The sequence below is a fragment of the Pseudoalteromonas sp. MMG013 genome (assembly GCF_018100885.1).
Classification (GTDB): domain Bacteria; phylum Pseudomonadota; class Gammaproteobacteria; order Enterobacterales; family Alteromonadaceae; genus Pseudoalteromonas; species Pseudoalteromonas aurantia.
In genome coordinates, this window is the sequence record NZ_JAGJEE010000028.1 from 1 (window position 1) to 57,671 (window position 57,671).

At 41.0% G+C, this 57,671-nt stretch carries 55 protein-coding genes (1 of these 55 running past the window's edge); 39 read left to right on the forward strand and 16 right to left on the reverse strand.

The genetic code is table 11. From position 1 onward, the window contains the following. The first annotated feature begins 565 nt into the window (after positions 1 to 565). From lexA to J8L98_RS19165, 5 genes are all read left to right on the forward strand, one after another. Positions 566 to 1,183 carry a transcriptional repressor LexA gene (gene lexA, locus J8L98_RS19145; protein ID WP_210997760.1) on the forward strand — a complete coding sequence of 206 codons (618 nt, stop codon included), beginning with the start codon at positions 566 to 568 and terminating at the stop codon, positions 1,181 to 1,183. A gap of 292 nt (positions 1,184 to 1,475) precedes the next feature. Beyond that, entirely contained in the window at positions 1,476 to 2,621 is a 1,146-nt protein-coding gene (gene coxB / locus J8L98_RS19150) for a cytochrome c oxidase subunit II (protein ID WP_210997761.1), read from the forward strand. Then, on the forward strand, positions 2,618 to 4,204 hold the full coding sequence (gene ctaD, locus J8L98_RS19155; RefSeq protein WP_192506137.1) for a cytochrome c oxidase subunit I: 1,587 nt from the start codon (positions 2,618 to 2,620) through the stop codon (positions 4,202 to 4,204). The genes coxB and ctaD overlap by 4 nt, the downstream gene beginning before the upstream one ends. Continuing rightward, positions 4,204 to 4,761 (forward strand): cytochrome c oxidase assembly protein, encoded by a 558-nt coding sequence (locus tag J8L98_RS19160; RefSeq protein ID WP_210997762.1) that lies wholly within the window; start codon positions 4,204 to 4,206, stop codon positions 4,759 to 4,761. The genes ctaD and J8L98_RS19160 overlap by 1 nt, the downstream gene beginning before the upstream one ends. A 9-nt stretch (positions 4,762 to 4,770) precedes the next feature. Continuing rightward, entirely contained in the window at positions 4,771 to 5,646 is an 876-nt protein-coding gene (locus J8L98_RS19165) for a cytochrome c oxidase subunit 3 (protein WP_210997763.1), read from the forward strand. Here the strand turns inward: J8L98_RS19165 and J8L98_RS19170 are convergent. After that, the gene (locus tag J8L98_RS19170; RefSeq protein WP_210997764.1) at positions 5,552 to 5,854 is read right to left on the reverse strand and encodes a DUF2909 family protein; all 303 of its coding nucleotides are present in this window, start codon (positions 5,852 to 5,854) and stop codon (positions 5,552 to 5,554) included. The genes J8L98_RS19165 and J8L98_RS19170 overlap by 95 nt on opposite strands. Before the next feature lie 12 nt (positions 5,855 to 5,866). Between J8L98_RS19170 and J8L98_RS19175 the strand changes: the two genes are divergently transcribed. The 13 genes from J8L98_RS19175 to J8L98_RS19235 all read left to right on the forward strand — a co-directional run bounded on the left by J8L98_RS19175 (position 5,867) and on the right by J8L98_RS19235 (position 18,245). Beyond that, positions 5,867 to 6,595: an SURF1 family protein gene (locus tag J8L98_RS19175; RefSeq protein WP_210997765.1), complete on the forward strand. Its 729-nt coding sequence runs from the start codon at positions 5,867 to 5,869 to the stop codon at positions 6,593 to 6,595. Further along, positions 6,592 to 7,083 carry a transmembrane cytochrome oxidase associated protein gene (locus J8L98_RS19180; protein WP_210997766.1) on the forward strand — a complete coding sequence of 164 codons (492 nt, stop codon included), beginning with the start codon at positions 6,592 to 6,594 and terminating at the stop codon, positions 7,081 to 7,083. The genes J8L98_RS19175 and J8L98_RS19180 overlap by 4 nt, the downstream gene beginning before the upstream one ends. Before the next feature lie 8 nt (positions 7,084 to 7,091). After that, on the forward strand, positions 7,092 to 8,090 hold the full coding sequence (locus J8L98_RS19185) for a COX15/CtaA family protein (RefSeq protein WP_210997767.1): 999 nt from the start codon (positions 7,092 to 7,094) through the stop codon (positions 8,088 to 8,090). Next, positions 8,087 to 8,989 (forward strand): heme o synthase, encoded by a 903-nt coding sequence (gene cyoE, locus J8L98_RS19190; RefSeq protein WP_210997768.1) that lies wholly within the window; start codon positions 8,087 to 8,089, stop codon positions 8,987 to 8,989. The genes J8L98_RS19185 and cyoE overlap by 4 nt, the downstream gene beginning before the upstream one ends. Then, positions 8,989 to 9,582, forward strand: a complete 594-nt coding sequence (locus J8L98_RS19195) for an SCO family protein (RefSeq protein ID WP_210997769.1) — start codon at positions 8,989 to 8,991, stop codon at positions 9,580 to 9,582. The genes cyoE and J8L98_RS19195 overlap by 1 nt, the downstream gene beginning before the upstream one ends. A gap of 169 nt (positions 9,583 to 9,751) precedes the next feature. Further along, entirely contained in the window at positions 9,752 to 10,024 is a 273-nt protein-coding gene (locus tag J8L98_RS19200) for an STAS domain-containing protein (protein WP_192506128.1), read from the forward strand. Positions 10,025 to 10,033: 9 nt separating this feature from the next. Then, positions 10,034 to 10,396 carry a response regulator gene (locus J8L98_RS19205; protein ID WP_192506127.1) on the forward strand — a complete coding sequence of 121 codons (363 nt, stop codon included), beginning with the start codon at positions 10,034 to 10,036 and terminating at the stop codon, positions 10,394 to 10,396. 14 nt (positions 10,397 to 10,410) lie between these two features. Continuing rightward, positions 10,411 to 12,504, forward strand: coding sequence for a chemotaxis protein CheA (locus J8L98_RS19210; RefSeq protein ID WP_210997770.1), 2,094 nt, complete (start codon positions 10,411 to 10,413; stop codon positions 12,502 to 12,504). Next, positions 12,501 to 13,010, forward strand: a complete 510-nt coding sequence (locus tag J8L98_RS19215) for a chemotaxis protein CheW (protein ID WP_210997771.1) — start codon at positions 12,501 to 12,503, stop codon at positions 13,008 to 13,010. The genes J8L98_RS19210 and J8L98_RS19215 overlap by 4 nt, the downstream gene beginning before the upstream one ends. Before the next feature lie 12 nt (positions 13,011 to 13,022). Then, positions 13,023 to 15,731, forward strand: a complete 2,709-nt coding sequence (locus J8L98_RS19220; protein WP_210997772.1) for a methyl-accepting chemotaxis protein — start codon at positions 13,023 to 13,025, stop codon at positions 15,729 to 15,731. Positions 15,732 to 15,776: 45 nt separating this feature from the next. Next, positions 15,777 to 16,598: a protein-glutamate O-methyltransferase gene (locus J8L98_RS19225; RefSeq protein WP_210997773.1), complete on the forward strand. Its 822-nt coding sequence runs from the start codon at positions 15,777 to 15,779 to the stop codon at positions 16,596 to 16,598. Continuing rightward, entirely contained in the window at positions 16,591 to 17,208 is a 618-nt protein-coding gene (cheD, locus tag J8L98_RS19230; RefSeq protein ID WP_192506122.1) for a chemoreceptor glutamine deamidase CheD, read from the forward strand. Before J8L98_RS19225 ends, cheD begins: the two co-directional genes overlap by 8 nt. Before the next feature lie 8 nt (positions 17,209 to 17,216). Further along, a complete protein-coding gene (locus J8L98_RS19235) occupies positions 17,217 to 18,245 on the forward strand; it encodes a chemotaxis response regulator protein-glutamate methylesterase (protein WP_192506121.1) in 1,029 nt (342 codons plus the stop codon). 17 nt (positions 18,246 to 18,262) lie between these two features. On the opposite strand, the gene J8L98_RS19240 is transcribed toward J8L98_RS19235, so the two are convergent. Further along, positions 18,263 to 19,309: a polysaccharide deacetylase family protein gene (locus J8L98_RS19240; RefSeq protein WP_210997774.1), complete on the reverse strand. Its 1,047-nt coding sequence runs from the start codon at positions 19,307 to 19,309 to the stop codon at positions 18,263 to 18,265. Here J8L98_RS19240 and dinF point away from each other — a divergent pair. After that, positions 19,286 to 20,617, forward strand: a complete 1,332-nt coding sequence (dinF, locus tag J8L98_RS19245) for an MATE family efflux transporter DinF (RefSeq protein ID WP_210997775.1) — start codon at positions 19,286 to 19,288, stop codon at positions 20,615 to 20,617. The two genes, J8L98_RS19240 and dinF, sit on opposite strands and share 24 nt — an antisense overlap. Here the strand turns inward: dinF and J8L98_RS24935 are convergent. After that, positions 20,562 to 20,837 (reverse strand): hypothetical protein, encoded by a 276-nt coding sequence (locus J8L98_RS24935; protein ID WP_225738258.1) that lies wholly within the window; start codon positions 20,835 to 20,837, stop codon positions 20,562 to 20,564. The genes dinF and J8L98_RS24935 overlap by 56 nt on opposite strands. A 6-nt stretch (positions 20,838 to 20,843) precedes the next feature. Beyond that, positions 20,844 to 21,419, reverse strand: a complete 576-nt coding sequence (gene nfuA, locus J8L98_RS19250; RefSeq protein ID WP_210997776.1) for a Fe-S biogenesis protein NfuA — start codon at positions 21,417 to 21,419, stop codon at positions 20,844 to 20,846. A 146-nt stretch (positions 21,420 to 21,565) separates the two neighbouring features. Between nfuA and J8L98_RS19255 the strand changes: the two genes are divergently transcribed. Further along, positions 21,566 to 24,118 carry a M14 metallopeptidase family protein gene (locus J8L98_RS19255; RefSeq protein ID WP_210997777.1) on the forward strand — a complete coding sequence of 851 codons (2,553 nt, stop codon included), beginning with the start codon at positions 21,566 to 21,568 and terminating at the stop codon, positions 24,116 to 24,118. Here the strand turns inward: J8L98_RS19255 and J8L98_RS19260 are convergent. Next, positions 24,098 to 24,781: a ComF family protein gene (locus J8L98_RS19260; RefSeq protein ID WP_210997778.1), complete on the reverse strand. Its 684-nt coding sequence runs from the start codon at positions 24,779 to 24,781 to the stop codon at positions 24,098 to 24,100. The two genes, J8L98_RS19255 and J8L98_RS19260, sit on opposite strands and share 21 nt — an antisense overlap. Positions 24,782 to 24,841: 60 nt before the next feature. Between J8L98_RS19260 and bioH the strand changes: the two genes are divergently transcribed. The 3 genes from bioH to J8L98_RS19275 all read left to right on the forward strand — a co-directional run bounded on the left by bioH (position 24,842) and on the right by J8L98_RS19275 (position 26,978). Continuing rightward, positions 24,842 to 25,579 (forward strand): pimeloyl-ACP methyl ester esterase BioH, encoded by a 738-nt coding sequence (gene bioH / locus J8L98_RS19265; RefSeq protein ID WP_210997796.1) that lies wholly within the window; start codon positions 24,842 to 24,844, stop codon positions 25,577 to 25,579. Positions 25,580 to 25,680: 101 nt separating this feature from the next. Beyond that, positions 25,681 to 25,989, forward strand: coding sequence for a hypothetical protein (locus J8L98_RS19270; RefSeq protein ID WP_192506115.1), 309 nt, complete (start codon positions 25,681 to 25,683; stop codon positions 25,987 to 25,989). 17 nt (positions 25,990 to 26,006) lie between these two features. Next, a complete protein-coding gene (locus J8L98_RS19275; RefSeq protein WP_210997779.1) occupies positions 26,007 to 26,978 on the forward strand; it encodes a putative metalloprotease CJM1_0395 family protein in 972 nt (323 codons plus the stop codon). Positions 26,979 to 27,081: 103 nt separating this feature from the next. On the opposite strand, the gene J8L98_RS19280 is transcribed toward J8L98_RS19275, so the two are convergent. Continuing rightward, on the reverse strand, positions 27,082 to 29,403 hold the full coding sequence (locus J8L98_RS19280; protein ID WP_210997780.1) for a Tex family protein: 2,322 nt from the start codon (positions 29,401 to 29,403) through the stop codon (positions 27,082 to 27,084). Between the two features lie 90 nt (positions 29,404 to 29,493). Then, the gene (greB, locus tag J8L98_RS19285; protein WP_192506112.1) at positions 29,494 to 29,970 is read right to left on the reverse strand and encodes a transcription elongation factor GreB; all 477 of its coding nucleotides are present in this window, start codon (positions 29,968 to 29,970) and stop codon (positions 29,494 to 29,496) included. Between the two features lie 194 nt (positions 29,971 to 30,164). Between greB and ompR the strand changes: the two genes are divergently transcribed. Genes ompR through J8L98_RS19300 form a run of 3 tightly spaced genes read left to right on the forward strand, consistent with a single transcriptional unit; the run spans position 30,165 to position 32,985 of the window. After that, entirely contained in the window at positions 30,165 to 30,884 is a 720-nt protein-coding gene (ompR, locus tag J8L98_RS19290; protein WP_192506111.1) for a two-component system response regulator OmpR, read from the forward strand. An 8-nt stretch (positions 30,885 to 30,892) separates the two neighbouring features. Further along, entirely contained in the window at positions 30,893 to 32,212 is a 1,320-nt protein-coding gene (gene envZ / locus J8L98_RS19295) for a two-component system sensor histidine kinase EnvZ (RefSeq protein WP_210997781.1), read from the forward strand. A 14-nt stretch (positions 32,213 to 32,226) separates the two neighbouring features. Then, positions 32,227 to 32,985, forward strand: a complete 759-nt coding sequence (locus tag J8L98_RS19300; RefSeq protein ID WP_210997782.1) for an NADP-binding protein — start codon at positions 32,227 to 32,229, stop codon at positions 32,983 to 32,985. A 17-nt stretch (positions 32,986 to 33,002) separates the two neighbouring features. Here J8L98_RS19300 and hutC read toward each other — a convergent pair whose 3' ends face one another. Then, complete coding sequence (gene hutC, locus J8L98_RS19305) at positions 33,003 to 33,722, reverse strand: histidine utilization repressor (protein ID WP_210997783.1); 720 nt, start codon at positions 33,720 to 33,722, stop codon at positions 33,003 to 33,005. Between the two features lie 111 nt (positions 33,723 to 33,833). On the opposite strand from hutC, the gene hutI reads away from it, so the two are divergent. Beyond that, complete coding sequence (hutI, locus tag J8L98_RS19310; protein WP_210997784.1) at positions 33,834 to 35,060, forward strand: imidazolonepropionase; 1,227 nt, start codon at positions 33,834 to 33,836, stop codon at positions 35,058 to 35,060. Positions 35,061 to 35,080: 20 nt separating this feature from the next. Next, entirely contained in the window at positions 35,081 to 36,847 is a 1,767-nt protein-coding gene (locus J8L98_RS19315; RefSeq protein WP_348771918.1) for a GGDEF domain-containing phosphodiesterase, read from the forward strand. A gap of 15 nt (positions 36,848 to 36,862) precedes the next feature. Here the strand turns inward: J8L98_RS19315 and J8L98_RS19320 are convergent, their stop codons facing one another. Continuing rightward, positions 36,863 to 37,921 carry a formimidoylglutamase gene (locus tag J8L98_RS19320; RefSeq protein WP_210997785.1) on the reverse strand — a complete coding sequence of 353 codons (1,059 nt, stop codon included), beginning with the start codon at positions 37,919 to 37,921 and terminating at the stop codon, positions 36,863 to 36,865. A 6-nt stretch (positions 37,922 to 37,927) separates the two neighbouring features. After that, positions 37,928 to 38,431, reverse strand: coding sequence for a ribonuclease E activity regulator RraA (rraA, locus tag J8L98_RS19325; protein ID WP_192506105.1), 504 nt, complete (start codon positions 38,429 to 38,431; stop codon positions 37,928 to 37,930). 167 nt (positions 38,432 to 38,598) lie between these two features. Here rraA and J8L98_RS19330 point away from each other — a divergent pair, with 167 nt between their 5' ends. The 3 genes from J8L98_RS19330 to J8L98_RS19340 all read left to right on the forward strand — a co-directional run bounded on the left by J8L98_RS19330 (position 38,599) and on the right by J8L98_RS19340 (position 42,181). Beyond that, entirely contained in the window at positions 38,599 to 39,120 is a 522-nt protein-coding gene (locus J8L98_RS19330) for a phosphatase PAP2 family protein (protein ID WP_192506104.1), read from the forward strand. After that, entirely contained in the window at positions 39,117 to 40,169 is a 1,053-nt protein-coding gene (locus tag J8L98_RS19335; RefSeq protein ID WP_210997786.1) for an MJ1255/VC2487 family glycosyltransferase, read from the forward strand. Before J8L98_RS19330 ends, J8L98_RS19335 begins: the two co-directional genes overlap by 4 nt. A gap of 131 nt (positions 40,170 to 40,300) precedes the next feature. Beyond that, complete coding sequence (locus tag J8L98_RS19340) at positions 40,301 to 42,181, forward strand: methyl-accepting chemotaxis protein (protein WP_210997787.1); 1,881 nt, start codon at positions 40,301 to 40,303, stop codon at positions 42,179 to 42,181. Between the two features lie 80 nt (positions 42,182 to 42,261). On the opposite strand, the gene J8L98_RS19345 is transcribed toward J8L98_RS19340, so the two are convergent. The 5 genes from J8L98_RS19345 to priA form a co-directional block, all read right to left on the reverse strand. After that, the gene (locus tag J8L98_RS19345) at positions 42,262 to 42,636 is read right to left on the reverse strand and encodes a DUF971 domain-containing protein (protein WP_210997788.1); all 375 of its coding nucleotides are present in this window, start codon (positions 42,634 to 42,636) and stop codon (positions 42,262 to 42,264) included. Positions 42,637 to 42,695: 59 nt separating this feature from the next. Next, positions 42,696 to 44,024, reverse strand: coding sequence for an HslU--HslV peptidase ATPase subunit (gene hslU, locus J8L98_RS19350; protein ID WP_192506100.1), 1,329 nt, complete (start codon positions 44,022 to 44,024; stop codon positions 42,696 to 42,698). Between the two features lie 11 nt (positions 44,025 to 44,035). Beyond that, the gene (gene hslV, locus J8L98_RS19355; RefSeq protein ID WP_119861768.1) at positions 44,036 to 44,554 is read right to left on the reverse strand and encodes an ATP-dependent protease subunit HslV; all 519 of its coding nucleotides are present in this window, start codon (positions 44,552 to 44,554) and stop codon (positions 44,036 to 44,038) included. 78 nt (positions 44,555 to 44,632) lie between these two features. Next, a complete protein-coding gene (locus J8L98_RS19360) occupies positions 44,633 to 45,184 on the reverse strand; it encodes an SPOR domain-containing protein (protein WP_210997789.1) in 552 nt (183 codons plus the stop codon). A 6-nt stretch (positions 45,185 to 45,190) separates the two neighbouring features. Beyond that, the gene (priA, locus tag J8L98_RS19365) at positions 45,191 to 47,362 is read right to left on the reverse strand and encodes a primosomal protein N' (protein WP_210997790.1); all 2,172 of its coding nucleotides are present in this window, start codon (positions 47,360 to 47,362) and stop codon (positions 45,191 to 45,193) included. A gap of 227 nt (positions 47,363 to 47,589) precedes the next feature. On the opposite strand from priA, the gene rpmE reads away from it, so the two are divergent. Further along, positions 47,590 to 47,802, forward strand: a complete 213-nt coding sequence (rpmE, locus tag J8L98_RS19370) for a 50S ribosomal protein L31 (protein ID WP_010366427.1) — start codon at positions 47,590 to 47,592, stop codon at positions 47,800 to 47,802. A 560-nt stretch (positions 47,803 to 48,362) separates the two neighbouring features. Then, the gene (locus J8L98_RS19375) at positions 48,363 to 49,616 is read left to right on the forward strand and encodes a malic enzyme-like NAD(P)-binding protein (RefSeq protein ID WP_192506097.1); all 1,254 of its coding nucleotides are present in this window, start codon (positions 48,363 to 48,365) and stop codon (positions 49,614 to 49,616) included. Positions 49,617 to 49,701: 85 nt separating this feature from the next. Here the strand turns inward: J8L98_RS19375 and J8L98_RS19380 are convergent, their stop codons facing one another. Beyond that, entirely contained in the window at positions 49,702 to 52,152 is a 2,451-nt protein-coding gene (locus J8L98_RS19380) for a PBP1A family penicillin-binding protein (protein WP_210997791.1), read from the reverse strand. Positions 52,153 to 52,285: 133 nt separating this feature from the next. Here J8L98_RS19380 and J8L98_RS19385 point away from each other — a divergent pair, with 133 nt between their 5' ends. From J8L98_RS19385 to aroK, 6 genes are all read left to right on the forward strand, one after another. Continuing rightward, entirely contained in the window at positions 52,286 to 53,365 is a 1,080-nt protein-coding gene (locus tag J8L98_RS19385) for a pilus assembly protein PilM (RefSeq protein WP_210997792.1), read from the forward strand. Further along, entirely contained in the window at positions 53,353 to 53,925 is a 573-nt protein-coding gene (locus tag J8L98_RS19390) for a PilN domain-containing protein (protein ID WP_192506094.1), read from the forward strand. Before J8L98_RS19385 ends, J8L98_RS19390 begins: the two co-directional genes overlap by 13 nt. A gap of 22 nt (positions 53,926 to 53,947) precedes the next feature. Then, positions 53,948 to 54,553, forward strand: coding sequence for a type 4a pilus biogenesis protein PilO (locus tag J8L98_RS19395; protein WP_192506093.1), 606 nt, complete (start codon positions 53,948 to 53,950; stop codon positions 54,551 to 54,553). After that, positions 54,553 to 55,092, forward strand: a complete 540-nt coding sequence (locus tag J8L98_RS19400; RefSeq protein WP_192506092.1) for a pilus assembly protein PilP — start codon at positions 54,553 to 54,555, stop codon at positions 55,090 to 55,092. Before J8L98_RS19395 ends, J8L98_RS19400 begins: the two co-directional genes overlap by 1 nt. Continuing rightward, a complete protein-coding gene (locus tag J8L98_RS19405; RefSeq protein WP_247682624.1) occupies positions 55,061 to 57,157 on the forward strand; it encodes a type IV pilus secretin PilQ family protein in 2,097 nt (698 codons plus the stop codon). The genes J8L98_RS19400 and J8L98_RS19405 overlap by 32 nt, the downstream gene beginning before the upstream one ends. Positions 57,158 to 57,319: 162 nt before the next feature. Next, a protein-coding gene (gene aroK, locus J8L98_RS19410) for a shikimate kinase AroK (protein ID WP_192506091.1) crosses the window boundary here: on the forward strand, positions 57,320 to 57,671 show its 5' portion. Its footprint extends 167 nt past the window's final position; only the first 352 of its 519 coding nucleotides appear in the window; its start codon is at positions 57,320 to 57,322; the stop codon falls past the right edge of the window.

Consider the following 57,671-nt stretch of genomic DNA (forward strand, 5'->3'; position numbering starts at 1 on the left):
CAAATGCTTCTGAAGCAAGCTCACAAAAGGTGAGGTTGTATTGGTTGAGAGAAAAGAAATTGTATTTGTTCAAGCGTGCTGAGTTTACGTTCTTAAAGAGTTGGAGTTTTACTGATACCTTATCACTTGCTACCTAAGCTCTATGGCCCTAAAGATAAAAACTCGACCCCTTACTTTTATAGAGCTAAGATAACAGAAAGGTCTTAAATGTCTCATTAGTTTATCAATTAGCCGCTTCTCACTTTTTCTAATAGAGTACCTATTAATCAGCATATCACTTTCTATTAAATAACGTTCATTTTTTAGTGTTTTGTTTTATAAGTTTTTTATCAATTCTAGATGCGGTTACATTTGAATTTATAGGCTGTAGCTAATGTGTTTAGGAGAGGAGGTTATTAAATTAAGTCGGTGAAATAAACCGCTTTGAGAAAGCCTAAAGATGTTAGGTCATATCGCTATTTGCCTCCCCATTTTGCAGCTTCACCTATTTTTATGACAAATATTTGCGATTTATATCTAACTGTATATACTCACAGTAAATGATACTGTATGGAAAACCAGTTGTATGCGACCTCTGACAAAAAGACAAGAACAAGTATTTGAACTCGTTAAAGTATTTATTAAAGATACAGGAATGCCACCAACACGTGCAGAAATTGCAGATGCATTAGGCTTTAAAAGTGCAAATGCTGCAGAAGAGCACTTGAAAGCACTAGCAAAAAAAGGGGTTATTGAGATGGTCCCTGGAGCAAGTAGAGGAATTCGATTAGCTGTCGAAGATGAAGCTGAGCAATTAGGTCTCCCTTTGATTGGTCGGGTTGCTGCTGGTGAACCCATTTTAGCACAGCAACATATCGAAACGCATTGCCAAGTCGATCCGTCTTTATTTAAGCCTGTGGCCGACTACTTATTGCGGGTTAATGGGATGAGTATGAAAGATATTGGTATTATCGATGGAGATTTACTAGCAGTACATCGTACTCAAGTGGCTGAAAATGGCCAAGTAGTTGTTGCCAGAGTGGATGAAGACGTAACTGTAAAGCGCTTAGAGAAAGCAGGTAAACGTGTTTTATTACACGCAGAAAATGACGACTTTTCAGCGATTGAGGTTGACTTGGAGCATGAGTCTTTTGCAATAGAAGGCTTAGCAGTTGGTGTGATAAGAAATGGTAATTGGATGTAATTACATCCAATAGCATCAACTTCATGAAGTAAAATGGTGAGTTTATCTCTAAATTCACCTGTTTCACTTAGATTTTAATTCTATTGTGCCAAATAAATTCAAACACTTCCCCTCTAGTTGTTTAAAAACACCTTAAAACTTGCAAATTGCTTATTTATTGACTAATTAGTTAATAGTCACGCAGTTTAGCATTCGACGAAAGTCGCAGCTCATGACAGTCATCCGATAATAAAAACACCATGCGCATTTTAGTGAAAAGGTCATTTACTAGCGCAAAATAAAGGGGCGTCACATGAAAGCATGCCATGCGTTTGTAAGCTTATTCGTTTTATTACTCTCGTTTAGTGCGACCAGTAATAGTGCTTACAATATGCGACAAGGAGTGACAGACATAAGTCAAAATGTCTATCAACTCCATATGACTATCTTCCTGATATGTTGTGTTATAGGTGTCATCGTTTTTGCGGTGATGTTTTGGGCACTCATACATCACCGAAAATCTAAAGGCGCTATTGCAGCTCAATTTCACGAAAGTACCAAGGTAGAAATTCTTTGGACTGCGATTCCATTCGTTATATTGGTCGTAATGGCTATACCGGCTACTAAAACGTTGATAGCGATGGAAGATGCTAGTAAAGCAGATTTAACCATTAAAGTGACCGGCTCTCAATGGAAGTGGCATTACGAGTACATGGGCCATGATGTAGATTTTTACTCTGTACTTTCCACACCAAGAGAGCAGATGAATGATAAGGAAGAAAAAGGTGAGCATTATTTGTTGGAAGTGGACAAAGCATTGGTTATACCGACCGGAAAAAAAGTACGATTTCTGATGACCTCTGATGATGTAATTCATTCTTGGTGGGTCCCCGACTTTGCAGTGAAAAAAGATGCAAACCCCGGTTTTATTAATGAAGCTTGGACTAATGTAAATGAGGCAGGAATTTATAGAGGACAATGTGCAGAGCTATGTGGAAAAGATCATGGGTTTATGCCAATCGTCGTTGATGCAAGAGCGCCTGATGAATTTGATCTCTGGTTGGCTCAGGCCAAACAACAAAAATCGATAGAAGCGGCAGCAAGTGCTGCATTACTAGATCAAACGTTAAGCAAAGAAGAATTAATGGCCGTTGGGGAGCAAGTTTACATGGGTTACTGTGCAGCATGCCATCAACCAACAGGAATGGGATTACCAGGTGTGTTTCCTGCCTTAAAGGGGAGCCCTATGGTGACAGGTGATTTGCAACCTCACATTGATATTTTACTTAATGGTAAACCAGGAACAGCCATGCAGGCATTTGGGAAGCAACTGTCTATCAAACAAATTGCTGGTGTTATTACCTATAAGCGTAATAGCTGGGGTAATGATACTGGTGAAGTGGTTCAACCTAGTCAAATACAATTAGAAATAGACGCGACTAAGGAGAAAGAACAATGAGTACATTGGTTGAATCTCAAGAGCAAAACCATGAACACCACCATATGCCGAAAGGATTTAAGCGTTGGCTTTATACAACAAATCATAAAGATATAGGATCTCTGTATTTAATTTTTTCTCTGACTATGTTCATCGTTGGAGGGGCGATGGCAATGGTCATTCGCGCCGAGCTATTTCAGCCTGGACTGCAACTAGTCGATCCGCATTTTTTCAATCAGATGACTACCGTGCATGGTTTAATTATGGTTTTTGGGGCTGTAATGCCAGCGTTTACGGGGTTAGCAAATTGGATGATACCAATGATGATAGGTGCGCCAGATATGGCTTTGCCTAGAATGAATAACTGGAGCTTTTGGATTCTGCCATTCGCGTTTTCAATCCTATTAATGTCGTTGTTTATGGAAGGTGGTGGGCCAGCTTTTGGTTGGACATTCTACGCGCCATTGTCGACGACATATAGCAATGATAACACCGCGCTATTTGTATTTGCGGTTCACATAATGGGGATCAGCTCAATTATGGGGGCAATTAATGTGATTGTAACCATAGTCAATTTGAGAGCACCAGGTATGACTTGGATGAAGTTACCGTTATTTGTATGGACGTGGTTAATCACCGCATTTCTTTTGATAGCGGTTATGCCTGTATTAGCAGGTGCTGTCACTATGGTATTAACTGATAAGTATTTTGGCACCAGTTTTTTTGACGCAGCAGGTGGTGGTGATCCGGTAATGTTCCAACATATATTTTGGTTCTTTGGCCATCCAGAGGTATACATCATGATTTTGCCCGCTTTTGGGATCATCTCTACCATTGTTCCAACCTTCTCACGGAAAAAATTATTTGGATATGCCTCAATGGTGTATGCGACTTCTTCAATTGCACTACTTTCTTTTGTTGTTTGGGCACATCATATGTTTACTACTGGGATGCCACTGGCTGGCGAGCTATTTTTCATGTATGCGACTATGTTGATCTCGGTTCCAACAGGGGTGAAGGTATTCAATTGGGTGGCGACGATGTGGCGAGGGTCAATAACGTTCGAAATCCCAATGCTGTTTTCCATTGCCTTTATTGTGTTATTTACGTTAGGTGGTTTCTCAGGCTTGATGCTAGCAATAACACCTGCTGATTTTCAGTATCATGATACCTATTTTGTCGTTGCGCACTTTCATTATGTATTGGTAACCGGTGCCGTGTTCTCAATTATGGCAGGGGCTTATTATTGGCTACCGAAATGGACGGGCCACATGTATAACATTGCCCTTGCAAAATGGCACTTTTGGTTGTCATTAGTAAGCGTTAATGTCTTATTCTTTCCTATGCATTTTGTCGGTCTTGCTGGTATGCCTCGGCGTATTCCTGACTACGCTCTCCAGTTTGCGGATTTTAACGCCATAATAAGTATTGGCGGCTTTGCTTTTGGGTTATCGCAGTTATTGTTTGTTTTGGTTGTTTATAAATGTGCTCGTGGTGGAGAGTCTGTCCCAAGCAAAGTTTGGGATGGGGCTGAAGGGCTTGAGTGGGAGGTTGCATCCCCCGCACCATATCATACGTTCAGTACTCCGCCAGAGGTTAAATAATGGAACACAGTGTCTTATTAAAGAAATTATTGTTGAGTGCGGTGGCAATGTTTGCTTTTGCTTTTGCATTAGTGCCTCTTTATGACGTGTTTTGTGATGTGACGGGCCTTAATGGCAAGCCGAATATGGAGGTGGCTGCGCAAAGCCAACAAATTATCAACTCAAGAACGGTTGATGTGAGCTTTACGACTCATGCACAACAAAGTGCGCCATTTGCCGTGAAAGCGCAGCAGTATATGGTTCAAGTTAAGCCTGGTGAGATGACAGCAGTGACATTTTCAGCACAAAACTTAAGTAAAAGTGCACGAGTTATGCAAGCCGTTCCTTCAGTTTCTCCAGGAAGAGCTGCAAAGTATCTACATAAAATGGCATGTTTTTGTTTTGATAAGCAGGCGTTTGCTGCAAGTGAGCAACTTGAGTTCAAGCTATTATTTTATGTAGACACAGAGTTACCTGTTGATGTGAAAGAGTTAACGTTGTCATACACCGTATTTGATATTAGTGACTCAGCACAAGCCAATATTCATACTGTGACTGCAAGTGCAGTCGCAAGTTAGGAGAGATTCGTGGAACAAAAATATGAAAACTATTATGTACCAGAGCAAAGTCAGTGGCCAATAATCGGCGCAGTCGCGATGTTTTTAATTGCCATTGGTGCTGGTTTGACTGTCATGCAAGCTAATTCCGAAAACACCAGTGGGAGTTATATTTTATATGCAGGGATTGGTGTTTTGATATACATGTTGTTTGGTTGGTTCAAACATGTAATTGAAGAGTCGCAAAAAGGGTTATATTCGGCGCAAATGGATCGTTCATTTCGTCAGGGTATGAGTTGGTTCATTTTTTCTGAGGTAATGTTTTTCTTAGCATTCTTTGGGGCATTGTTTTATGCCCGGGTGTTATCTGTGCCTTGGTTAGGAGGAGCCAGCAATAATGCGATGACTTACGAGGTGCTTTGGCCGAACTTTGAGGCCGTTTGGCCGCTGTTAACTACGCCAGCTGGTGATACCACAAATGCGATGGGGTGGCAGGGCTTACCGTTAATCAACACAATTATTCTTTTAACTTCTTCTGTCACAATTCATTTTGCACATGTCGCTATAGAGCGTGATGAACGAGCAAAACTGAAAGTATTTTTGAGTTTAACTGTGTTACTTGGCGTGGTGTTCTTAGGGTTGCAAGTCGCAGAGTATATGCATGCCTATAATGATCTGAATTTGACATTACAATCAGGGCTTTATGGCAATACATTTTACTTGCTTACAGGGTTTCATGGTATGCACGTGACACTAGGCACTTTGATGTTAATGGTTGTTTTACTGCGTATATTAAAGGGGCATTTGGACTCTAAACAACACTTTGCTTTTCAAGCGGCTGCTTGGTATTGGCATTTTGTTGATGTTGTCTGGTTGTGTTTGTTTGTATTTGTGTATGTTCTATGAGTAATGGTGTGCTATTAAGCGGAAGAAGTTCAAATAGTGCACTACATAAGATAAGTAAAATCACAAACACAGAGTAAATAACCCGGCGCCCGAGGTAAAAAGACATAGGTTTATTTTCTTGAGTGTTAGAGACCATTAAATAAAGTGCTCTAAATAGGTTGAATAAGATAAATAATAATAAAAATACGATAACAAGTTTAATCAACATTTAGAGGCCTATATGCAAGAAGTGAGTCGTTACAAGCTTAGTTCAATTTTGGCGACATTGGCAGTAATACTTATTGTTACTGTGTGTTTATTGCTCGCGCGATGGCAATGGTTAAGGGGGGAAAATAAAGAATCACTACTCAAGCAGGAGCAGGCACACTTAGCCGCGCCGAGGTCTGATTTAAGGAAGTTTCTGGTCACGTCACCGGATCTGCTTCATAGTGCAAAAATAAAAGTTGTGGGGCATTTTGTACAGGGGAATATCTGGTTTTTAGATAACAAAGTTATTGAAGGTCAAACAGGATATGACGTGGTGACCCTATTTGACGCCAATAACCTTAATGGAATGCTGCTTGTTAATTTAGGGTTTGTGGCAGCACCTGCATCTAGAACATTACCTTTATTGAATTTGCCGGATGAGCAAATAGAGCTTAACTTACAGATTAAGAGCAAGGATATTCAAGGTTTTACGCTAGCATCACAGCCAGCAATGGATATTAATCAGCCTAATTTACTTCAATATATCGATCTATCTTATTTTTTGAATATTACTGGGTTAAGTATATATCCATTTTTGACGTATCAAGTAGGTGCTCAAGCAGTCGTTGGGCAACCGCATTATCAAGCTGTAGTTATGTCTCCTCAAAAGCATCAAGCCTATGCGTTGCAATGGTTGTTAATAGGTATATCCGCTGCTGCAATTGGATATTTTATGTTGAAAAAAAAGGAAGAAACTCAATGAAAAATAAACCAATGTGGTTATTTCTATGTTGCTGTAGTGTGCCATTTTTGCTTGCTTATATTGCAGTGTCTTTTAATTGGTTACCTGACCGTGTAACAAATAATGGAAAGTTCGTTGAGGGTGAGATTTCTATTGCAGGTTGGCAACAAGAGCCTGGCGTACTTTGGACCATCGCTTTAAATGCACCGATTCATTGTACACGAGCATGCACTCATCAGTTAAATGATTTAACTAATACGTATACAGCGTTAGGGAAAAATAAAAAACGGGTCAGTTTGGCTATTTTAGGGAGAGAGACAGGTGATAGTAAGATGCTGACATATCCTAGTTTGACCGAACTGGAGGCTGGTAAGTTGTATTTGATAGACCATCGAGGGCTTGTAGTGTTGGCATATGATCATAGCTTTGATGCTCAAGAAAATCGTATGAATCATAAAGGAATGTTGAAAGATCTGAAGAAGTTGTTGAATTATGCAAGAAGTAGTTAGGGGGGAGTATGCAATATAATTATCGAAAAATAGCACTCTTCGGTTGCTTATTGGCTGCTGTAGTTGTCACGTTAGGTGCATATACGCGTTTAAGTAACTCAGGCCTTGGCTGCCCAGATTGGCCAGGGTGTTATGGCTTTATGTCAGTACCTACATTAGCTGAAGATGTGCTTGTTGCGCAGTCTCAGTTCCCTGAAAGCGAGATTGAACATGAAAAGGCTTGGATTGAAATGATCCATAGATATTTTGCGGCGATTTTAGGGTTACTTGTTCTGTTTTTGTGTGTAATAGCGATTAAGTATAAGCGGGAAAGTCCTTTACCTACAAAGCTTGTTTGTTTATTAACCTTACTCATTTTATTCCAAGGCGCGTTGGGAATGTGGACGGTAACTATGAATTTGCAACCTTTTATAGTGATGGGGCATTTATTAGGGGGCTTTAGTATTTTATCGTTGTTGTCATTACTATACTTTCGCGTTGCAACTAGTTTGAGTCCATTGGCTGACAAGGTATCTCACCGGTTTAAAATGGTACTGTTTGTCTTGGGGATATTGGTTATTCAAATTGCTCTAGGTGGTTGGGTGGCCGCGAATTATGCTGCACCTCATTGTACGGGTCTTCCTGCATGTAACAATATGGAGTTGTTTTCAATTAATAGCTTATTTCATTTACCAATTGGCCAAGAAAATTATGAGTATGGCGTATTACCATTTGAAACGAGGCTGTCTATCCATTTTGTTCATCGATTTTGGGCGCTGGTCACGTCAATTGCGATATTTGTAATGGCTATCAAGCTGTATGCACTCGCAACATCAACAACTTTCAAATATGCCATTCTCTGGGTCGTGGCATTATTGATTATTCAGTTGAGTGTGGGAGCGGCGATTGTATATCTACAATTTCCGCTACTTTTAACCCTCTTTCATAATTTTATGGCAGCTATGTTATTGACTAGCATGGTTAGGTTGTGTTTTTTAATCAAGTACCGATGTGGAGAGGTAGTATGAAAACAGCGGTTATGAATCAAAGTGTGTATGCTTCTTGGTGGCACTCAGTGGGTAACTACATTGCCATTTGTAAAGCGAAAGTAGTGGCCATGTTGGTAATCACTGCTTGGGTTGGTATTGCTTTGGCGCCAGAGATGGATCGCAGTTGGGTATCCCAAATAATGAGTTTATTGGGTATTGGTGCTTTAGCGGCAGCGGCAGCGGCCGTTAACCATGTTGTCGACAGAGAAATAGATCAAAAGATGGCGCGAACGCGACACAGACCTGTCGCGACGGACCGATTAACGGTGCGTGATGCATTGTTATTTTCCTCAGGGTTGACCGTGATAGGAGTTGTTGTTCTTTTACAGTGGAGTAACCTACTGTGTACAGTATTAACGCTGCTAGCTCTTTTAGGTTATGCCGTTGTTTATACCTTATTCTTAAAGCGAGCAACCCCCCAAAATATCGTGATTGGTGGATTAGCTGGTGCGATGCCGCCACTTCTTGGCTGGGTAAGTGAAACTGGGCAGTTAGATGCAGAGCCTTTACTCTTAGTCATGATTATTTTTGCTTGGACCCCTCCACACTTTTGGGCATTGGCTATAGCCCGAAGAAATGACTATCAGCGTGCTAATATTCCGATGTTGCCTGTAACTCATGGTACACAGTTCACGCAACTATGCATGATTGTTTATACCATATTACTCGCACTTATCTGCATTGTACCTTATCTAATTTCGATGTCTGGATGGTTTTATTTAGTGTGTTCAAGTCTATTAAATGGTTGGTTTATCGTTAAAAGTGTGAGTCTGTATTATTGGCCCTCAGATGAGAAAGCGATGGCGCTTTTTCGTTTTTCAATAAGTCATTTACTGCTACTATTTGTCGCTCTTTTTGCAGATAAATGGATTATGTAATGCGTTATATCTTATTTGGGATCGTTTCGGTTTTATTACTTGGGTGCTCAGAAAAACCGGTGGTATCTGATTTGACGGTTCATTATCAACAGCCAAAACTTATCAAACAATTTGCGTTAACAGACCAACATGGCGAAACGTTGACTGAGCAAGATTTACTAGGACAATGGACACTGTTGTTTCTAGGGTATACGAGTTGCCCCGATATTTGTCCGATGACATTGGCGAAACTTGCTCAAGTACATCAACGATTACAAAATAGTGTTCCATTGTCTATTTGGTTTATATCAGTAGACCCGCAAAGGGACACTGTTGAAAAGCGTCAAGCATATATAGACTATTTCAATCACGAGTTTAAAGCGATGAGTGGGCCTCACGCGACATTATTTCCGTTTGTACGTGATATTGGGCTAATTTATGCGATTAATAACAGTGAAGACTCAGAGTATTATGTTGATCATAGCGCGTCGGTGGCATTGATTAATCCAAATGGTGAATTAGCGGCTATTTTCAAGGCTAAATACACGGCAAATGAAATTCCATTGATTGATGTTGCTACGCTGATCTCTGATTTTAACCTTATTGCAATGTAAGAACAGAAATACGGGATAATGTGCTTGAATTATAGTGCGCGTTTTTTCGGTATTTATAGCTAACACGCTAATTATTTTTACCTTTTTTGTATTAACTTTTATGGCATTTTTTACATCTGCGTCTAAGCTGAGTTTATAAATATAAATTTACAAGGACAGTGCCCTGCATATGTTAAAACTTTCACCTGAGTTGACGATAAGTCAAGTTGAAGATTTACATCAGCAGTTGCAGCAAGAACTGCATGTAGAGCATGACGTTTGTATTGATATTTCTGAAGTCTGTAGAGCTGATACGGCGTCAATTCAATTGCTTTGTGCGTTACAAAAACATCTCCAGAACATCAATCATCAAATAGTCTGGCACGGGCAAAGTACTGCGTTTACTAATGCAGTCGATGAGTTAGGGCTAGTACAATATTTAGCCCTAGATAGTGTTAATTAAGAGGTCAGTATGAAAAAGATTTTGGCTGTAGACGATTCTGCATCAATGCGACAAATGGTCGGATTCACATTAAAAAAAGCGGGTTTTGATGTAACTGAGGCTAAAGATGGCAGTGAGGCGCTTAGTATTGCAAAGCAGCAGGGGTTTGACGCCGTTATATCTGATGTGAATATGCCTGTGATGGATGGTATTACGTTAATTCGAGAACTGCGCTCGCTACCTAATTATAAATTCACCCCATTGTTAATGTTGACTACTGAATCGGGTTTAGATAAGAAAACCGAAGGTAAAGCAGCAGGGGCTACAGGGTGGATTGTTAAACCGTTTAACCCGGAGCAGTTGTTAGCGGTATTAAAAAAGGTTATTCGTTGATCTAGGAGTGCCTTATGAGTATTGATTTAAGTCAATTCTTTGAAGTTTTTTTTGAGGAAAGCTTTGAAGGGTTAGATGCAATGGAAGCCGAGTTACTTAATTTAGAACCAGGCGCTGAAGACTCCGAAACGATCAATACAATTTTCAGAGCCGCACATTCTATTAAAGGTGGCAGTGGCACTTTTGGCTTTACGTCAGTGTCCGATTTTACCCATGTTTTAGAAACACTTTTAGATCAGATCCGTGATGGGCAACGTCAATTAACTGCTGAGCATGTAAACTTGTTACTCAAATCAGTCGATTGTTTGCGGGCTTTATTGGGGGCACTTCAAGCAGAACAAACACCAGACCTTAGTGAAGCCAATGAACTAAGGTTAAAATTTGAAGTGATTCTCGGTATGAGTGATGGTGTGGCTGAAGAGTCTGTTGAGTCACTTCCAGAGTCTTCAGGAGAGTCTACTTACCAAATTGATTTCAAGCCTTTGCCTCATTTGTTTAAAACCGGTAATGAACCCCTCTACATGATTAGCGAATTAGCTGAACTTGGAGAATTAGAAACCACAGCTTTCTATGATGGGATCCCAAGTATCGAAAATTTAAGTCCAGATGAGTGCTTTTTAAGTTGGCGATTTTTTTTGACAACCATCAAACCTGAATCAGCAATTAAAGAGATTTTTGAGTGGGTTGAAGATGATGCACATATTGAAATTACAATGTGCGGCGGGCTATTTGGTAAGGTCGCCAGTAACGCAGATGTAGAAACAGAAAATGTCAATACTGAGAGTAATATTGGCCTCGAAACGCCATCTCCAAAACCGGTTAAAGCTGAAATTTCAGTCAATTCTCCCGGGAAAAAAGCTGAACCAAAAAAACCATCAGAACAAAGCTCCACGTCTATTCGAGTGGGTATTGATAAGGTCGATTCCCTGATAAATATGGTTGGAGAGCTTGTTATTACACAAGCCATGCTGAGTCAAATCGGAGAGCAGGATATAACAGAGACGACCATTACTTCATTACAGGAAGGTTTGGCGCAGCTTGCTCATAATACCCGAGATCTGCAAGAAAATGTTATGCGTATTAGAATGTTACCTATTAGCTTTGTATTCAGCCGCTTTCCTCGCTTAGTCCGAGATATATCACAGAAACTTAATAAGCAAGTTGAGTTGAAACTGTTAGGGGAACAAACCGAACTGGATAAAACGGTTATGGAGAAAATCTCAGATCCAATGGTGCATTTAGTGAGAAACTCTTTGGATCATGGATTAGAGACTCCTGAGCAGCGAGTTGCTGCGGGCAAAGATCCAGTAGGCACTGTTACCTTAAATGCATTTCATCAAGGAGGAAACATTGTGATCGAAATTATGGATGATGGGCAAGGTTTAAATACAGAGAAAATTAAAGAAAAAGCCATTGCAAATGGTCTGGTGCAAGAATCCGATGAGCTCAGTGCAGATGAAATAAATGAACTTATTTTCATGCCAGGTTTTTCTACTGCAGACGCAGTGAGTGATATTTCTGGCAGGGGAGTGGGTATGGATGTTGTGCGACGAAATATTCAAGCATTAAATGGCTCTGTTGAGGTGTCGTCTGCACCAGATGTTGGTTCAACATTTACAATACGTTTACCGTTAACATTAGCGATTCTTGATGGTCAATTAGTCAAGGTTGCTCAGCACACTTACATTATTCCACTCATTTCAATCGTTGAATCGTTACAAATTGATATTTCAAAAGTCAGTCGCGTTGGCAAAGATTTGGATGTATTGAGGCTAAGGGATGAATATATCCCGATTTTGAGACTCTACGACATTTTTAGCCATCAAGGAGCAATTGAGGAGCTTGATAAAACACTCTTAGTTGTTGTGGAAAGTGACAACCATAAAGTTGGCTTACTTGTTGATGATTTATTAGCCCAGCAACAAGTCGTAATTAAGAGCCTTGAAGCTAACTATCAAAAGGTGGATGGAGTATCGGGTGCAACAATACTTGGTGATGGTCGAGTATCATTGATTATTGATATTAGCGGTTTGATAAAACTAAGTGGTTTAAAGCGGCCTGGATCACAAGAGCTTCTAGTAGAAGCGAAAGCTGTTGAGGTTGCATGATGAATGAACAAGCTGATTTAAACCAACAATTAATTCTAGGCGGTCAACAAGATGAAGATCAGTATCTTACATTTATGATGGCTGGTGAAGAATATGGAATGGATATCTTAGCAGTTCAAGAGATTAGAGGTTGGGAGGATGCCACCGTTATTCCTAATGCCCCAGCGTTTGTTAAAGGGGCGATTAACTTACGAGGGACGATAGTCCCTATTATTGATTTACGGTTACGCTTTGGGATTGAAAGTGTGGCGTATAGCCCTCTCACTGTTGTAATTGTTGTGTCAGTTGAGATAAAAGAACAGCTCAAAGTAATGGGCTTAGTCGTAGATGCGGTCTCGGATGTTTATAGTATTTCTGAGGAAAAGGCCAAAGATGTTCCTGATTTTCAGGATTCCGATAATGCACAATATGTGCATGGCTTAGTAAATGTCGGCGAGAAAATGGTTGTGTTACTTAATTTAGCGAGAGTGTTAGATTTGAGCGCAAATTATATGCAGCATGGGTAAGGTGGAGAGAACATGAGTAATCATAATTTACAGGGGCCAATTAATAATAAATTGATGTATGTTGGCATCGCTCAAATTGCCTGTATTGCTTTGGCATTTAAGCTTATAGGTATTGATCTGACACTGATAAATAGTGCAATGATGTTGGTGCCTATTATTACTGTATTAGCTTGCGTGTTGTATTTGAAGCATTGCTTTAGTCATTATCTCGCTCAACTTGAGTGCGTTGAGCGCGTTTTGCCGTTTTTACAAGTTCAAGAGATAGAAACAATAGCCACGATTGATTTTAGTCATTACTCGCAATTACACCGTGCTTTGACCGCGCAATCAGAGCAGTCCCCTAAATCTGATAAAAGTCATATAGATAGTTTAATTAGAGCCTTGCGAGTGTGCCAAGCAAACATCATGGTCGCTGATACAGATCTTAATATTACGTATCTGAATGATTCAGTAACCCAAATGTTAAAAGATAACGAAGCTAAGTTACAAGAGAGTTTGCCAAGTTTTCGTGTAGATGGCTTAGTTGGCAGGAATATTGATGCATTCCATGTAAATCCCGCACATCAAAGGAGTTTATTAGGGAGTCTGTCTCAGGTATATACGACAAAGATTAAAGTTGCAGGCTTGACGTTTGAGTTAATAGCGACACCAGTATTCAATGATCAGCATGAGCGTATCGCAACATTGGTTGAATGGAAAGATATAACGGAGAAATTAGAGTTTGAGGAGAAGCAGCGAGTGCTGTCCGCACACACAGCTCGTATATCGAGCGCATTAGATGTGTGCCAAGCGAATGTAATGTTAGCCGATCCCGATTTGAATATTGTTTATGCCAATCACTCAGTATTACAAATGTTGACTGCTAATCAAGCACAGCTTAGAAGTGCGCTACCTAATTTTGATGCAAGTAAGTTAATTGGTGAATGTATCGATGTATTTCATGTAAACCCCAGCCATCAACGACACTTATTGGCGAAACTAACACAAACCTACAAGACAGACATTGAGGTGGCTGGCTTTATATTTGGACTGATAGCCACACCGGTATACGATGATAATAATGAAAGACTGGGTACAGTGGTTGAATGGGAAGACAAAACCAAACGTTTGGCTAAAGAGAAAGAAGAGCAAGAACGCGCAAATGAAAATTTACGGGTGAAGCGGGCACTTGATAATGTGGCAACGAATACCATGATTGCAAATGACGAACACAATATCGTCTATATGAACAAAGCTGTTGTTCATATGATGGGCAATGCAGAAAGTGATATTAAGAAAGATTTACCACATTTTGATAGTCGTACTTTACTTGGCTCAAATATTGACATTTTCCACAAGGATCCATCACATCAACGAAGTATGTTAGAGCGTTTGACATCAGTTTATAAAACGGAAATCTTAGTTGGTGGCCGGACATTTGGGTTGGTCGCTAATCCAATTATAGGTGCTGATGGAGAAAGAATTGGTACAGTGGTTGAGTGGAGCGATAGAACGGCGGAAGTAGCGATTGAAGCGGAAGTTAATGGGCTTGTTGTTGCAGCAGGTAAAGGTGATTTAAGCACTAGATTGGAAGAAGCGAATAAACAAGGTTTTTATTTACGTTTAACTCAAGGTTTAAACGAGCTTGTCGGTATTGTTGATGGAGCAGTGTCAGATACGGCACAAATGTTAGATGCGCTGGCCAATGGTGATTTAACACGCCGTGTTAATGCAAATTACCATGGTGCTTTTGACAAGTTAAAGCAAGATGCGAATGCCACTGCTGATAAATTAACCGAGGTGCTCAATCGAATTAATTCTTCCGCGACGCTGGTGGCCAGTGGTGCAGAAGAGATTTCACAGGGAAATACTGATCTAAGTCAAAGAACAGAAGAACAAGCTTCGTCATTAGAAGAAACAGCGTCTAGTATGGAAGAAATGACCAGTACGGTTAGACAAAATGCAGATAATGCAAAAATTGCAAATAGCTTAGCTGAGGAGACATGCGATAAAGCAATGCTCGGTGGTGAGGTTGTTAATCGTGCAGTCTCGAGTATGTCTGCAATAAATGAATCGAGTAAAAAAATAGCAGATATTATTGGCGTGATCGATGAAATTGCTTTTCAGACGAATTTGCTGGCGCTTAATGCGGCCGTTGAAGCCGCTCGAGCGGGTGAACAGGGCCGCGGGTTTGCTGTAGTTGCAGGTGAAGTGCGTAATTTAGCACAGCGGTCGGCTGGTGCGGCAAAAGAAATCAAAGATCTGATCCGTGATAGTGTGGGTAAGGTTGAAGACGGTACAATTTTGGTTAACGAATCCGGAGAAACACTTAAGGATATTGTTGCCTCAGTAAAACGTGTTACGCAGATGATTTCTGATATAGCTGAAGCCTCGGTGGAACAAAGCTCAGGTATTGAGCAAGTGAATAAAGCGGTCACGCAGATGGATGAAATGACCCAACAAAATGCGGCTCTTGTTGAAGAGGCATCTGCCGCAGGTGAGTCGATGGCAGAACAAGCTAACAATATGAAAAGATTGCTTAATTACTTCTCTTTGAATGAGGAGTCAGAGGCCACAACGATGGGGTTATCGTCACAAACGCATTTGGTGCCTGAGGCATTAGCTAATCGCCCACCTCAAGCATCTGCACGTATTGAGCATTCCACTGCAAATGAGGGCGCTAATGCACCCGCAACAGGTAATCAATTTGCAGACAATTCGGAAGAGTGGGAAGAGTTTTAATACATGACATAGCGCTTTCTATTCAATAAAAAAGGAGCCTGTGGGATGCGGGAATTTACGTTTACTGATACGGACTTTAAAGTGATTTCTGAGCGGGTGTATCAAGCATGTGGTATTGTGCTTGGCCCGCATAAAAGAGAAATGGTTTATTCTCGAATTGCACGGCGAATAAGGGCGAATGGCCTAACTTCATTTACTGATTATTTGCGGTATTTAGAAACGCATAGTGATGCTGAATTTAGCCACTTTATTAATGCAATTACAACAAACTTAACGTCTTTTTTCAGAGAGAATCATCATTTCGAGTATTTATCGGAGCAAATTATTCCCTCACTTTTAGAGACGAATAGGGAGTCTCGGCGAGTACGAATTTGGTCTGCTGGTTGTTCTACGGGTGAAGAGCCATATAGCATTGCAATGACTATTATGGATAAGTTTCCATCATCATGGGACGTGAAAATTTTAGCGACTGATTTAGATTCAAATGTACTTAGCAAGGCGCAACAAGGAGTGTATGAACCGGATACTATTACGGGTTTGGCAGCGAACCAGTTGAAATTATTTTTTCTAAAAAGTGCCGATGAAAAGGCATATAGAGTTAAACCACTGTTGCAACAACAGATTTCATTTAAGCGATTAAATTTACTTGAAAACTGGCCTATGAAAGGCCCATTTGATGTGATTTTTTGCCGTAATGTACTGATTTATTTTGATAAGGAAACTAAAGATACGTTATTTAGGCGATATCATGAGATGTTATCACGTGACGGACATTTGTTTATTGGCCATTCAGAAACGATGGGTAAAGAGCATGACGAATTTAAGAATTTAGGTAAAACCACGTATAAGAAGATATGCAATGGATAAGCAGTTTAAGTCAGTCATAAGTGGTTTTGAACATGTTAAGCGCTTTTGGGATTCCGGTCGTTCGATGGTGGTAGCAAAAGTGCTCCCAGGTGAATTTTATGTGTCTAAAAATGATGAATTAATATCGACAGTATTAGGTTCGTGTATTGCGGCGTGTGTGTATGATGATAGATTAGGCATTGGTGGTATGAATCATTTTATGTTGCCAGGAGTGAAAGGCATGGAAGAAATTCATGCTGATGATTTAAATTGTCGATATGGTCACTGGGCAATGGAATATCTTATAAATGAAGTGCTTAAAAATGGTGCTGCAAGAGAGAATTTAAAAATAAAGTTGTTTGGTGGAGGGAAAATAATCCGCTCAATGACTGATATTGGTGTTGGTAATATACGGTTTGCGAATGCTTATATTAAAGATGAAGCGTTAGATCTGGTATCACACGATGTTGGAGGGCCATGGCCTAGAAAGGTGGTGTTTCATCCTCAAACGGGAAAAGCACAGGTGAAAAAGTTGCGTGAAATGCATAATGATACGATAGAAAAGAGAGAAGTTAGGTATCTACATGACATTGAAACGCAAGATGCGAAAACTGATATAGAGTTGTTTTAGGAGGGAGCATGATTAAAGTACTCGTAATTGATGATTCTCCCTTAATAAGAGGGATACTAACAGAGGTATTGCAACAAGCCGCAGACATTCGAGTCGTTGGATGCGCAGAAGATCCATATCAAGCGAGAGAGTTGATTAAAACACTTCACCCTGATGTACTAACACTTGATATAGAAATGCCTAAAATGGATGGCTTAAGCTTTTTAAGAAATTTAATGCGTTTGCGACCTATGCCAGTAGTCATGATTTCGACATTGACTCAGCAAGGATCACCAGCCACGCTTGAGGCACTAGAAATTGGTGCTGTTGATTTTATTGCTAAGCCAAAGGTGAATGTGTCAGAACAGTTACAAGCGTATGCTGATACATTACAAGAAAAGGTCAGAGTTGCTGCTCAAGCACGGATCAGGCCATTTAAGGCGTCAGATCACATTCCTCCAACCATCATAGGAGAGTCACAACAGTACAAAGTCAACGCGATTTTGGCGATTGGAGCTTCGACGGGGGGAACAGAAGCAATTAAAGAAGTATTGATGAAGCTGCCAAAGCATGCTCCTGCTACTGTGATAACACAACATATTCCCCCTGTATTTAGTGCGTCTTTTGCACAACGTATGGATCGTTGCACGAGTGTGCTTGTTAAAGAGGCGGAACATGGAGATGTGTTAGGGCCAGGTAAAGTATTTATCGCGCCAGGGGATAAACATTTAAAAATAGTGAAACGCGGCTCGGTGACGGTCTGTGAGCTGTATGATGGTGATCCTGTGAATCGGCATAAACCTGCTGTGGATGTTTTGTTTGATTCACTGATCCCATTGGCAAAACAAGTGAGTGCTGTGCTTTTAACCGGCATGGGAAGTGATGGTGCAAAAGGGATGTTAAAGTTGCGACAGAACGGAGCAAAGACTGCAGCACAGGATGAAGCGAGTTGTGTGGTGTGGGGTATGCCTCGGGCGGCTGTGCAGCTTGAGGCTGCACAGACTGTTATACCACTTAGTCGAGTAGCCCAGACATTGTTGTCATCAGTCACTAAGTAGAGGTGGCATGTTGGAGTTTAATTGTCGCGATGAGACTTAATAATTACCCATGGCTGCGAGTACCAATAGTATTGACCCGGTTTCCCTTTAATCGGGGCGGTACAGTTATACCTTGAACGACCTAATGTTAGAGCGTGTGAAGAAGTGATGGAGACACTTTTGTCATTTAACCATGTTAGCTCAGCAGTGCCTCCCCCAGATATGAAGCAAGCTAATTGGCTAGTATGGAAGGGCTTGTTGTGGAAGGTGAGTGTGATTACTGGCTTTGATTGTGATGTCACTGAATTATCATATTGCGCAGCTGCGATTGAAAAAGCATTTGAATGTAATTTTGTTTTGAGCGTGTTTAAATCAGCATAAATTCCAGATGCCGGAAAACGTGGGATACGAGTGAAATCAGAGTACATGCCCACAGCCCCAGAATGCTGTCCTATGCCGATATAGCCTAACTCCGCAACAAGTTGTTGTAGTGCAGTGTTAAACTCGCCATAAGGATAAGCTAATAGCTTTGCATTATGCCCCACTTCTTCTTTAATGCGTTGTTCTGACCAGGTGATGTCTTGCTTAATTCGTGTGTACCATACATCATGGGTTTCTCCCGTTAACTTTTTATGGAGATAATCATGTTGTGCACTGTGATTCGCGATCAATGCTCCTCGTTTGGCAAGCGTTCTTAATTCATCCCAAGTCATGACGTAACTTTGTTGTTCGTCAATGAGCTTGGGGTTGACGAAAATAGTATACGGATAGTTAAATTTTTCAAGTAAGGGGGCGGCATCTGTGATGTTGTTATCGTAACCATCATCAAAGGTAATGGCGACCGTGTTAGGTCCTACCGCTAGGCCATGCTTTAGTTTGTGTAAGAGTGTGTTTAATGGCACAACTTTAAAATTATTTTCTTTAAGATATTGAAGGTGTGCTGTAAATGTATCACTACTTACTGAGGTTACAGCGGGCAGCTTTTCGCTGACGTGATGATACTGTAATATTACTGCGGCATACACGCTGCGAGTCATCAACATTGAGGCCAAAAATACAATATGGGTCATTTTCTTAGCAAACATAAGTCCTACCACTTCGCTTTACTTTTACTTGCGGGACCGATGATTTTATCAAATATCTCGGTACCCTTGCTAGGTTTAGTTGATACGGCTGTGATTGGGCATCTCTCAAGTGCCCATTATTTAGCCGGTATCGCTTTAGGATCAGGAAGCATTGCGATTCTATTTTGGTTGGCGAGTTTTTTAAGGATGAGTACAACAGGTGTTATCGCACAGGCATTTGGTGCTAAAGACTTCGTAAGAGTTAAGCAACTCCTGTTAAGCAGCTTATTTTTGTCTCTTATTTTTTCGGTTACGCTTATCGCTTTGAGTCCAGTATTAATGTCTTTGATAGAGGCATTGTCGGGGACGTCACCACAAGTGATGTTACAGGCGAACAGTTATTTTTCTATTCGAATTATGAGTGCTCCCGCGGCACTAAGTAATTTAGTATTACTCGGGCTCATGCTTGGCATGCATTATGGGAAAGGCCCATTTTATTTGGTGTTGTTTACCAATATTGTGAATATTGTTTTAGATGTGGTGTTTGTACTCGTACTAGATTTTGGGGTCGCTGGTGCGGCTTGGGCGTCTGTAATCGCGGATTATAGTGCATTGGTGTTAGCAGTGTGTTTAGTTAAAAAACTATTCGCTCGTCACGGTGTTTCTTGGGGGGGATCCTTGCCTTCCAAGGAAAGTATTGCAGGTTTGTTGACCCTAAATCGTGATATATTTATCCGCTCTTTGCTGTTGCAACTATGCTTTAGCTTCATGACTTTTTATGGCGCGCGATTAGGCGAAACGATACTTGCTGCCAATGCTGTGTTGTTGAATTTTCTCATGCTAGTGAGCTTTGCATTAGACGGTATTGCTTATGCTGCCGAAGCGAAAGTGGGTGCAGCGAAAGGGGAAGGGGATGTTCAACAGTTGCATTTGTGGGTTAAGGTAAGCGTATGGTGGGGAAGTATTTTTGCTATTGGATATTGTGTCTTTTTTGCGATATTTGGCTCAGCTATCATCGGATTACTGACGAATATTCCAGATGTAATTAAGACTGCTAAGCTTTATTTACCATGGCTTATTGTATTACCAATTATTGCTATGGCATGTTTTTTATTCGACGGCGTATTTGTCGGCCTAACACGAGCAAAGGAAATGCGTAACTCGATGTTTATTGCACTCATGGTTGGGTTTTTTGTACCGTTTTATTTAACGATGGAGTGGGGGAATCATGGTTTATGGTTTGCGATGAGCTGCTTTATGGCAACGAGAGGCCTCACTTTGGTTTATCGTTATAAGAAGATATTTGATCAGGGTGCATTGTTGCAATGACTTGTGAAAAGCGATTAGCAAATATACCAAGATAACCCCATGCAGCAAAAAACAGTGCCGGGATTAGCAATCCTAGCCCAATTAGCTGCACCCATGCTTGCTCATAGTAGCCATATGCAATGGCTATACAGCTAAGTGCAAACAGTCCCAAGCCAATAAAAAAGCGCCTGAGACTCAGCTTAGGATGCTGCCCAAGTTTATAAATGATGGCTTTTAACATGGTGCCTTAATAATAAGAGTGTTCACCAGCTTGATGCTCTGTGATATCACGTACCCCGGTGATTTCATCAAATTTTGCTATCATTTCTTTTTCAATCCCTTCTTTAAGGGTAACGTCAATCATTGAACAACCATTACAGCCGCCACCAAATTGTAAAATAGCAATACCTTCTGCTGTGATCTCAACTAGACTGACTTGACCGCCATGATTTGCAAGTTGCGGATTAACTTCAGAGGTAAGCATATGCTCAACGCGTTCATTTAAGTCTGCATTTTCACTCAGCTTTTTAGCTTTTGCATTAGGGGCTTTAAGCGTAAGTTGAGTCCCCATTTTGTCAGTGACAAAGTCAATTTCAGCTTCATCTAAAAATGGCGCACTTTCAGCATCAACTACGGCATCAAAACCGTTAAAGTTAAGGCGAATATCACTTTCCTCAACCGCATCTGCTGGGCAATATGACACGCCGCACTCTGCTTGAGATGTGCCTGGGTTTACTACGAATACACGAATGTTAGTTGCTTCTGCTTGATCGGATAGCAGTTTAGCAAAATGTGATTGAGCTGTTTCTGAAATGGTTATCATAACTGTGACTATTACTTGACTAAATTACTCGGATACTTTGTATGATACTCCCCTCGTCGTGTTGTCGCTAGTGTTGGGCGTAAAAATTTGGCAACTTCTAATTAGACTGTTAGCGTTTAAACAATCATCAGTTTTAAGGTCTTGATATGCGGTTTCTATTTTTTTGTTTGGCAATAGCGATATGTTTGCCTCTTTCGGTGGTGGCTAAGCCACTTCATTACTATTTTCCAGAAGATATTCAATTTAACCCAAACATTCCTAAGCCTAGTGAAGTACTTGGGTATGAGGTTGGGCAATGGCATGTGCGACATGACCAATTAGTACAGTATATGAAAGTGTTAGCTAAGACGAGTGATCGCGTCCAAATAAAAACAATCGGTTACACTCACGAACAACGGCCATTGCTGTTATTGACTATAACGGCACCTGATAAATTACAACGAATTGAAAAAATTCGTACCCAACATTTGGCTCGGTTATTTTCAGAAGGGTCCAGTGTGGACACACCAGCGGTTGCTTGGATGGGATATAGTGTGCACGGTAATGAGCCATCTGGTAGTAATGCGGCATTGCTGGTGGCGTATTATCTTGCAGCGGCGCAAAATGATGTGGTAACAGAATTATTGGGCAACACGGTTATTTTATTGGATCCCTCTCTAAATCCAGATGGTTTAGCGCGTTTTGCTCAATGGGCAAATAGTAATCGAGGTATGAATTTATCAGCGGATCCACAACATAGAGAGCATGTGGAGGCTTGGCCTTCAGGACGCACAAACCATTATATGTTTGACTTAAATAGAGATTGGCTGTTGCTGCAACATCCGGAGTCTCAAGCTCGGGTGTCTGAATTTCATCGATGGAAACCAAATGTTTTAACTGACTTCCATGAAATGGGATCGAATAGCAGTTACTTTTTCCAACCCGGTATTGCATCTCGGACACACCCTCTAACTCCTAAAATGAATGTGACTTTAACTGAGGTATTAGCACAGTTTCATGCTAAGTCTTTAGATGATGATAAGCAGCTCTATTTTACACAAGAAAGCTTTGATGATTTTTATTACGGAAAGGGATCTACTTATCCGGATGCAAATGGCGCTATAGGCATTTTATTTGAGCAAGCAAGCAGCCGAGGTCATGTACAAGACACAATCAATGGACAGCTCAGTTTTGCGCAAACCATAAAAAACCAGTTAACAACCAGTCTGTCGACATTTACAGGGGTAATGGCGAATAAAAAACAACTACTTTCCTATCAACAGCAGTTTTATCAACAGGCAGTCGCTTTGGCAGACAAAGAGAAGTTTGCAGGTTATGTGATATCTGCTGGGCAAGATCAACAAAAATTTGAAACGTTTTTATCGTTGCTGTCACAACATCAAATCGAAGGGTTTACATTACAAAAACCCTTTAAAGTGGCTGGCTACCAGTACCAAATAGGTGATATTTATGTGCCATTAGCACAGCCACAATATCGATTAGTTAAAGCGGTATTTTCGGAACAAAAAACGTTTCAAGATAATACTTTCTATGATGTTTCAGGGTGGACATTAGCACATGCGTTTAATTTGAATTTTGCTAAAGCAGATAGTACATGGGGGTTAAAAGTGAGCGAGCAACCTTGGAATTTGCCTGCAAAGCAGCAATATGAAGTGCTTCCAGATGCGTATGCTTATAGCTTTTCATGGCAACAATGGCAGGCTCCAAAAATGCTGAACTTTTTATTGAAGAATAAAATTGAAGCTCGCGTGGCCATGAAAGCATTTAATGCTATAACCACCTCAGGAGAGCACGCTTTTGCCTCAGGTAGTATCGTAATTCCATCAGGGCTTCAGCAGAATAAGCGTTGGCTTGCACTGTTGAATATGGCACAAACTAAGTTTTCGGTAAAAATTCACCCCATCACTACAGGTTTAACGAGTAAAGGCATTGATCTAGGATCTCGCAATATGAGTGCACTCAAACGGCCAAAGGTATTGCTTGTAGGAGGTGAAGGGACTAGTCAATATGAAGTTGGTGAAGTTTGGTATCATTTGGATAAACATTTAGGTATCGCGCCAACACTTGTTGAGCAAGATAGAATCGCGCAAGTAAACCTCTCAAAATATAGCCATATCATTTTAACAGATGGTCGTTATAATCGTTTGTCAGACCGGGCTAAAGTGTTGATCACTGGTTGGGTTAATAAGGGAGGTGTAATTTGGGGTCATAAAAGAGGCGCAAAATGGTTGCTTGATAGTCAAATGCTAAATGCGAAAAGTGTGAGTAAAAAAGAAATGGCTGAGCAGTTTAATACCAAGGATCTGACTTATGGTGATCAAGATGCACTGGGTGGTAAGCAGCGTATCGCTGGCGCTATTTTTTCTACTGAGCTCGACCTTTCACATCCGCTTTCCTTCGGCTTTGAACGTGCGACATTACCTGTGTTTAAAAACAGCACTTGGTTGCTTAAAGCGCCTGAAAAGCCGTTCTTATCGGTCAGCAAATATGTAGAAAAACCTTTATTGTCGGGCTACGCCGCAGCAGAGAATGTTTCGAAAATAAGCGAAGGTGCAGCAGTCATTGCCCACCGGTATGGGGAAGGTAGCGTGATAGCCAGTACAGATAACCCTGTTTTTAGAGGGTATTGGTACGGAAGTAGTCGCTTACTGACAAATGCCATATTTTTTGGTCACACACTATCGGTTCAAGGGCGTTAATGCGGTAGTAAATGCCCAAACTTGCGCTGCACCCGCTTCTAGACACGCGCGTGCAGCTGCATTCATTGTTGCACCGGAGGTTATAATATCATCAACAAGTGCTACATTAAGTCCCTCCATTGAGCCTTCAACGTAAAATGCCCCTTTAATATTATGCTGTCGTTTATGCCGTGATAAATTACTTTGAGCTTGCGTGTTGTGTGACCTTACTAATGTAGGAATAGGCGTGACTGTATTGAGTAAACAAGGTTGCCATGTTTGACTGACTTGATTAAAACCTCGGGTGGCTAATCGAATTGGATGTAGGGGGATGACGATGGTTAAATCAGGTGCAAAAGCTGCGTGCGACAAACATCCACTAAACTGTTGTGTAATAACTTGTTGTAGCGCTTTTTTATAATAGGCTTTGTGTTGAAATTTATAACCCTTTAACCATACTTTTAATTGGCTCTCATACCATCCACATGCAATCAAACCATTACAATTTGGCAGCGCGAAGTCTCTTTGAATATCAGGACGTAATAGCAAGTTACCCTCACTATGAGCAAATAGCGGCATATCTTCGAGACAATACGGGCATATGACATCATGTGTTGCTAGAGGGGCATGACAACAAATACAGATATTGGGCATAAGCCAATCGATGATTTTCCTGAGTGCCATCGTTACTTTCCATTGTGTTAGCGGTATTATTACAACAAGTTTGGTTGAGAGTTTTTGAAAATGCAAAATGAAGCGGTTCTGTTACATGGCTGGGGTATGAATGCACAAGTATGGCATTATGTAGAACCAGATATACAGGCAGTATATAAAGGGAATGTGCGCAGTATTAACTTACCGGGCTTCGGTGGCGCATGTTCACCTGCTGGTGATTATTCACTTGCAAGTGCCGCAGAATTACTAGCCAAGCAGCTGCATGCAAACAGTGTTTTAATTGGTTGGTCATTGGGTGGATTATTTGCTCTTTATCTGGCAAAGCATTTTCCAGAGAAAGTGAGTAAAGTCATTTTAATTGCATCAACGCCTTATTTTTGTGAGCAACAACACTGGTTAGGGATCAAACCTGATGTGTTGAATACCTTCCAGGTTCAATTACAAAATAGTGCAGCTAAAACCATTGAGCGATTTTTAGCAATTCAAGCGATGGGAAGTGAAAATGCACGGGAAGATATTAAGCATTTACGGGCTTTGCTCGCGGGATCTCCTGCACCGGATAGTCGAGCACTTAAAGCGGGCCTAGAAATATTAAAACAGGAAGATTTACGGGCTGAAATGAGTGTATTACCACAACCTATTTTTGGTTTATTTGGTCGCTTAGATTCACTAGTACCCAAAGGTGTCATTACACAAATTTGCAAGCTTAACCCACAATTTAACTATGAAGTATTGCCTAAAGCATCACACGCACCATTTATTTCACATCGGCAGGAATTTATAACTTTCCTAAAATCAGTACTTTAAAAATTGAATATAAAAATGGTATTAAAATAGCGAAATCGTGCTTTATTTTCATGACTTTTTGCGCAATAATTGACCATATATAAATGTTTCTGGAGCACGCTATGCCAATTGGTGACGTATTAAATAATGGGATTGAGGGGTTTAATAGAGCCAGCCAAGGTATTGAGCGTGCTAGTGCTGAAATCAATCGTGCGACTCAAAGTTCGCAAGATGAGAATCAATTGGCACAGCAACGTCAATTGCAAGGGGCTCGTCCAGAAGAGTCAGTAACAGCACCTGTTGCTCAACCAGCTAAAATTGATGAAGCATTAGTGAATTTGAAAGTTGAAGAGTTTAATGCGAAGGCGAATGTGCAATCAATTCGTACTGCAGATGAAGCATTGGGCACTTTGATTGATATTAAGGTTTGAGTTTGAAGTAAAATGGTATGAGTATTGTAACGCCACCACCGGCGATGAATTTAAATACTGCCAACGTCTACACTGAAACAGCAAGACGAGATAATCAGCTGCGTGAGGTGATCCCTAAAGCAGCACCTACCTCGGCCACATTTACTGAAAATAAAGCGGTAAATGATGGCGATAAAGCGAAAGCCAATTCTCCCGATGATAACGCATTATATGATAGCTCTGGTAAACTAGAGAAAAACAAAGTTATTGATGAAAAAGGGGCGCAAAGTGATGATCGTCAAGCCAAATCAGACGGTGATGACACTGCAAGCGAGCAAGAACAAAATGAAGAAAAGGTTGAGCAACAGCAGATCCAAGAATTAAAATCCCGTGATACGGAAGTAAGGTTGCACGAACAAGCGCATGCTCGGGTTGGTGGGCAGTATGCAGGCTCTCCTAGTTATGAATATCAACGAGGTCCAGACGGCAACAATTACGCTGTTGGCGGGCAAGTAATGATTGATGTGGCAGAGATCCCGGGTGACCCTTCTGGTACGATCGAAAAAATGCAAACAGTTAGAGCGGCAGCGTTAGCACCTGCTGAGCCTTCGGGGGCTGACCGGGCAATTGCAGCTGATGCAACACAAAAACAAGCTGCAGCTCAAGCTGAGTTGGCGAAGCAAGTGATCAGTAGGGGATCTGAAGAGGAGAACCAACAGCAAGATACTACCCGGGTTCAAAATTATGAAACTCGCCGGCTGGCTGCTGCTGATGATGAAGGGTTGGCTCTGCGAGATCCCGTAGCATTAAAGTCCGAGAGTGGGCCATTTTCAGTGGCATTACCAATTGAACCAGAAGCTGTTGCGCTAAAATCAGAAGGTGGACCATTTTCGGTGGCTTTGCCAATTGAAAGAGATCCGCAAATTCAGGCGCGTTCGCTGCGTATTAATGATTTTTATCAACAGTCTGTTCAGCCTGAATTGTCTGCATCTCTATCACTTCAAGTCTAGTAGAAATTAGGCTCATTTAATACTCCATATCAGATTAATAACAGATGTATTTAAGTATAAAAACCCGTTCAATGACGGGTTTTTATATAAATAAGGTACTCGTTTATTTTTTCATCTTGGCAAAAGCTTCCGCAAATGCATTGCCCATCGCGGCATTACCATTATCTTTTTTTGGCTTAGCTACACGGTTTTGCTGTTTGTTTGGTGTTGACTTCTGAACGTGCGGCTTGCTCTTCTTGATATTTTCACCTGGATGTATTTCATCGTTCAAACGCATAGTAAAGCTGATACGTTTACGAGCTACATCCACTTCAATTACTTTGACCTTTACAATATCACCCGCTTTAACCACTTCACGGGGATCTGAGATAAATTTATTTGTGATTGCGGAAATATGGACCAAACCATCCTGATGTACACCTACATCGATGAAGGCACCAAAATTTGCGACATTTGACACAACCCCCTCTAAAACCATCCCTACTTCCAAGTCTGATATCTTTTCGATCCCGGCTTTAAACTCGGCTGTTTTAAACTCTGGGCGAGGATCTCGGCCGGGCTTATCTAGCTCTTTTATAATATCAGATACGGTTGGCAAGCCAAATTTATCACTCGTAAAGTCGTTTGCGACGAGTGTATTAAGCACTGTACTGTTACCAATTAAATCGGATATTGGAATTTCTTTTACTTGTGCAATTTGTTTGACGACGGGGTAAGCTTCTGGGTGAACAGATGAGGCGTCAAGAGGATCTTTACCATCGATGATGCGCAAGAAACCAGCTGCTTGTTCAAATGCTTTTGGACCGAGTCGTTCAACTTTTTTCAGTTGATTACGTGCCGTAAACGAACCATGTTCATCTCGATATTTAACGATATTATTAGCCAGTGTTTTGCTGAGACCTGATACTCGTGTCAAAAGAGGCGCTGAAGCCATATTTACATCAACGCCAACGGAGTTAACACAGTCTTCTACTACTGAGGTTAATGTTTGGCCCAGTTGACTTTGTGACACATCATGCTGATATTGACCAACACCGATAGATTTTGGCTCAATTTTGACCAATTCGGCTAACGGGTCCTGTAATCTGCGAGCGATAGAAACAGCGCCTCGTAGTGATACGTCTAAATCAGGAAATTCATTCGCTGCGAATTCCGATGCAGAATAAACGGAAGCTCCTGCTTCGCTGACCATAATTTTGCTGAGCTTTAGTTCCTCAGCAGCTTTGAGTAATTCGGAAGCCAGTTTGTCTGATTCTCGAGAGGCAGTTCCGTTGCCAATGGCAATCAATTGCACTTTATGTTGGCGACAAAGCTGTTCAAGTGTGCGTAATGATCTATCCCAATGATTTTGCGGTGCATGTGGAAAAATGGTGTTAGTAGCCAATAATTTCCCAGTACTATCGACCACCGCAATTTTACAACCTGTACGTAAACCAGGGTCGATCCCTAAGGTAACACGCGGTCCAGCAGGTGCTGCCATTAGTAAGTCTTTTAGGTTTTTCGCAAAAACATCAATTGCGCCTGTTTCAGCATTTTCACGTAGTGATCCTAGAAATTCATTTTCTAGATGTAGTGATAATTTAATCTTCCACGTCCACTGTACAACAATCATCAACCATTGACTGGCATTGGCAGACGACACATTGAGTCGATAATGATCGGCTATCATCTGTGCGCAATACTGCTGTGGATTGTCTACCCCAGGTTCTGGATTAATGGCTAATTGTAAGAAGCCCTCATTACGTGCCCTTAGCATGGCCAAAGCTCTGTGAGATGGGACTTTAGTGAGCTTTTCACTGTGTTCGAAGTAATCTCGGTACTTGCTGCCGCTGTCTTCTTTTCCTTTTATAACAGTCGCTTCAAGTTGACCATTCTGTTGAATGTGATGACGAAATTTAGCGAGTAGTTTGGCGTCTTCGGCGAAACGCTCCATTAAAATGAATTTTGCTCCATCTAACACTGCCTTGATGTCGCTCATTCCAGCTTGGTCATTTAGATATTTTTCAGCAAGTATTTCAGGAGATTGGTTAGCGTCCATGAAAAGCGCATCAGCGAGAGGCTCAAGCCCAGCTTCGATTGCGATTTGCCCCTTGGTACGCCGTTTTGGCTTGTACGGCAAATATAAATCTTCTAACTCGGTTTTGCTTTGTGCATTCGCGATGTCTGTGGCCAGTGCATCAGACAATTTCTCCTGCTCTGTGATTGTATTGAGAATAAAACTTCGGCGCTCTTCTAATTCTCGCAAATAACTCAATCTTTGTTCTAATAGGCGCAGTTGAGTATCGTCTAGTCCGCCAGTGACTTCTTTACGGTAACGGGCAATAAAAGGTACAGTTGCACCTTCATCTAATAAAGCAGTAGCAGCAATGACTTGCTGTTCTTGTGCGTTTAACTCTTGTGCTAAACGTCCAGAGATGTTGCTCATGCAAAATCCTTATAAAGTTCAATACTATACGCGCTAATTTGGCATATATTAATAATACTAACTATATCACAGCATAAATGAATAAGAAGCTTAGCTGGAAGGGTAATCTATTTTGTTTACGAACCATACTTTTTCTCCTTGCGGAGTTTGTACTACAAAGTCATCGTCGACTTGTTTGCCTAATAGAGCACGGGCCATCGGTGAATCAATAGAAATATAATCATGTCGCTCATAAATTTCGTCAGGGCCAACAATGCGAAACTTTTTACATTGTTGTTCGTCATTCTCAATTTCAACCCAAGCACCAAAAAAGACTTTACCAGCCTGTTGAGACGAATATTCAATAATTTTTAAATCGGGTAAACGCTTTCTTAAATATCTAACTCGCCTATCTATTTGCCTTAATACACGTTTATTGAATGTGTAATCTGCATTCTCAGAGCGATCACCTAAGCTTGCAGCCCATGACACGATTTTCGTGATCTCTGGGCGTTTTTCATGCCAAAGGTGATCATGTTCTTGCTGCAACTTTCGGTACCCTTCAGGGGTGATCAGGTTTGTCTTCATGTCATAAATCGGCTCAGTGTTGATGCTGTGACAACTTAAATAAAAAAGATTTGGATGTCGAGCTTTCTACGTTCGCGGACCTTATTTTTTTACTTTGTAACGTTCGGTAACAAATCTTCTTTTAAGGTATGGTGTCTAGTTATCTATTTTTCAATTATATTAAGCTAAGGTATTAATAAAAAGAAGAATGAGTAATGGGAAGTGAAACCACTAAGGTTTTAGTCGTAGATGATGATATGCGTCTACGCAGTTTATTGGAAAGGTATTTAGTTGAGCAAGGGTTCATTGTTCGCACTGCTGCCAACGGTGAGCAAATGGATCGTTTATTAGAGCGAGAAAACTTCCATCTAATGGTCTTGGACTTGATGCTGCCCGGAGAGGATGGGTTATCAATCTGCCGCCGGCTTAGACAAAAAGAAAATGAAATCCCGATTGTGATGTTAACTGCAAAAGGGGATGAAGTGGATAGAATCATAGGTTTGGAATTGGGAGCTGACGACTATATTCCAAAACCGTTTAATCCACGAGAACTGCTTGCCAGAATTAAAGCCATTTTACGACGCCGGGCAAAAGAAGTTCCAGGTGCGCCAGCAGCAGAAGAAAATGAAGTGGCTTTTGGTATATTCAAACTAAACTTGGCAACACGTGAAATGCATAAAGGTGATGAGGTCATCGCCCTAACAAGTGGAGAGTTTGCGGTATTAAAAGCACTTGTTAACCACCCTAGAGAGCCTTTAAGTCGAGATAAATTAATGAATTTAGCTCGAGGCAGAGATTACAGTGCGTTGGAAAGAAGCATTGATGTACAAGTTTCACGGCTACGCAGAATGATTGAAGAAGATGCAACTAATCCACGTTATATTCAAACCGTTTGGGGTTTAGGGTATGTATTTGTTCCTGATGGCCAAAGTTAGTTAGGCGTATGAGTTTACTTCCAAAAAGTGCATTTGGGCAAACCGTGTTTTTTGTTGGGGCATTATTACTTGTCAATCAAATTATGTCTTATATCACTGTGACTTTGTATGTATTTAAACCAACATTCGAGCAAGTCAACTTGATGTTAGCGAAGCAAGTTAAAACGGTCTTTATTGATTGGGAAGATGGCGTTGAAGTGACATCTGAATTATCAGAGCGATTTTTTGAAATCACTGGTATAGAAGTAATGACACAGAGAGAAGCGTATATTAATGGGTTAGGAGAAGCAAAAGAATATACTTTATTGTCGAAAAGTATGTCAGAGCAATTGAATGGTTCAGCACGTGTACGGATCAGCCAAGGTGATCCTGTCGTGTATTGGGTTGAAGCCCCTCAAGCGCCCGGTTATTGGGTTCGTGTACCTTTGACAGGTTTTAGTGAAACCAAGCTGGAGTTTTTAATTTTTTATTTATCGAGTATCGGTTTTTTAAGTGTGCTCGGTGGCTGGTGGTTTGCTCGACATTTAAACCGACCCTTAAAAGCATTGCAGACAGCGGCAGGCCGAGTCGGAGTCGGCGATTTTTCTACACGATTAGTTGAACGTGGTTCAACAGAGGTGATTGAAGTAACAAAAGCATTTAATCAAATGTCAAAAGGAATTGCAGAACTTGAAAGTGATCGCCGGTTGCTAATGGCTGGAGTGTCTCATGATTTAAGAACGCCGTTAACGCGCATTCGTTTAGCCACGGAAATGATGGCTGATGAGGAAGATTATTTGAAGGAAGGCATCATTGACGATATTGAAGATATGAATGCCATAATTGATCAATTTATTGAATACTTACGGCATCATAACTCTGGTGAAATGGTGTTAGAGGACGTGAACACCGTTGTTGAGGAAGTTGTACATGCAGAGCAGCAGCATCAACGTACTATTCATTTGTCAACACAAGAAGAATTAACACCAGTATTGATGAATTCAGTTGCACTCAAGCGGGTACTGACAAACATGATTGAGAATGCGATTCGGTATTCAGATGCCGCGATTGAAGTGTCCACTGAATATAATGTACTTGATAAATCCGTACTAATTAAGGTACAAGATAGAGGGCCAGGGATACCGGAAGAAGAGCTGGAAAGTGTCTTTGAGCCATTTAAACAGGGCGATCAAGCTCGAGGTAGTGAAGGAAGTGGGCTTGGCTTAGCAATTATTAAACGGATAGTGACCACTCATGGAGGAGAAGTAAGATTGCAAAACCGCCCTGATGGCGGTTTAAGTGCCCAAGTGCAGCTTCCTAGCGCAGGTAAGGCGTCAGAGAAAATTTAATATTGGATAAAAGTATGACGCAGTTAATTGTATTGGGGGCAGGTTGGCTTGGCCAACCTTTGTGTCGGCAGGCGAACGAACGAGGTTGGCAAGTACAGGGAACACGGCGAAACCCTGACCCTACAGTACCATTTGAACGACAGTTCAGTTTGTTAGAAGAGCGGATTGCTCATACCTTATCATTGCACAATGCTTGGTGGGTATGCGCTATACCACCAAGAGCAAGAAATAAAGATAGTCAGTACCTACATACTTTAGAGCATGCTTTAACATTGAGTAAAGATATGTCCGCTAAAGGCTTTTTACTGTGCTCAAGTACCGGGGTGTATAGCCGTGCCGACGGGTTATACAATGAACACAGCTCTATTGAGACTTCAACAGACCGGCAGCAAATGTTGGTTAATGCGGAGCGCATGGTATTGAATCAGGGTGGCAAAGTTTTGAGATTAGCTGGTTTGGTTGGGCCAAATAGAGAGCCAGGTCAATTTATTGCAGCAAAGGCACTGAAAAGTTCATCGCATGGGCATGTTAATATGGTACATCAGCAAGATGTTTTAAATGGTATATTTACTGTTCTATCTAACTGGCACCATAACCAAGCAATATATAATTTATGTCATCCATGGCACCCGACGCGTGCGCAGTATTATCAACAAAAATGTCAATTATTGGAAACCCAGCCCCCCACATTTTCGTGTGAAACAGAAAGCGAACGTATTATTGATGGTTCGGCTATAGAGCAACTTGGTTTTGAATATTTACATGCTATCTAACGAATATGGAGAAACCTCTACTCGCTGTTGCGTTTGAATGTTAAGTGTCCGCCTAAACGGTATTTGCTGCCAGGAGAAATTAAACGAGCAAAACTGACGATGCCTTCATACGACCAAGTACGGCGAATAACTTGTAAGCAAGGCTCTTCATTAAATAAGCTTAACCATTGGCAAACTTCAATGGACGGCATAATCGCCTCAACAGTGTGGCGGGCTTCCGTCAAAGGTGCCACTTGCGATAAATATTCGTGTGGTGTAGTTAAGTTGAAGTCTTGCTGCAAATAATTGCTGGCAAGTGTAGGGTTAACAAATCGTTCCTCCACTTGTAGTGGTTGCTCATTTTCATTGTGGACTAAGACACTTCGGTAGACTTGACTGTCTATATCGACACCTAAAGCTATGGCTATGGGTGCAATGGCAGATATGGACTCTAGCGATAAGACGCTGCAAGAATATGCACCATTACGGGCTTGAACTTCATCAGAAATATTCTTAATTTCTAATAAGGAGGATTGTGATTTAAGGCTTGCTACAAATGTGCCTAAACCTTGACTTCGTGTCAAAATTCCCGCATTTGTTAACTCACTGAGCGCTCTACGTGCTGTCATGCGACTTACCGAAAATTGTTCTGCTAATTCATTTTCTGATGGAACGCGTTGATCTTCAACCCAGTTTGCGGTTCTAATATTGTCGATAATATGTTGTTTTATAAGTGCAAATTTAGGTTGTTGGGTCATACCAAGCATGCCGAATTAAGAGTCATGTATGCAAAAGATGGCACAACTTTCTTGTATATACAAGTAACCTTGTTACACTCATATCAGATATTTATTTTCGGAGCTGTGGCGATGATTGAGCCTGATTTAGTAATTTGTGATGTGAACCTTGCAACGATGGACGTTGACCGTTCTGATGCTTATGGCATGATTGAGCAGGGAGCTGTAATGATTAAAGATGGCACTATAGCTTGGTTAGGTAAGCAAGCCGATATGCCTAAATTTGATGCTTTAGTGACACCTGTACATTCTGGAAAAGGCGCATGGCTAACACCGAGCTTAATTGATTGTCACACACATATTCTATTTGCAGGTAATCGTGCCACAGAATTTGAACAACGTTTGCAAGGTGTATCCTACCAACAGATTGCTCAGCAAGGTGGCGGGATTGCTAGTACAGTTCGTGCGACACGTGAGGCAGATCACGAAACATTATTTGTTAATGCAAAGACACGTTTAAATAGCTTATTAAGAGAAGGTGTTACAACGGTTGAGAGTAAAACAGGTTATGGTTTAGATACAGAAAATGAACTTAAATTACTCGAAGTAAACACGCTTTTATCTGCGCATCACCCGATAGATATTCATAGTACGTTTTTAGGGGCTCATGCATTACCCCCCGAGTATGCCGGGCGTGCTGATGAGTATATTGATATTGTATGTAATGACATGCTGCCTCGTGTAGCTGAACTGAACTTGGCCACCGCGGTTGATGTTTTTTGCGAAAATGTTGGGTTTAGTTATGAACAAACACGTCGAGTGTTTGAGGCAGCTACTAAACTCGGGCTAAAAGTGAAGTGTCACGCAGAGCAATTATCTAATCAAAAAGGCACTGAATTAGTTGCTGAGTTTAAAGGTTTATCGGCAGATCATATTGAGTATTTAGATGAAGCTGGTGTGATTGCTATGGCTAATGCCGGCACTACTGCCGTACTACTTCCCGGAGCATTTTATTTTCTGAGAGAAACGCAGCTACCACCTATTGAATTACTTCGAAAACATCATGTATCTATGGCCATTGCGAGTGATTTTAATCCAGGGACGGCGCCACTATGTTCGTTGCGGTTAATGTTAAACATGGGTTGTACATTGTTTAGAATGACACCAGAAGAAACCCTCAAAGGGGTAACTTGTGAAGCTGCTAAGGCGCTTGGTTTATCGGACCGAGGTGTTTTAAAAGAAGGGATGCGAGCAGACATTGCGTTATGGGATATTAGTCATCCTGCGCAATTAAGTTACCAATTTGGCGTGAATGATCTGTTAAATCTCTGGATCTTAGGTAAACTTATTCAGTATTAATTTTTTGCAATGGGGTATTGATGTCGGCTTTCACACATATGTGGTCCGTCACCGCGATCCCCGTACTCAATGGATTGCAACAGGGGTTCATTCCTCTTCTAGCGGCTTTGCTAGCGGGTGTCATATTGATGGGCAGCATGGCTGTAATCGTGTTGAGTAAAAAACCGCGACTGCGTATTTTACATGCAGTGACGGCGGGAATAGGGCTGGCAGCACTCGCCATGAATACTGATTGGATTCAGTATGTTTTTGGACTGACCCTAATCCTGCATATTATGTATAACTTACGATATAGTGAAGGTGCTCATCTTGTATTGAGCTGTGTATGTGCACTGATATTTATTATGTTGTTGGGAGGGCATATCGTATGGTCTTGGCCACACGTACTGAGTGTTGCAGTGCTAGGCCTGCTGTATATTGGGCAGCTTTGCCTTCTTGGTAATGATGAAGAGGTTGAGGCGGTTCAAAGTGAAGCCGCAAGTGACCAAGCTCATGATGTGTTAGGTTTGCCTGATCGGGCAAGTTTAAGAGCTGCTTTTAATGAGTTTAGAACTTTAGACCCTGGACCTGCAATGTTGGTGATGATCCGCCTTGAAGGTTTTGAGCAAGTTAATCTACATTTAGGTCGGGAATTTGGAGATTTACTGCTTGCGCAATCAGCAAATAGAATTAAACAACAATTACACAGCCATGATGTTATTGCGATTGCAAATGGTAACGATATGGCAAGGGTTGCTCATTTAGGTGGACTCCATTTTGTTTTCGTATGTGGACTGAGTAACCAAAAACACCTCCATGAACAACTCATTGATGATATTTTACGTAGTACGCTAAAACCCTTTAATGTTGGAAATTGTACCTTAGAAGTGAGTGCGCGGGCGAGTTATGTCAACTGTGATGAAGAGCTTGGTCAATTTGATAATTTACTTACATGTGGGTTTTTGGCATTAGATAGTCAACCAAATCGCGCTGTCTGTGCATATCAACAACAAATGCAAATTACTAAATTAGAACAACAGGCGCGTTTGGCTGAACTTGCCCATATTGATTTTCGCAGTGAATTTGAGCTGTACTTTCAACCTGTGATCCGTCATCAAGATAACGAGATAGAGTTTTTAGAGTTATTGTTACGTTGGCAACATCCTAAGCAGGGAATTTTGGCTGCGGGTAGATTTATTGATGATATTCGTTTGGCTGGATTAGCTGTGCCAGTTGCACATTATGTCATCGAGCGGGCAGCTGAAATTGCCATGGCGTTGAGAATGGACAATATCCATATGCCGTTGAGCGTAAACGTATTTGGCCCTGAAATGCTGCATGAAGAATTTATTGAATTTCTGGATAGGATTCTACTGGAACATCATTTATTACCTGGGGACTTAATTATTGAGTGTCCATCAGCTCTGTTTATGTCATTGGATGCACAAGGTGTTGCTATGGTGGCACGTTTGAGAAGTATTGGCGTTCGATTGTGTGTAGATGGATTTGGAGAAGCGCCATTAATTCTAGCGAAGTTACCAAAGCTTTCTGTAGATTACGTGAAAGTTGGGCGGTCTCTAACTGCGGAACATCAGCAGCAAGGACAGTTTAAAAGTGTAGTCCGGGGCATGGTAGAAATGCAGCAGCAGCTTAATAGTAAAGTAATTTGCGAAGGCGTTGAAACTCAAGAGCAGCTTAACTTTGTACAAAGCTTAGAAACATTTGCTGCCCAAGGCTATTTTTTTGCTAGACCTTTAAGCAGCGTAGGTATGATAAGCTGGCTGAAACAATGGAAACTAGAGCATTAATGGCGTGATTTTGAATTAATTCTCAACGCGTTGGCGACTCGTAAGGTAGCTACACACTAAACCGCTAAGTACTTGACCTGCTTCGATCAACCCTTGCGCCAACCCTTGGGGGTGATTAGCGGGGGCCGCTTCACACAAATGTAAATAAGCGGTATTACTTTGCTCGGCAGATAATGATACAAAGTGTTCAGCATCGTTGGTTGTAAAGCCACAGTTTGTATAGGCACTTACAGGCATGCCACTAATACTATCTACGTCCACTTCAACTCCCATAGGGGCAGTATTGTCAAAGCGATCTAAACCCATTTTAATCGCTTGAGTTAACGTGCATCTTCGCGTCACAAGGATATCTTGATAAGTGGTATAGCTAAAATTCGCTGTATCTAATGCTTCTAAAATTGCTTGATTATTTTTTTGAGCATGTAAACCTACAACATGATAATCGCTTAACATGTTTTGTTGGTAGGCATAATGAAATCCATTGCCACTGTGACGCCCTTCTATCGCTCTAAAGTCAGCGTGTGGGTCAAAGTTAATCGCATGGCATGCTTGCCCTGTTACTGAGTGAAGTGCTTGTATAATACCCAAGCAGTTATTATGACCCCCACCAATAATGATAGGCTCTAAGCCAGCTGCAAATACCATTTTGAGGACATTACTGACACGTTGATCTATATCGGCACATAGATGACGTAATTCAGCCAATTGTTCAGGTTGCTTATTGCATAAGTTTTTACTCGTCTTTTGAAGATCATCACATATGACTTCCCCTAAGAGCAGTACATTTTTAGGGTCTAAAAATTGGTTACAGGGTAAATTCAAAAATCGTTGTAAAAATGCTTGCCACCCTAATGTCGCACCACCTTGACCACAATTTGCACGAGGACCAATATCCTCATTAATACCAACGAGTACATACTTGATACCAAAAGCGGCTGCATCTTTAAGTGCTTGCAGAGTCTCTAACTGTGTATCAAGAAAAGTTAAAGACTGCCAGAATTTTTGCTCATTCTCACGAGTCGTTACAAGGCTGGCAATATCAGCTTCGCGATAAATATGTAGGTGTTCAGTCATGGTGCTCTAGTCTTGCGTATCGTCGGTTTCTAAGATAAGTTCTTCAGCGGAAATAATGATGCCGGTGCTATCTGCATATAGGTAATCATCATCAAAAAATGATACGCCAGCAAAATTAACAGGGACACCGTGTTCGCCAGCCCCTTCACTATCGGCAGATACGGGGGTAGATGAAATAGCCTGAATGCCTATATTGCACTCTTCAAGTTCATCGACATGGCGTATAGCACCATATACGATAATACCTTGCCAATTGTTTTCGACAGCCAATTCAGCTAAATCTATATCAATTAACGCGCGTCGAGTGGAGCCGCCACCATCAATTAATAAAATAGTGTCACTGCCATCTTGCTCTAACGTTGAGCGGATCAATTCGTTATTCTCAAAACATTTAATCGTTTTAATGCGCCCACAGAAAGCTGTTTGTCCACCAAAGTTAATAAACATAGGTTCGAGTACATCAACGACGTCAGCGAAATGATCGCACAAGTCTGAAGTGCTGTAGTCCATACTTTAAATCCTCTGAAAAAATAACGAAAGTCCATTTTAGTATACTCCCATAAATGGTCATAGCAATGGGTAAACAGTAACTTACATATTAGTGTCGCAAAACTGTCACGGCTTTGTTATTTAGCTCTTCTATGCTGAAAATGTGAGCAAAGTAATAGGTGAGCATTATGAAAGGTAAATTAGCGCAGTTAGACACCGTATTGTATTTTGCAGTGTTTACACCTAGCCCAAAAAACTGGTGGCGGGTTGTTGCGTTAGCATTTTCGAAAAGTGGCAATGGCGGACTTTATATTCTACTGGCTTTAATTTGTGCTGTATTTTTGGAGCCTTTAGGGCAAAAGTTTGCACTGACCGCAGTATTAGCATTTGCGATTGAAAGACCTCTGTATTTCTTTTTAAAAAAACGGATTGCTCGTGTGCGGCCATGTGATTGTTTTGCTCTTAAAGCGCTGTTAACGCCGGCAGACAAATTTAGCCTTCCTTCTGGTCACAGTGCGGGAGCATGGTTATATGCAATTTGTGTCATAGAGCATTTGAGTGTTCCGCTGTGGCCATTAATAATTTGGGCATCAGGTGTGTCGTTATCACGAGTTGTGGTAGGCGTCCATTACCCCTTAGATGTTGTGGTTGGTGCGATGATGGGGATTGGATGTGCCAGTCTAGCGATTTTTTTAGTAGGGATATTATGAAAATATTATACGGCGTACAGGGAACAGGTAATGGCCATATTACGCGGGCGCGAGTAATGGCTGAGTGTTTTACAGAAAAAAATATCGATGTTGATTATATATTTACTGGTCGCAAAGACAGTGAATATTTTGATATGCAACCTTTTGGCCATTATCAAACAAGAGCTGGGCTGAGCTTTTCCACACGTAATGGTCAGGTTGATCAAATCGAGACATTAAAAAACTTAAAGATCGGCCAATTTATTAAAGATGTTCGAAACCTTGATGTAACTCAGTATGATGTTGTCTTTAACGACTTTGAACCGATCACCGCATGGGCTGCTAAACGCGCCAAAATACCGGTTATAGCGATGAGTCATCAAGCAGCATTTTTATGTCCCAAAGTGCCCATATATAGTCACAGTTTTCTTAAACGTACGCTTTTAAAGCAGTTTGCGCCCGCTGATGTTTATTTAGGTGTGCATTGGCAGCCATTTGCAAAAAATATTATTCCGCCTTTTATACCTTATGATAAGCCAGTTAATCACTGCAGCTCAATCGCGAATAAAGTGTTGGTATATTTGCCATTTGAAAACCTCAACCGTGTTTTAGAGTTGCTACAAGATTTTCCTGATAAAGAATTCTACTGTTATCACCCAGATGCTAATAATCAGTCACAAGCGCATATTCATCTTCGAAAGCCAAATAGGCAGGGGTTTTTAAAAGACCTTGCAAACACGAGTGGAGTGATAGGTAATGCCGGTTTTGAACTATCAAGTGAAGCATTAAAATTTGGCAAAAAACTTTTATTGAAGCCATTGGCAGGTCAATTTGAGCAATTGGCAAACGCACACACGTTAGAGGAGATGGGGTTTGCTCGGGTTATGCACTATTTAAGTTCTGACGCGTTAGAAGAGTTTCTTGAATTACCCAGTGGGAAGAGTATTGATTTTCCAACTAACCCATATGCATTGGTTGACTGGCTGATGTCAAAGCAATGGCATGATTTAGACACGCTCCATAAAACGTTGTGGCAAGGCTTGTTATTACCAACGGGTAAAGCGGCATAACTATTTGCTTTGTTCAGTATTTTTGCAATAGTTGGCAGTGATTTTTATTAATTTCAAGGGGGTTCTCATACGCATTGACGCATATTCTCAGCTATACTGTCTGCTAAGTAGCAAAAAATATAGGTAACAGTATGGCCTTATTGGAAAATTTAACCATTAAACGGCGTTTGCAACTCAATGCCCTTGTTGTGGGCATCGCAATGTTAGTGATGTTGTTTGTGATTATTCTCGAAGCAAAAACGATGCTTAGGCTCAATGAAACGATTGAATATGCTGAAGAATTAGATATTCATGAGTTAGCTATGCGCAAGTATGAGAAAAATTTCCTATTCTATAAGGACACGGATGCGTTAAAGCAATTTGAAGCGGAATATGCAGAGCTTCAACAAAAAATTGAATCTTTGTCAGTGATATTCGATGAATTCGGTATTGATGCGGCTCAATTGAATGAGTTTAAACGGCTAGCGGCTTCTTACAACCAAGACTTTCATAGTGTTGTGGAGCTGCAAAAAACCATTGGATTACATCCAAAAGATGCCCTTTATGGTGAATTAAGAGGGGCTGTGCATGAGGTAGAAACGTTACTTAAAGAACGGCAAAACTTTGAATTATTAACCACTATGTTGCAGTTGCGTCGAGCTGAAAAAGACTTCATGTTACGATTGGATTTAAAGTATTTAACTAAATTCGATAAACTCATCTCAACTTTTAGCACGCAGATTTCTCAAGCTGGTTTTGATAATAACTATCAGAACAATTTACTTGCGCTCGTTAATGAATATCAGAATAAATTTGAGGCCTTGGTCAGTGCACAACAAACACTGGGGTTAAGCTTAGATGATGGTGCATTGGGTAAAATGAAAATCAATGTGCAAAAAAGTGATAAGGTTGTTGCTGAGATTGTCGAACAAACAAAATTGGAAATTAAACTTAACGCAGATGAAACGCAATTTGTGGGCATTGCTATTTTTGTTATAGCTGCTGTGATAGTGATGATTTTAGTGTTGTTAACAAGCAGTTCTATTATTAATCCTGTGGAGCGAGTTTATCAAACCATTGAACGGATCCGTCGAGAGAATAATCTAGGGCTAACGATAGAGCAAACGGGTAACGATGAAATAACGATTATGACCCGAGATTTTAATAGTTTAGTCAATGATTTTGGGATATTAATTTCAGAGGTTAATTCAGCATTAGGTACAATTAACGATGCCACGTTACATTTAACAGAAACAACGGCGCAAACCAGTTCTGGAATGCACGAGCAATTACACGAAGCAGATATGGTGGCCACTGCTGCAACAGAAATGCAAGCGACCATTCAAGATATTTCACATAATACAGAAGCCGCAGCACAAAAAGCGGAGTCAACTAACAATAATGCGCAGCAAGGTCGGAGTGAAGTTGATGCGACCATTAAACACATTATGGTGTTGTCAGAGTCGTTAGCAGGTGCGTCGGACGTGGTATCTCAATTAGAGAAAGATGGCGAGACGATTGGTTCTGTGTTGGATGTGATACGAGGTATTGCCGAACAGACCAATTTGTTGGCATTAAATGCGGCCATAGAAGCAGCGCGAGCTGGCGAGCAAGGCCGAGGTTTTGCTGTGGTTGCAGATGAAGTACGGTCATTGGCACAGCGCACGCAAGACTCGACACAAGAGATAGAAAGTATTATTTCGACGTTACAACAGCGTACGCGTGAAGTGGTTAATATCATGGAGCAATGTCGGGTGCAAGGCAGTGAAAGTGTTTCTCAAGCGGAGAAAGCAGGTGAGTTTCTAACTTTAATTACTACAGATGTGCAAACAATTATGGATATGAGTACACATATCGCCACGGCAATTGATGAGCAAAATCAAGTTGCTTCAGAGGTAAATAAAAATGTAGTGCGTATTAGGGATATTGCCCAAGTGGCATCTGAACATGCGCAATCAAATGCTCAAAGTAGCGAGGAAGTGTCCGAGCAAGCCAGTGTGCTTCACCAAGCCGTTGCAAAATATAAGGTGTAATACACATCTAAAAATAGCGCAAATAAACGCGGCTTTTGCTGCGTTTTTTGTGTGTGGCTAAACGGATTTTATAACAAGGGTTATGGGATAAATTTAATTGGTACACTATCTAATTGAGCGTGATATTGCTCCGTTCGTTCGAGATAGGTTTGCCAATATAATTGATAATTAACGCATAGTTCTCTGAGATATTGCCAGCTGAAGAGCCCTGAGTTGTGACCATCATTAAAATGCAGCTTAACTGCGTAATGACCAACTGGCTCGAGCCGTTCAATTTTGACAGCGTGTTTATTGAGCACTAACTTGCTGGGTGTCGTACCATGCCCTTGAACTTCCGCCGATGGGGAATGAGTACGAAGATACTCGCAACTTAATGTGTGCGTTTGTGCATCATCAAAGTAGATGTCGAGCATCTTACTTTTACGGTGATAGTGTAATTTAGTTACTACATACATAGAAATGTCGGTCCATAAAAAAACGGAGCATATGCTCCGTTTTATCATAGTTTTGCTCGTTATAAAATAAAGCGGCTTAAGTCTTCATCTTGCACTAAGATGTCCAAATGTTTTTCAACGTACTGAGCATTTATTTCGATGGCTTCACCATTCTTCTCTGAAGCATCAAATGAAATTTCTTCCATCAATTTTTCCATCACAGTATGAAGGCGGCGTGCGCCAATATTTTCAGTTTTTTCGTTTACTCGCCATGCAGCTTCTGCAATACGAGTGAGTGCATCTTCAGTGAAGTTAATATCAACCAGCTCGGTTTTCAATAAAGCTTGTTGTTGCTCAGTTAAAGATGCATGAGGCTCTGTGAGGATACGCTCAAAATCTTTGGCGGTCAGTGCTTCAAGTTCAACACGAATGGGCAAGCGCCCTTGCAGCTCAGGGATCAAATCAGACGGTTTGGACATTTGAAATGCACCAGAGGCAATAAACAAGATATGATCTGTCTTAACCATTCCATGCTTAGTACTGACTGTAGACCCTTCAATTAGAGGCAAAAGGTCGCGCTGCACGCCTTCACGGCTTACATCTGGGCCTTGGGCTTCTCCGCGCTTACAAATCTTATCAATTTCATCAATAAAGACGATACCGTTTTGTTCAACTGAAAAAATAGCCTGCTCTTTAAGCTCTTCAGGGTTTACCATTTTAGCGGCTTCTTCTTCGATGAGCAGTTTAAAAGCATCTTTGATTTTAAGCTTACGACTTTTCTTTTTCTCGCCGGTCATGTTTTGGAACATGCCCTGTAGTTGATTTGTCATTTCCTCCATACCAGGAGGTGCCATGATCTCAACTTGAGGCTGAGTCTCAGCAATATCAATATCTATTTCTTTATCGTCTAGCTGTCCTTCACGCAGCTTTTTACGGAACACCTGACGAGTCGAGTTGTTATCTGCAGGCTGAGACTCACCCCAGGCGTCTTTAGCGGGTGGTAATAAGGCATCAAGAATACGTTCTTCTGCAGCTTCTTCAGCACGGTGTTGGTGTTTCTTAGATTGCTGTTCACGCGTCATTTTGATTGAGATATCGACTAAGTCACGGATAATAGTCTCAACTTCTTTACCTACATAGCCCACTTCGGTGAACTTTGTAGCTTCTACTTTTAAAAATGGCGCGTTTGCTAGTTTGGCTAGCCGGCGTGCAATTTCAGTTTTACCAACCCCTGTTGGGCCGATCATCAAAATGTTTTTTGGTGTTACTTCAGCGCGCAAGTCATCATTCAACTGCATGCGACGCCAGCGGTTACGCAGTGCAATAGCAACCGCTTTCTTCGCTTTATTTTGACCAATAATATGTTGATCTAGTTCGTGGACTATTTCTCTTGGGGTCATTGCGGTCATGGCAATTCCTCTTACAATTCTTCGATGGTTTGGAAATTGTTGGTAAATACGCAAATATCGCCTGCAATCGTAAGGCTTTTCTCAACAATTTCAACGGCGCTTAAATCGGTATTTTCTAATAATGCAGTGGCTGCCGATTGGGCAAAGTTACCGCCACTACCAATTGCGATTAAGTCGTTTTCGGGCTGAACAACATCACCGTTACCTGTGATGATCAAGGAGGCGGTTTCATCAGCCACAGCAAGCAATGCTTCTAACTTACGCAGAGCTCGGTCACTACGCCAATCTTTAGCCATTTCTACAGCCGCTTTGGTGAGGTGTCCTTGATGCATTTCAAGTTTACTTTCAAAGCGTTCAAATAGAGTAAAAGCGTCTGCAGTACCGCCGGCAAATCCAGCAAGTACTTTGCCGTTATATAAACGGCGTACTTTGCGGGCGTTGCCTTTCATTACGGTATTACCAAGTGATACTTGGCCATCTCCGCCAATAACCACTTTATTGTCACGACGGACGCTTACGATGGTAGTCATAGTATTCCTTAATTGAGAGGCTGTGTGTGCCTCGCATTAAATTTAATTACAACATAGATGAGGGCGATTGGACTAAAATCAAGTCCAGCCCCATATAGCGCAGCCAATAATATGGATGCGCTTTAGTTTATTCTTGTCACTTTCGGCTTTACGTTTGCTATCGTATGGCCCCAGACGTACGCGGTACCATACGCCGTTACTGCCTTCTGTTCGTTTTATTTCCGCAATTAAGCCTGCGAAGGCCATTTTGGCTTTCAGCGCTTCGGCTTCTGGGTATGTTCTCAGCGAGGCACACTGCATTTGATAAGGACCGTTACGTTTAATTTCTTTGACGTCGACCTTGACTTCATGATTTCTTATCTCTTCTAGAAACTCAGGATCCCTTGGCTTTTCTGGGGCTGTGTCTATCTTCTTAGCGACCGTTTTTGGCATTTGTGCTTGATTGACTTGCCCTGGGTCAGCATTGGTTTTGATATACCATAAGCCATATGTGAACCCAGTAATTAAAATCACTGCGGCGATACTTAAAAAAACAGGAAAAGGTTTACGCTGTGATACTTGCGCATTCTTCTTGTTTTTAGCGCTCTGACGAGTTTTTGGTTGTCTATTTATATAGTCGTGCTGTGCCATAAATTACTAATAGGTATCCATAGGATCGATGTCAATGCTCCACCGAACTCTATTTGCAAGCTTATGTTCACTAATATAGCTCAAAAGCTGTGCAAGATAGCGATGCAAAACAGGTCGTTCGGGGGCTTGTATGTGTAATTGGTATCTATACTTACCGGCAACACGCTCCATCGGAGCTGGAATCGGCCCGAGTAATTGTATACCAGAGTATGGGGTTGCAGGAACTAAATCAGTTAAAAAGTCTATTACCAATTTAGCATTAGTACCCTCTACCCGTACTAATGCTAAATGAGTGTAGGGAGGAAGCTCTACTTCTTGTCGTTCTTTTAGCGCATAACGTGCAAAATCTTGGTAGCCATTATTCACTAAATCTTGGAGCAAAGGGTGATCAGGAAAGTGGGTTTGTAATAACACAGTGCCGGGTTCCCCGCTTCTGCCAGCCCGGCCCGCCACTTGTGTAATTAATTGTGCCATATGCTCTGTGGCGCGAAAGTCACTTGAGTATAACCCTCCATCGACATCCAGCATGACAACTAGATTAACATCGGCAAAATGGTGACCTTTTGCGAGCATTTGTGTACCTACCAAAATGCGACTTCCACCGGCATTAATATCAGCTAAGGCAGTTTCTAAAGCGCCTTTTCTTCTAGTTGAATCTCTGTCTATTCTACTTATTGGCGTATCAGGGAAGTGACCCTTTAAAAAATCTTCAAGTTGCTCAGTACCTAAGCCTACAGGCATAATTTGGGTGCTACCACAATCTGGGCATTGTGCAGGAACATAGCTTTGCTGTGAGCAGTGGTGGCATACTAATCTTGCCATCGCTTTGTGAAATGTTGTGCTAGCACTGCAATGAGTGCATTGACTTAACCAGCCACACTCGTGGCATAGTAAGGTGGGGGCATAACCTCTGCGATTTAGAAAGACCATCACTTGTTTCGCACACGCTAACGTGCGTTCAATGTGCTGAAGCGTGGATGGTGCAAACCCTCCTTGTTCAATTTGGCCTTTCATATCAATAAGTAAAAATTGGTTTGCTACTTTTGTTTCTGCTCTTTTTGATAATGTGAGCAGTTGAAATTTATTATTAATTGCTTTACGCAAGGTTTCAAGTGCCGGAGTAGCGGTGCCGAGAATCAGGGGAATATTTGCGTGGGCACTGCGATATACCGCTAAGTCCCTTGCGTGATAGCGCAAACCATCTTGTTGTTTAAAAGAACTATCATGTTCTTCATCGACGACCATCATACCCAAATTTTTAAAGGGTAAGAAAATACTTGAACGAGTGCCGATGACGAGTGCACAACTGCCTTGCTCCGTTCTACGCCATACGTGTAAGCGCTCATTATCTGTTAAGTTTGAATGCCATAAATCGATGGGTGTATCAGGAAAGCGTCGTCGAAATCGATTCACTGTTTGCGGGGTTAGACCAATCTCAGGTACTAACACAAGTGCTTGACGGCCTGAGTTAACTATTTTCTCTAAACATTGTAGGTACACTTCAGTCTTACCACTGCCGGTAATGCCTTCGAGTAAAAATGTACGATAACCTTGTTGCTGGTTAATAACACTAAACGCGGCTGCTTGTTCTTCATTCAGTCGGGGTTTTGAGTTTATTGTTCTAGGCGCTTGCGTCCATTTCGTATCATGTTCTAAAGATTTTTCGACGAGTGCTTTCTCTTGTAAAGCGTCAATTTGTTGTTTTGTAAATCCCAAGGCTTTGAGCTCTGTGACACTTGATGCACCAGAACCCGCTAGTTGAGAGAGTAGTGCTTGTTGTTTTTTTGAACGGAGTTTGGGTAACTCAGCACCTTTAGCTGTTAATGTTACAGTGGCTACGGTGGTTTTGTCAGGGTGTTCACCACTGCGTAATGAGGCTGGTAAAGCGGTAAACAATGTCTCACCTAAAGGGTGACAGTAGTACTGTGCGGTGAAACGCAAAAGTTCGATATGCTGAGCTGATAAGATTGGGTAGCAATCGATAATACGCGTAATCGGTTTAATTTTATTGACTGGGACGTTGGAATGGTTTTTGAGTGCCACAACCAACGCTACTAAAGTTCGATTAGCAAAGGAAACTTCTACACGGCAGCCGACAGTTACAGTTTGGGCTTCGATTAGTAAGTAATCAAAGGTACGTGGAAGCGGGACTTTAATGACAACTTCGACAAAGGACATTGCAAGCTCGTATCTAAATGGGTGATGCTAATTTACTAGAGAGGGACTTAAAAACCCAGTTTAAACTGGGGAAAAGCAGGTGAGTGTACAAAATTTAGTAAAATAGTGTATTTATTGCTTGTGGATCGTGCTTTAGTTACTTAAAATACGCGTCCAATTATTTGTATAACTACGTATGGTGCCAAACTTCGGGTTTGGAGAGCGATACGGCCTAACCAGAGGTTGCTATGAAAGAAGGTATTCACCCTAAGTATGAAACGATCAATGCATCTTGTTCATGTGGTAACAAGTTCGCGACTCGTTCAACTCTATGTAAAGACATTCACTTAGACGTTTGTTCTGAGTGTCACCCGTTCTATACTGGTAAGCAAAAAATCTTAGACACAGGTGGTCGTGTTGACCGCTTTAACAAGCGTTTCGGTTCACTTAGCAGTAAGTAAGCAAAGACGTTTGAAAAAAAAGCACCTATGGGTGCTTTTTTTATATCTTTTATTTATATCTCTTTTCGATAAAGTTTAAGCTCGAATTTTTATTGTCTATATTCACTATTGAATTCACGACATTTCATTTTTTATCAGTTGCTTCTATATTCCTAAATAGTGCCGTAAAGTATTTTGCGTACCTTGGTGATTTTTTTGCATAATAATTCGAAGAGTAGCGACGTTTTTAATGGTTGTTTTGTTGTTAAAATTCATTAAGATCTTCTAAAAGATGTAAAAATGCTATTTTTTGGATTTTATTAGCTTATTTTGCTATTTGTCTCTTTTTTGGGTTGTTTTTCATTCGATATGAATGATGGTTTACTTATTTTTGAGCGAGTAAGAACGAATAAATGTAGATAAAGTAAGTTAAATACCAGTAAAAGTCAGAGAAAATGCTTGTAAAGTGTCATCACAGGATAGACCTGATATTGCTTGAATATATTTGCAAACAAGGTATTGTTTACTTAATTGCGGAACTTCACTCTCACTTTTAACTTCTTGCAGGAATATATCGCGTCATGTCAGACTTTCGTGAACAAGCTTTACATTATCATGCTCATCCCGTTCCAGGTAAAATCAGTGTTGAACTGACCAAACCAGCGGAAACCGTAAAAGACCTCGCATTGGCGTATAGCCCCGGTGTGGCCGAACCTGTGCGCGAAATCGCGGCAGATCCAGCAAACGCGTATAAATATACTGGTAAAGGCAATATGGTGGCTGTGATCAGTAACGGTACGGCTATTTTAGGTCTAGGAAATTTGGGGCCGCTTGCCTCTAAACCTGTAATGGAAGGTAAATCTTTACTTTTTAAGCGTTTTGCGGGGCTTGACTCCATAGATATTGAAGTAAAGCATCGTACAACTGAAGACTTTATTAATACGGTTGCAAACATAGCAGATACTTTTGGTGGTATTAATCTCGAAGATATTAAAGCGCCTGAGTGCTTTGAAATTGAGAAAGCACTGATAGAACGTTGTGATATTCCAGTGTTTCACGATGACCAACACGGTACAGCAATTGTAACTGCAGCCGGTATGCTTAATGCATTAGAGATCCAAGGAAAAAACATTCAAGATGCTATTATTGTGTGTCTTGGTGCAGGAGCTGCGGCTATTGCCTGTATGGAGCTGTTAATTAAGTGCGGTGCTCAACGTGAACATATATATATGTTAGACCGTAAAGGTGTTATTCATACGCGTCGTGATGATTTAAATGAATACAAGCAATTATTTGCAAACAACACAGATAAGCGTACGTTACAAGATGTAATCGCTGATGCTGATGTGTTTGTTGGCGTATCTGGACCAGATTTACTCTCAGCTGATGATTTGAAGTTGATGAATGAAAAGCCTGTTGTATTTGCCTGCTCAAATCCTGATCCAGAAATTAATCCTGAATTGGCACATAGTGCTCGCAAAGATTTGATTATGGCAACCGGTCGTTCAGATTATCCAAATCAAGTGAATAACGTGCTATGTTTCCCGTTTATTTTCCGTGGAGCATTGGATGTGCGTGCAACAGCGATTAATGACGAGATGAAGATAGCAGCCGTTGAAGCTATCCGAAGTATTGCCAAAGAAGCGGTTCCTGAACAAGTATTAAAAGCGGCTGATGTAGAAAGCTTAGAGTTTGGAGCACAGTATATTATCCCTAAACCGATGGATCCGCGTTTATTGCCACGTATAGCGAAAGCAGTTGCTCATGCTGCGATTGACTCAGGCGTTGCCCAAATAGCTTTGCCAGAAAATTATATGGCAGATCTTGAAGCGTAGTAAATGATTGATGTTGTATGTAAAAAGCCAATCTTATTTTGATTGGCTTTTTATGTTTATGCAGCTCTATTTTTCAATGAGTGAACTAAAATAACTCATCTTGTACAGGTAGAGGCTCATCAAATGGCGTACTAGATCCAGTATCTAATACATATTTTGTGGGGGCAGTACCTGATTCAAAATATTCAAAACGACTGGTGAAATCATTTTTGTGGCTGAGCAAGCCGGTTTTTAAATCTATACGTACCGAAATTAACCCAGGCGGAGGGTCTATCGGTGCGAGGGGTTCATTCACCAGTGCAGAGCGCATGAATTCAATCCAAGCAGGCTGCGCTGAAATAGCGCCGGACTCAGCGCCTACAAGTTGGTTTTTACCTAAACTATTATTGTAGGCCGCTCGACCTAATGGTTTGCTAGCATCATCGAATCCCACCCATACAGTGGTAAGCACATTTTGGTTAAATCCACTAAACCATGTGTCGATTGCTTCGTTGGTTGTGCCTGTTTTACCAGATAAATCACGGCGTTTTAGATTTTGAGCGCGCCAACCGGTACCTGTCCATCCTGTTTTATGTCGCCAGCTACCTCCACCCCAAATAGCACTATGCATGGCACTAGAGACTAAAAAAGCATTTTGTTCAGTAATAACTTGCGGTGCACAAAGGTGTGTCTGCATATCTTGTTGTTCTTCATCACATGCGATTAAGGGCTGGGCAGTGCCAAGTGTATTTCCGTAGGCATCTTGAATTTCACTAATGAAATAAGGATCAATTAAATGACCTCTGTTGGCAAAAGTGCTCATACCTCTGGCCATTTCAAGCGGAGTCATGGCTGCGCTACCCAGCGCCAAGGACTCGCTCCGATTAATATCTTCATCTTGGAATCCAAATTTTAATAAATGGTCGGCACTTTCTTGTAACCCTACGCCACGCAAAAGGCGAACTGACACAACATTTTTGGATTGTGCTAATGCACGGCGAATACGAATTGGACCACTGTAAACATCTGGGCTGTTCCTAGGTCTCCATGAGTATCCTTGGGTTTTATCCCAGTGATTTATAGGGGCATCATTAATAATCGTAGCAAGAGAGTAGTCACTTTCAAGGGCTGCCGAATAAATAAAAGGCTTGATGTTTGAACCGACCTGTCTTTTTGCTTGTGTTGCACGATTGTACTGACTTTGTGCAAAGCTATAGCCACCGACCAATGCTTTGATACGCCCATCTTGTGGATCGAGTGATACGAGTGCGCTGGAAGGTGTAGGGTACTGACTGAGTTGCCATTGCTGATTATGGTTTCTTATCCATATTTGCATACCCGGAGATAAAATGTCGTCAACGGTCTTAGGTGGTAATCCTTGTCGCGTCTGAGAAATGAAACTACGAGCCCAATTTAGTCCACTCCATTCAATCGTATGATAAGCGCCAGCTTTGCTCAAAACTGTTGCTGATTTTTCAGAAATATGGGTCACAACAGCCGCCTTCAGGGGCGCAATCTCCTTTACTGTTTTTAAGTAAGATATTATGGCTTGTGCGTTCCAGGGAATATCAATTGTTGGCTGCCATAGCGTTTTTTCTGGTCCTCGGTAACCATGGCGCATATCATATTTATGCAGGTTGTTAACGAGAGCACGTTGGGCTGCAGCTTGAATATCAGACTCGACACTGGTAAAGACTCTAAATCCACTATTATAGGCTTTATCTGTACCGTAGCGTTCTACCATATATGCGCGTACCATTTCAGAAATATAAGGCGCATATAGTTCTATTTCAGCGCCATGACGGCGCGCAGTAATTGGTGCTTCTTTCGCTTTATAATAAGTAGCTTGATCAATGTAGTGCTCTTTAAACATACGACCAAGCACGACATTTCTACGCTGTTTGGCGCGAGTTGGGTTGCTAATAGGGTTGAGGGCTGAAGGTGCTTTTGGAAGCCCTGCTATCATAGCCATTTGAGCGAGCGTGAGTTCACCCAACTCTTTACCATAATATACTTGTGCTGCAGCACCAATACCAAAGGCTCTATGACCGAGTTCTATTTTATTAAGGTATAAAGCCAATATCTCATCTTTACTTAGTAATTGTTCAATATGCAACGCGATGAAAATTTCTTTAACTTTACGAATGTACGCTTTCTCCCTTGTTAAGAAGAAATTTCTTGCTAGCTGCATGGTAATCGTACTCGCGCCTTGCTTCTTTTCACCAGTACTTACTAAAACAAGAAATGAGCGCACAATCCCTATGGGATCGATGCCGAAGTGCTCGTAAAAGCGATTATCCTCAGTTGCGAGTATGGCATCAATAAGCGGTTGGGGAATATCCTCAATGCGTACGGGAATACGCCTTTTTTCACCGAATTGATTTATTAACTTACCGTCTTTGGTAAATACTTGCATCGGTGTTTGTAATTGTACCTCTTTAAGCACTGAGACACTGGGGATATCTGATTTGACATAGTAATAAAGACTGATTAATGTTAATAGACCTAAAATGGTACACGCGATGAAAAACTGTATAGCTCTCTTCAATATAGTCACGGAATATTCCCTAGTTAGGCTCCCAATTATAGGTAGACACTGCTAGTATATCTGAATAAAAAATGATTAATAACTATTGTACGTATAATTATAACTCGTTCATACATAAAACAAAGGATATTAGGCGACAGGCATGCTTAGCAAATTATTCAAAAAACAAGCGCCGATGATGTTCGGTATCGATATTGGCTCACATTGCGCCAAAGCGGTACTGTTATCACAATCTAATACTGGTTTTAGGGTTGAAGCGGTTGCAATAGAGCCTGTCCCAAAAGGTGCAATGTCTGAACGTGCGATCCAAGATATTGAAGCGATAGGCCGTGTTATTAGTAAACTTAAAAAGCGTTTACCCAAACATACACCGTATGCAGCAGTCGCAGTATCAGGTCAAAGCGTCATTACTAAAGTAATTTTCATGGATGTTTCATTAACTGATGCTGAATTAGAGTCGCAAATTGCGATAGAAGCCGATAGTTTGATACCTTATCCGTTGGATGAGGTTAGCCTAGATTTTGAAAAGATCTCTGTTAATGAAGCCGATCCGTCTAGAGTAAATGTACTGTTGTCAGCAGCGCGTACTGAAAGTGTGCAAGCACGTGTTAACGCGTTAGATGATGCAGGTTATAAAACAAAAGTTGTCGATGTAGAAAGTTATGCGCTTGGACGTTCTTTAGATGTTTTGTATGGGCAATTGCCTTCCGATGCATTTGATAAAGTGGTTGCGGTGATTGATATTGGCGCTGTGATTACGTTAGTGAGTGTGATTCAATCTGGAAAAGCGATTTATACAAGAGATCAAGTGTTTGGTGGAGAGCAGTACACAAATAGTATTGTTGCCTATTACAATAAAAGTTTCGATGAAGCTGAAATTGCTAAAACGACCGGAGATTTACCCCCTAACTATACTTTTGAAGTACTTGCCCCTTTTCAGACTGCATTATTGCAGCAAGTAAGAAGAGCTGTACAAATGTTCATGACGACTAGCGGTAAAGATCACGTAGATTATGTAGTACTAACAGGAGGAACTTCGCTGGTTGAGGGGTTGGATAGATTGTTAGTGGATGAATTAGGTATTCATACCATAGTAGCTGATCCATTTGCGGATATGGAAGTATCGCCAAAGGTAGACCGTAATGTATTGCAACGGCACCGAGCGCAGTTTGCAATAGCGACGGGTTTGGCACTTAGGAGCTTTACATCATGCCACATATAAATCTACTTCCTTGGAGAGAGCAAGAACGACAAGCATCACAGCAGAAGTTTTTGACAATAATAGGTTTAATTATCGGTGTGGTTTGTTTAGTGATGTATTTCATCGGTGCGTTTTACGATAGTCTAACCACAGGGCAAAATATTAAAAATAATTATTTAAAAGCGGAGATCTCTAAGTTAGATACGCGAATTATTGCGATCAATGATTTAAATAAGCAGAAAAACAATTTGCAAAGACGCATTCGTTTGATTGAAGAATTACAAAGTAATCGAAATTTGGGTACTCAAATAATAGATGAAATTACGCGAGTAGTACCTGCAGGTGTGTACCTTACAAGCTTAGAGCGAAAAGGTAACTTATTGAAAGTTGTTGGTAGAAGTGAGTCAAATAATCGACTATCACAAATGCTGAGACAAGTTGAAGCATCATATTTATTGGAGCGACCTATCATTCAAGGTATTGTCGCTGGTGAGCAACGGTCGCGTTTATTGAGTGATTTTAGCATGCATTTTTATGTAAAATCATTTCAACAAATTGAAGATTCTCAGCGTGGAAAGTAACTTTAGGGTGGCAATATAAACTGTGAATTTTGACTTGAAATCTCTACAAGATATTGATTGGAATGAAATTGAGCTAGACAATATCGGTGAATGGCCTTTTGTCGTTAAAGTTTTATGCTGTGTCATAGTCGTCGTAATTACTTTTGTGGTCGGATATAGTTTACTTGTGTCTACCTCAATTAGCCGGTATGAAAGCGCGGTTAATGCGGAAGAAGAGTTTAGAACGAGTTATCGCATAAAATATGCTCGCGCAAATAACTTAGATTTATATCGTCAGCAAATGTTAGATATGGAAGCACAATTTTCCCAACTATTACGCCGGCTACCAACGTCGAATGAAACACCAGGGTTATTAGATGATTTAACATATGTGGGTACTTCAAGCGGCTTAACATTTTTGAAAATAGGGTGGCTGCCTGAAGTCAAGAAAGAGTTCTACACTGAATTACCGATTAAACTTGAAATAGTAGGAACTTACCATGAATTTGGTAAGTTTGTTGGGAAGGTGGCTCAGTTACCTAGAATAGTGAGTTTGCACGATTTTCAGATCGAAAATGCGGGTAATAATGATTTGGTATTTAGTGTGATAGCCAAAACGTATCGTTATGAACAGGGGGAGCGTAAGTGATGTATCGTTTACCATGCTTATTTTTTAGTACGCTACTGTTATGTGCATGTAATGATGATACTGCTGAACAAAAAGAATATATCGATCAAATACAGGCGAGTGCAACGCCCAAAGTTGAGCCTATTCCAGAAATGCGAGAGTTTATACATTTTGCTTATGATGCGGAAAATTTGCGCAGCCCTTTTGTGGCACCAGAGCCAGAAGTAATAGAAAGTAAAATGGTGCAGATACGAAATTGTTTGCATCCAGATCCGAATCGGGCCAGAGACCCATTGGAAAAATATCCATTGGATAACTTAGAAATGAAAGGCACAATTGCCACAACTAATGCCACATGGGCCTTAATTAAAGCGTCAGATCAAGGACTATATAGGATTAAACAAGGCCAATATATGGGGTTGTATCATGGTGAAGTGGTTAGTGTGAACCCTGATCATATCGAGTTATTAGAATTAATACCCGACGGTACTGGTTGTTGGAAAGAACGGTTAACAAAAGTAGAAATACATGAATCAGAAGAAACCGGTACAAGTGAATAACAATAAAGGTAGCACTATTATGGCTCGCAAGGGTTTGAATTTTTGGTTAAACGCAACGTTTTCTGTGGTCCTGTTTACTTTCTCTGGGTTGGCTCAAGCTGTCCCTATGCTTTATGACGTTCGCTATAATCCAGTGCCAAATGATGAAACGGAATTACAATTTGTTTTTGATGAGCAATTAGATATAGAGCCAGTAGTTAAAGTATTAAATTCACCGGCTAGATTAGAGTTGTTTTTTCCTGATGCAGAATTTGAAGAAAGTTTAAAATTACTTGAGGTAAATAAAGCGGGCATAAAACGGATTGAAAGCAATATGGGTAAACAGGGCTTCTCCGTGACGGTTGTTATGGAAAAGTTAAAGCTTTATAAGGTTCGAGTAAAAAACAATTTAGTTTATTTACAGGTTTCAGAAAATCCGATTGCACTCGAGACGTTAGACCCTGCAGATGACAATGTTGCCACACACATTAATACAATCCAGTCGATTGACTTTCGTCGAGGAGAAAGAGGTGAAGCTAAAGTATTTGCTTTTTTAGAAAGCGGGCATGCGGCAATTGATGTGCAAGAACGAGGCGGGAAGATCATAGCTGATTTCCACCATACAGCGATCCTTGATGAGCATTTATATGAACTGGATGTATTAGATTTTGGTACTGTGGTCAGTAAGGTTGAAACTTTTAAAGAAGAAAATAAAACGCGTTTAGTGATTGAGCCAAACGCAGCATTTAAATATACCTACCAGCAATTAGATAGTATTTTTACTTTAACGGTAGAAAAAGATAATGAACAGCAGGTATTTGGAGAAAAGAAAAATTATCAAGGGCAGCCAATTACACTTAATTTTCAGGATATCCCTGTTCGTTCAGTGCTACAGATTATTGCAGACACGAATAACTTCAATCTAGTAACGAGTGATTCGGTCAGCGGCAATATTACACTGCGTTTAGATGGGGTACCTTGGGATCAGGCACTTGATGTGGTTTTGCGAGTAAAAGGACTAGACAAGCGGATGGAGGGGTCAATTTTAATGGTTGCGCCTTCAGAAGAGTTAGCTGCACGAGAAGCGAAAGAATTACAAGCACGTAAACAAGTTGAAGAGTTAGAGCCTTTGTACAGCGAGTATATCCAATTAAATTATGCGAAGGCAGAAGAATTTGCGGATTTGTTAAAAACGGATATCAACAGTATCATTAGTGAACGAGGTAGTGTGTCTGTCGATAATCGTACAAATACGTTGTTGATTAAAGATAGCGCAAGAAGTATTGAAAGTATTCGACGCATGGTTGAGACATTAGACGTACCAGTAAAGCAGGTACGTATAGAATCTCGTATGGTAACGGTTAAGGACAACGTACAAGAGGATATAGGAATTCGATGGGGGTTTAGTGACCAACAAGGCTCTGATGCGATTTCAGGCTCGTTACAAGGCGCAAATGAGTTATCCAATGGTACTATCCCTGCATTTACAGATCGATTAAATGTAAACTTACCAGTAGCGGGTACTTCGGCAGGTAGAATTGGTGTTCATATTGCAAAATTGGCAGATGGAACGTTAATAGACTTGGAATTGTCTGCATTAGAGCAAGAAAATAAGGGAGAGATAATTGCAACTCCGAGTATTACAACAGCAAACCAGAAGAAAGCGCGCATAGAACAAGGTACAGAAATTCCTTATGTTGAGGCTTCTTCTAGTGGTGCGGCTTCTGTCAGTTTTAAAAAGGCAGTGTTAAGTTTAGAAGTTACACCACAAATCACACCAGATAACAAAATTATACTAGACTTGGTGATTACGCAGGACACACGCGGTGATAATGTACAAACGCCAAGTGGACCCGCTGTTGCAATCAATACACAGCAGATTCAGACCCAAGTTTTGGTAGAAAATGGTCAGACTGTGGTGTTAGGCGGTATTTATCAACAGGAAATTACCAGCGCAGTAAGCAAGATTCCGTTGTTAGGTGACCTTCCGTATTTAGGGATGTTGTTTAGAAATACCCGTGAGATTAATGAAAAGAAAGAATTATTGATATTTGTAACCCCAAAAATAATGTTAGATGGTCAGTAATTGACTAATAATAGGTTGATTTTAGGTTCAGTAGATGCTTTTTATACTATTTGACTTGAAATCGTTCACGAATTACTGAGATAATCCCCCCCTTAATTTTGGGGCCAGGTCGTTAGGCGGGGTTTTATTTCAAATTTTAGAGTTCGTTAGTACTAAAAAGATATGGCTGAGAAACGTAATATATTTCTAGTGGGCCCGATGGGGGCTGGTAAGAGCACGATTGGTCGGCACCTTGCTGATCAATTACACCTTGAATTTGTAGACTCGGATCAAGAAATTGAACGCCGTACTGGCGCAGATATTGCGTGGGTGTTTGATCTTGAAGGTGAGGATGGATTTAGAACACGCGAAGAAGGCGTGATTTCAGATCTAACCGAGCTACAAGGGATTGTTTTAGCAACTGGTGGAGGTTCGGTAGTCAGCAAAGAAGTGCGTAACAAGTTATCTGCGCGCGGTATTGTTGTTTACCTAGAAACACCAATTGAAAAACAAGTTGCTCGTACACAGCGTGACA

Bases quoted from the DNA above. Each gene is read 5' to 3' on its own strand.
- lexA (WP_210997760.1), top strand. From the start codon at position 566: ATGCGACCTCTGACAAAAAGACAAGAACAAGTATTTGAACTCGTTAAA.
- coxB (WP_210997761.1), top strand. From the start codon at position 1,476: ATGAAAGCATGCCATGCGTTTGTAAGCTTATTCGTTTTATTACTCTCG.
- ctaD (WP_192506137.1), top strand. From the start codon at position 2,618: ATGAGTACATTGGTTGAATCTCAAGAGCAAAACCATGAACACCACCAT.
- J8L98_RS19160 (WP_210997762.1), top strand. From the start codon at position 4,204: ATGGAACACAGTGTCTTATTAAAGAAATTATTGTTGAGTGCGGTGGCA.
- J8L98_RS19170 (WP_210997764.1), bottom strand. From the start codon at position 5,854: ATGTTGATTAAACTTGTTATCGTATTTTTATTATTATTTATCTTATTC.
- J8L98_RS19175 (WP_210997765.1), top strand. From the start codon at position 5,867: ATGCAAGAAGTGAGTCGTTACAAGCTTAGTTCAATTTTGGCGACATTG.
- J8L98_RS19180 (WP_210997766.1), top strand. From the start codon at position 6,592: ATGAAAAATAAACCAATGTGGTTATTTCTATGTTGCTGTAGTGTGCCA.
- J8L98_RS19185 (WP_210997767.1), top strand. From the start codon at position 7,092: ATGCAATATAATTATCGAAAAATAGCACTCTTCGGTTGCTTATTGGCT.
- cyoE (WP_210997768.1), top strand. From the start codon at position 8,087: ATGAAAACAGCGGTTATGAATCAAAGTGTGTATGCTTCTTGGTGGCAC.
- J8L98_RS19195 (WP_210997769.1), top strand. From the start codon at position 8,989: ATGCGTTATATCTTATTTGGGATCGTTTCGGTTTTATTACTTGGGTGC.
- J8L98_RS19200 (WP_192506128.1), top strand. From the start codon at position 9,752: ATGTTAAAACTTTCACCTGAGTTGACGATAAGTCAAGTTGAAGATTTA.
- J8L98_RS19205 (WP_192506127.1), top strand. From the start codon at position 10,034: ATGAAAAAGATTTTGGCTGTAGACGATTCTGCATCAATGCGACAAATG.
- J8L98_RS19210 (WP_210997770.1), top strand. From the start codon at position 10,411: ATGAGTATTGATTTAAGTCAATTCTTTGAAGTTTTTTTTGAGGAAAGC.
- J8L98_RS19215 (WP_210997771.1), top strand. From the start codon at position 12,501: ATGATGAATGAACAAGCTGATTTAAACCAACAATTAATTCTAGGCGGT.
- J8L98_RS19220 (WP_210997772.1), top strand. From the start codon at position 13,023: ATGAGTAATCATAATTTACAGGGGCCAATTAATAATAAATTGATGTAT.
- J8L98_RS19225 (WP_210997773.1), top strand. From the start codon at position 15,777: ATGCGGGAATTTACGTTTACTGATACGGACTTTAAAGTGATTTCTGAG.
- cheD (WP_192506122.1), top strand. From the start codon at position 16,591: ATGGATAAGCAGTTTAAGTCAGTCATAAGTGGTTTTGAACATGTTAAG.
- J8L98_RS19235 (WP_192506121.1), top strand. From the start codon at position 17,217: ATGATTAAAGTACTCGTAATTGATGATTCTCCCTTAATAAGAGGGATA.
- dinF (WP_210997775.1), top strand. From the start codon at position 19,286: ATGGGTCATTTTCTTAGCAAACATAAGTCCTACCACTTCGCTTTACTT.
- J8L98_RS19240 (WP_210997774.1), bottom strand. From the start codon at position 19,309: ATGTTTGCTAAGAAAATGACCCATATTGTATTTTTGGCCTCAATGTTG.
- J8L98_RS24935 (WP_225738258.1), bottom strand. From the start codon at position 20,837: ATGTTAAAAGCCATCATTTATAAACTTGGGCAGCATCCTAAGCTGAGT.
- nfuA (WP_210997776.1), bottom strand. From the start codon at position 21,419: ATGATAACCATTTCAGAAACAGCTCAATCACATTTTGCTAAACTGCTA.
- J8L98_RS19255 (WP_210997777.1), top strand. From the start codon at position 21,566: ATGCGGTTTCTATTTTTTTGTTTGGCAATAGCGATATGTTTGCCTCTT.
- J8L98_RS19260 (WP_210997778.1), bottom strand. From the start codon at position 24,781: ATGGCACTCAGGAAAATCATCGATTGGCTTATGCCCAATATCTGTATT.
- bioH (WP_210997796.1), top strand. From the start codon at position 24,842: ATGCAAAATGAAGCGGTTCTGTTACATGGCTGGGGTATGAATGCACAA.
- J8L98_RS19270 (WP_192506115.1), top strand. From the start codon at position 25,681: ATGCCAATTGGTGACGTATTAAATAATGGGATTGAGGGGTTTAATAGA.
- J8L98_RS19275 (WP_210997779.1), top strand. From the start codon at position 26,007: ATGAGTATTGTAACGCCACCACCGGCGATGAATTTAAATACTGCCAAC.
- J8L98_RS19280 (WP_210997780.1), bottom strand. From the start codon at position 29,403: ATGAGCAACATCTCTGGACGTTTAGCACAAGAGTTAAACGCACAAGAA.
- greB (WP_192506112.1), bottom strand. From the start codon at position 29,970: ATGAAGACAAACCTGATCACCCCTGAAGGGTACCGAAAGTTGCAGCAA.
- ompR (WP_192506111.1), top strand. From the start codon at position 30,165: ATGGGAAGTGAAACCACTAAGGTTTTAGTCGTAGATGATGATATGCGT.
- envZ (WP_210997781.1), top strand. From the start codon at position 30,893: ATGAGTTTACTTCCAAAAAGTGCATTTGGGCAAACCGTGTTTTTTGTT.
- J8L98_RS19300 (WP_210997782.1), top strand. From the start codon at position 32,227: ATGACGCAGTTAATTGTATTGGGGGCAGGTTGGCTTGGCCAACCTTTG.
- hutC (WP_210997783.1), bottom strand. From the start codon at position 33,722: ATGACCCAACAACCTAAATTTGCACTTATAAAACAACATATTATCGAC.
- hutI (WP_210997784.1), top strand. From the start codon at position 33,834: ATGATTGAGCCTGATTTAGTAATTTGTGATGTGAACCTTGCAACGATG.
- J8L98_RS19315 (WP_348771918.1), top strand. From the start codon at position 35,081: ATGTCGGCTTTCACACATATGTGGTCCGTCACCGCGATCCCCGTACTC.
- J8L98_RS19320 (WP_210997785.1), bottom strand. From the start codon at position 37,921: ATGACTGAACACCTACATATTTATCGCGAAGCTGATATTGCCAGCCTT.
- rraA (WP_192506105.1), bottom strand. From the start codon at position 38,431: ATGGACTACAGCACTTCAGACTTGTGCGATCATTTCGCTGACGTCGTT.
- J8L98_RS19330 (WP_192506104.1), top strand. From the start codon at position 38,599: ATGAAAGGTAAATTAGCGCAGTTAGACACCGTATTGTATTTTGCAGTG.
- J8L98_RS19335 (WP_210997786.1), top strand. From the start codon at position 39,117: ATGAAAATATTATACGGCGTACAGGGAACAGGTAATGGCCATATTACG.
- J8L98_RS19340 (WP_210997787.1), top strand. From the start codon at position 40,301: ATGGCCTTATTGGAAAATTTAACCATTAAACGGCGTTTGCAACTCAAT.
- J8L98_RS19345 (WP_210997788.1), bottom strand. From the start codon at position 42,636: ATGTATGTAGTAACTAAATTACACTATCACCGTAAAAGTAAGATGCTC.
- hslU (WP_192506100.1), bottom strand. From the start codon at position 44,024: ATGACCGCAATGACCCCAAGAGAAATAGTCCACGAACTAGATCAACAT.
- hslV (WP_119861768.1), bottom strand. From the start codon at position 44,554: ATGACTACCATCGTAAGCGTCCGTCGTGACAATAAAGTGGTTATTGGC.
- J8L98_RS19360 (WP_210997789.1), bottom strand. From the start codon at position 45,184: ATGGCACAGCACGACTATATAAATAGACAACCAAAAACTCGTCAGAGC.
- priA (WP_210997790.1), bottom strand. From the start codon at position 47,362: ATGTCCTTTGTCGAAGTTGTCATTAAAGTCCCGCTTCCACGTACCTTT.
- rpmE (WP_010366427.1), top strand. From the start codon at position 47,590: ATGAAAGAAGGTATTCACCCTAAGTATGAAACGATCAATGCATCTTGT.
- J8L98_RS19375 (WP_192506097.1), top strand. From the start codon at position 48,363: ATGTCAGACTTTCGTGAACAAGCTTTACATTATCATGCTCATCCCGTT.
- J8L98_RS19385 (WP_210997792.1), top strand. From the start codon at position 52,286: ATGCTTAGCAAATTATTCAAAAAACAAGCGCCGATGATGTTCGGTATC.
- J8L98_RS19390 (WP_192506094.1), top strand. From the start codon at position 53,353: ATGCCACATATAAATCTACTTCCTTGGAGAGAGCAAGAACGACAAGCA.
- J8L98_RS19400 (WP_192506092.1), top strand. From the start codon at position 54,553: ATGTATCGTTTACCATGCTTATTTTTTAGTACGCTACTGTTATGTGCA.
- J8L98_RS19405 (WP_247682624.1), top strand. From the start codon at position 55,061: ATGAATCAGAAGAAACCGGTACAAGTGAATAACAATAAAGGTAGCACT.